Origin of the sequence: Pseudomonas triclosanedens (genome assembly GCF_026686735.1) — a bacterium.
Lineage (GTDB): Bacteria > Pseudomonadota > Gammaproteobacteria > Pseudomonadales > Pseudomonadaceae > Pseudomonas > Pseudomonas triclosanedens.
This window is the reverse complement of record NZ_CP113432.1, coordinates 1425227-1481307: the sequence shown is the minus strand read 5'-3', so window position 1 is coordinate 1481307 and position 56081 is coordinate 1425227. Positions and strand designations below refer to the sequence as shown.

The window sequence follows — 56081 nt, the reverse complement described above, 5'->3', positions numbered from 1 at the left end:
CAAACTCAGCGGCTCGGATATCGACGGAAACGTCGACCACTTCATCATCAAGACCCTGCCGGCCAATGGCACCCTGATGTTCAACGGCGTGGCGCTGGCCGTTGGCGACAGCGTCCCGGCCACCGGCAATACCGCCTCCGTCACCTTCATGCCCAACGCCAACTGGAACGGATCCAACAACTTCCAGTTCGCCGCCGTGGACAACCTTGGCCTGGAAGACCCAACTCCAGCCACCGGCACCATCACGGTAAACCCGGTGAACGACGCGCCGGTTGCGGTCAATGACGGCCCGGTCTCGGTGACCGAAGACACCCCGGCCACCGGCAATGTGCTGGCCAACGACAGCGACCCGGAAGGTGATGCGCTGACCGTCACCGGCTTCACCTTCGGCGGCACCACTGTCAACGCAGGCCAGAGTGCGACCATCAACGGCGTCGGCAGCCTGGTCATCAACAGTGACGGCAGCTTCACCTTTACGCCTGCACCGAACTACAACGGCCCGGTGCCAACCGCGACCTATACCATCACTGACGGTTCGATCACCGCCTCGGCGAAGCTGAGCTTCTCCGATGTCACCCCGGTGAATGACGCGCCCGTTGCGGTCAATGACGGCCCGGTCTCGGTGACCGAAGACACCCCGGCCACCGGTAATGTGTTGACCAACGACACCGATGTCGATGGCGACGTTCTGACCGTCACCGGTTTCACCTTCGGCGGCACCACTGTCAACGCCGGTCAGACCGCCACCGTCAACGGTGTTGGCTCGCTGGTTATCAACAGTGACGGCAGCTTCACCTTCATGCCGGCCAAGGATTACAACGGCCCGGTGCCAACCGCCACCTACACCGTCAGCGACGGCAAGCTCACCGCCACGGCCGATCTCAGCTTCGCCAATGTCACCCCAGTGAACGACGCGCCGATCGCCCGGCCCGACAACGCCACCGTCAACGAGGACAGCTCGGTCAAGATCAACGTGCTGGCCAACGACACCGATGTGGACGGCGACCCGCTGACGGTCACCAGCGCCAGCGCCGGCCAGGGCACCCTGACGATCAACAACGACGGCACCCTGAATTACACACCGAAGGCCAACTTCAGCGGCACCGACACCATCACGTACACCATCAGCGACGGCAAAGGCGGCACCGCCGTCTCGACAGTGAACGTGAACGTCATCGCCGTGGCCGACAAACCGAACCTGAGCCTCGACGGCAGCAACGGCCATCCGCCGGCCACCGGCCTGACCGTGCAGACCTGGACCAATCTGGCGGGGCTGGGCAGCAACGGCGATGGCGTCTCGCCGTCCACCCTGCAGTCGGTGATCGACAACGCCGGCAAGCCCTCCAGCGAGGGCTCGACCAACAGCGTCAGCAACTCCAGCGTCAACGCCGGCACCGCCAACAAGGTCAGCGGCCTGATTTTCCTGGAAGCCGGCCACACCTATACCTTCGCCGGCGTGGGCGACGACAGCATTCGCCTGGTCATCGGCGGCAACAAGATCGCAGAAGCCACCTGGGCCGGCTCCGGCGGCACCAGTGGCAAGTTCAGCGGCACCTTCACGCCAACCGAGAGCGGCTACTACACCATCGCTCTCTACCAACATAACCAGAGCGGTCCGGGCAGCTACAACCTGACCATCTCCGACAACGGCAGCACACCGCAAACCGTCGGCACCGGCAGTTCGCTGGTCTACCACAACACGTCCGAACTGGCTGGCGCCGGCGAGCGCCTGGGCGACCTGGTAGGCAGCAACGGCCAGGGCCACTACACCGTCTTCGGGGTCAACGAGGGCAACGAAGACACCAGCATCCCGCTGTCGAAGATCAATGCCTCGCTGGTCGACACCGACGGTTCGGAAAGCCTGGCGATCAGCATCGGCAGCATCCCCGCAGGTGGCACCCTGAGTGACGGCACCCACAGCTTCACCGCTGATGCCAGCCACACCAGTGTCGACATCACCGGGTGGAACCTGTCCAAGCTGACCTTCACTCCGCCGGCCAATGCCAACGGCACCATTACCCTGCAGGTGAGCGCCACTGCGACCGAAGCGAGCAACAATGACAAGGCGACCACCACCCTGCCGCTGGATATCCAGGTTCACGCGGTCAACGATGCGCCGACGGCCACCAACCAGAATGTCGCCGTTGATGAAGACACCGTGCTCAAGGGCCAGATCGTCGCCAATGATGTCGACCACGACACCCTGAGCTATGCGGTCAAGACGGGGACCGCCCACGGCACCCTGACCGTCGACAGTGCCACCGGGGCATACACCTACACCCCGAAACACGACTACAACGGCCCGGACAGCTTCACCGTGACTGTCAGCGATGGCCGCGGCGGCAGCGTCGATAGCGTGGTGAACATCAACGTTACGCCGGTCAACGATGCGCCGGTATTCACCAGCGCGGCAACACTGACCACCGCCGAGGACAACGCCAAGAGCGGCCAGCTCACCGCCACCGACGCGGACGGCGACACCATCACCTTCGCCCTGAAGACCGGCGGCAATGCCCAGCACGGCAACGTGGTGGTCAATGCCAACGGCAGCTTCACCTACACCCCGGGCAAGGACTACAACGGCCCGGACAGCTTCACCGTGCTCGCCAACGACGGCCACGGCGGCATCACCGAGCAGGTGATCGACGTCAACGTCACCCCGGTGAACGACGCACCCAATGGCGCCGACGCGACCATCACGCTCAACGAAGACAGCAGCCGCCCCTTCAGCGCAGTGGACTTCGGCTTCAGCGACGTGGACCAGGGCGACAGCCTGAGCGCCGTGCGTATCGACAGTCTGCCGACCGCGGGCAGCCTGACCTTCAACGGCAAGGCAGTAACCCAGGGCCAGGTGATCGCCGCCGACCAGTTGGGCGGCCTGGTGTTCACTCCGGCCGCTAATGGCAACGGCAGCAGCTATGCCAACTTCACCTTCTCGGTGAGGGACAGCAACAACGCCTTCGACCCAACGCCGAACAAGATCACCTTCAACGTCACGCCGGTGAACGATGCGCCGGTGGCGGTGGACGACAGCTACAGCATCAGCGGCCTGCAGGGTAACTACTGGGGCTATCGCGAGAACGTCGACGGCGCCAACCTGACCAACCTCAGCCAGGTCGGCGCCTTCATCGCCGGCCGCGCGCCGAGCGCCACCTTCACCGCCACCTCGGTGAACTACGGCAATGGCGTAAACAGCGACCTGGGCGCGGACAAGCAGTTGCAGAAGTTCCTCGGCGCCGATGCGGCGTCGCTGAACACCGACCCGACCAACACTTCCGACGCGATCATCCAGCTCACCGGTTCGATCAACCTGAAGGCCGGCAACTACCAGTTCCAGGTCACTGCCGATGACGGCTTCAGCATCCGCATCGACGGCGTCGAAGTGTTCAACTTCGACGGCAACCAGAGCCCTACCGTCAGACAGTCGGCGGTATTCAATATCGCCCAGAGCGGCGATCACCAGATCGAGATCCTTTACTGGGACCAGGGCGGCAATGCCCAGCTCAAGGTCGAGATGCGGCCCCAGGGCGGCACCTACAGCGTGCTCGGCGGCAGCAGCCTGAGTCATCCGGTGGTGAGCGAACTGGTCACCAATGAAGACCAGCCGCTGACCATCGCCGCCAAGACCCTGCTGGGCAACGACACCGACGTGGATGGCGACACCCTGTCGATCATCAGTGTGCAAGGCGCGGTGAACGGCACGGTCAGGCTGGAGAATGGCAACGTCATCTTCACCCCGACCAAGGACTACAACGGCACCGCAAGCTTCACCTACACCATCAGCGATGGAAACGGCGGCGTTTCCACCGCTACCGTCACCCTGGGCGTGAACCCGGTGAACGATGCGCCACAGGCGAAGAACGACAGCCAGTCCACCGGCGAGAACAGCGTGCTCAGCGGCCAGGTGCCCGCCGCCACCGACATCGACAGCGCGGTCAACACCACCGGCTATGCGCTGGCACAAGGAGTGGGCGCCGGCAACGGGAATCTGGTCTTCAACGCCAACGGCAGCTACGTGTTCGACCCCGGTAGCGATTTCGACTCGCTCAACGCCGGCGAATCCCGCCAGGTGAGCTTCAGCTACACGGCCAAGGACGCCCAGGGTGCGGTGAGCGTGCCCGCCGTTGTGACCATCACCGTCAATGGCAGCAACGATGCGCCGACCGGCGCCGACAAGACCGTCACCCTCAACGAGGACGGCAGCCGCAGCTTCAGCGCAGCCGACTTCGGCTTCGCCGACAAGGACAGTGGCGATGCCCTCAAGGCGATCCGCATCGACAGCCTGCCGGGCGCTGGCAGCCTGACCCTCAACGGCCAGTCGGTGACCGCCGGCCAGGTCATTGCCGTGGGCCTGCTCGCCAGCCTGGTCTACACCCCGCTGGCCAATGCCGCCGGCAACGCCTACGCCACCCTGAAGTTCTCGGTGCAGGACAGCCACGACAGCTTCTCCAGCAGCCCCAGCACCATCACCTTCAACGTCACGCCGGTAAGCGACGCGCCGGTGTCGGCCGACGGCTCGGCCAGCCTCTACGCCGGCAAGACCTACACCTTCGGGCTCAAGGACTTCGCCTTCAGCGACATCGCCGACTCCGCCAATGGCCAATCGCACAGCCTGCAGGCAGTCATCATCAAGGCGCTGCCGGACTCCGGCACGCTGTGGCTCAACGGCGTCAAGGTGACGGCCGGACAGGCAGTCAGCACCAGCGACCTCGCCGGCGGCAAGCTGACCTACGTACCGGACGCCTCCGGCAGCAACGCCCACTTCACCTTCGCCGTGAAGGACAGTGGCGGTACCGCCAACGGTGGTGCCGACACATCGGCGACCTATGGCTTCGACCTCCATGTCGGCCAGGTACAGATCCCGAGCACCACACCCAATGGCGACAACACCCTGGTCGGCGGCTCGGGCGACGATGTGATCCTCGGCGACGTTGGCGGCCTGCTGACCACCACCCAGCCGGGCACCAACTACAACATCGCCCTCATCGTCGATACCTCCGGCAGCATGCAGTACAACCTCGCCGGACAGGGCAACGCGGCCTACGCGGACTCGCGAATGAAGCTGGTGAAGGATGCGCTGATCAATCTGGCCAACGAACTGAAGGACCACGACGGGGTGATCAACATCACCCTGATCGGCTTCTCCGCCAGCGCCAGCATCAAGGTCAGCATCGCGGACCTCACCAGCCTTAATGTCGAAGACCTGATCACCGCCATCGGCCGTACCGAGACCACTGGTCTCCGGGCCGACGGCGGCACCAACTACCAGGCCGCCTTCGACCAGGCGGTGAGCTGGTTCAACGCAGCGGCGCAGAAGAACAACGGTTACGAAAACCTGACCCTGTTCCTCACCGACGGCGACCCGACCCAATCGACGAGCTTTGGCAACGGCACCGCCACCACGGCGGATGTGGTGCGCGAGTCGGTGCAGTCCTTCGCCAACCTGAGCGGCGTGAGCGACGTCCGTGCAATCGGCATCGGCAATGGCATCAACGAAAACATCCTGAAGTTCTTCGACAACAGCAACGTGACCGGCAACGGCACGGTGAGCTTCGATACCAGTACGACCAGCACGCTGCATAACTTCAGCGACAGCAGCCTGGCCGGCTGGGAGCTGGCCAGCAAAGGCAATGGCAACGGAACCAGCATCGACTATGGGTTCTTCACCGGCTACCGGATGAAGATGGTCGACAGCAACAGCAACGGTTCCACTACCGCCGCCAGCCCGAAGATGGAAGTGACCAGCGGCACCACGTCCAGCTTCAGCTTCAGCATCAGCGAGACGCTGAATACCCGCGACACCTTCGAGTGGCGCCTGGAGAAACTGGTGAACGGCACCTGGAGCACCATCTCCGACTCCGGCATCCTCGACTCGTCGACCAATAGTGCGACCATCACCACCAAGACCGTGGGTGAAGGCACCTATCGCTTCGAGTTCATCCTCACCGACAACTCCAGCTCGGACAGGGCGACGGTCTACGTCGACGACGTCAAGCAGACCGTCAATACGTCAAGCCCGGTGACCGGCCCGGCCGGCCAGGTGGACATCGTCAATAGCGCCAGCGAACTGCACGGCGCCCTGCACGGTGGCTCCACCAACTCCGAACTGGCGCCGTCAGGCCACGACACCATCCTGGGCGGCGCCGGCGACGATATTCTGTTCGGCGACAGTATCAACACCGACAACCTGCCCTGGGGCGTCAATGGCAACCCGACCAAGCCGGCCGACCTGCCGGCGGGTTCCGGCGTCAGCGCGCTGTCGGCGTTCCTGGAGGCGAAGAACGGCCATGCGGCCACCACCGAAGAGATGTACAGCTACATCAAGGCCAACCACGCACAGTTCAACGTCGAAGGCGATACTCGTGGCGGCAACGACATCCTCAACGGTGGCGACGGCAACGACATCCTTTACGGACAGGGTGGCAACGACATCCTGATCGGGGGAGACGGCAACGACATCCTCTTCGGCGGCACGGGCAACGACCAGTTGATCGGCGGCAAGGGCAACGACATCCTCACCGGCGGTGCGGGCGCCGATACCTTCAACTGGAAGGCAGGCGATACCGGCAACGACACCGTCACCGACTTCAAGTACAGCGAAGGGGATCGCATCGACATCAGCGACCTGCTGCCCGATACCGCGCAGAACGACATTCTCAGCTATCTGAAGGTGGACACCGCGACCTCGACCCTGCAGGTCAGCACCACCGGCCAGGTCGCCACCAGCGCGGATGTCACCATCAAACTGAGCGGCGTGGACCTGACCACCTACGGTTCCACCTCCTCGGAGATCGTCAGCAAGCTGGTGGCGGGCTCCGATCCGGTGGTCAAGACTGAGCATCACTGACCCGCGGTTGCCGCAACGCGGCGAAACGGTCAGGCTCCACACAGCGACAGCGCGGCTACCCTCCGGGGTGGCCGCGTTGTCGTACCTTCATCGCAGACACATGGGGACGGGCCGATGCTGTACATCCAGCGCAACGCCGAGGGAAAACTGGCGCGCGTCGAAGACGCCGAGTTCGACGGGATGACCGGCACGCTACCGGCGGACCACCCGGACATTCAGGCGTGGCAGGCCACCGCCAGCAGCCTGCTGCAACTCAAGCAGAGCGACCTGGACATGATCCGGGTACTGGAAGACCTGATCTCGGTGCTGATCACCAAGGGCGTCATCCGCATCACCGACCTGCCACCGGCGGCGCGTTCCAAGCTGCTCAACCGGACCCAGGCGCGGGAAGCCCTGGGCGGGTTGACGCGGCTGATCAACGATGATGAAGAAACGGGGCTGATCTGAGCCCCGTTCTTCTTTCTGCGCAATGCGGGCGGGCCGTGCGCCCGCCGCGAATCAGCCCGCCATCACCACGGCGCCGGGGCGCCGAACAACCGCCCCTGCACGCCGTGAATGCCCATCTCGCGCAACACGCGGAACTCCCCTTCGGTCTCCACGCGCTCGGCGATCAGCGGCAGGTCGATGCTATGCGCGGCCCGCTGCATCGCCTCGATGAACAGGCGCTTGTCGTTCTCCTGGTCGATGGCGCGGATATGGCTGCCATCCACCTTCAGGTAGGCCAGGCCCAGGCGGGCAAGGTTGCCGATCATGCTGAAGCGCCCGCCGAAATGCTGCAGGCTGAGGCTGTAGCCCAGCTCGCGCAGACGCCGGGTCAGGACTTCGAGCACCGACTGCGCCGGTAGCTGGTCTTCTTCCAGCTCCAGCGTCAGACGCCCGGCGAACTGCGGATGCTGGCGCAGCAGATCGAAGACCCGGGTGGTCGCCCACTCATCGCGCAGCAGTGCCGCCGACAGGTTCAGCGCCAGCGGGCGGTCGTGGGTCGCCAGGTCGGCGAGCACGCTTTCCAGCATCAGCAGATCCAGCCGCGCAGTCCAGCCGAAGCGATCCAGCCACGGCAGGAAGCGCCCGGCGGCGATGTTGCCGCCCTGCCCGTCCGGCAGGCGCGAGAGTACCTTGTGGTGCAGGATCCGCTGCGGATCGGCGCAGGCCACCACCGGCTGGAAATACAACTGGAAGCGCTTGTGCACCAGCGCCTGATCCAGCAACTGATGCCAGGCGTGGCGTTCCTCGGCGACCGGGCTGGCACCGCCCTGCAGGAATGCCCAGCAGCAGTCACCCTCGCGTTCGGCCAGGGCCAGCGCCTCGTCGGCCCGCACCAGCAGCGACTGCACGGACTCGCCGGAAACGAACGGCACCAGCCCGATGCTGGCTACCGGGCTCACATCGCTGGCCCCGGTGCTGGTCAGCGTGGCGAGCATGCTTTCCAGGCGCGCAGCCAGGGCCGGCGCCTCCTCAGGCATCAGGCCCGGCGCGAGCATCACGAACTCGCCGCCGCGGCTGCGCGCCAGCGTGATGCCGGCGCCCAGTCCCTGGCCGGCCAGGCGCAACTGATCGGCCACCGCCTTGAGCAACTGGTCGACACGCTGGCCGCCCAGGCGCTGGTTCAGCCCGGCCAGGTCGCGCACCCGCAGCACCAGCAGCAGGCCGCTGCTGACCTGGTCCTCGGCGCTCAGCCGCGCCTGCAACTGCATATCGAAGAAACGCCGGTTGCCCAGGCCGGTGAGGCTGTCCTGATAGGCTTCGTCGCGTAGCCGCTCGCTGCGTTCGGCCTGTTCCTGGAACAGCGCCTTGAGCTTTTCCACCATCTGGTTCATTGCCTGCACCACCCGGCGCAGCTCCGGTGTGCGTGGCAGCTCCGGCACGCTGAGGAACTCGCGGCGGGCGATGGCGTGGGACTGCTCCACCATGTAGTCCAGCGGCTTGAGCTGGCGGCGCAGCAGGATCGCCCCGAGCACGCCGCTGGCCACGCCGCACAGCGCCAGCCAGAGCAGGCTGCCCAGCGCGCTCTGCCAAAGCTTGGCAATGGCGAACATCGGGTGGCTGAGCACTTCGACCCGCGCCGCCTGGGTCCAGCCACGGCTGACGATGGCGTCGCCGCCGGCCGAATGCAGGTCGATCAGCGAGACGAACCACTGCGGCACCTTCGCCGCCACCGCATCGGGCACGCCGGTGCGCTGGACGATCACCTTGCCGGTGGCCAGGTCCACCACGCGAATGCTTTCGAAGTAGCCGCTATCGAAGATCGAGCTGACCATCAGCTCGACCATAGCCGGGTCATCGATGTTCGGCGTCAGCGACAGCCCCAGCGCGGTGGCGGCATCCTGGGCGTGGGAGCGGAGCTGGTTGACGTACTGCTCGCGCGAGCTTTCCAGGCTGACCATGAAGCTGCCGCTGAAGGCGATGACCAGGAACAGGCAGATGGCGATGAGCAATTGTTTGAACAGGGACATCTTGTCTCCACGCTCTCATTCGTTCAGGGGAAAGCCTTCGGCTTTCATTTTCTTCAGCAGGTCCTGCCAGCGCGACAGCCGCTTGCTGTCGCCGACCTGCTTGCCACCACTGGCGTTGGCCAGCCACAAACCCTCGCCGTTGAAGGCGTACACCGGCTGCAGATCGGTGCGCTGGCTGGCCGGCAGGATGCTGCCGATCAGGTTGTCCAGTACCAGCGGCTCCGCATCGGGCCGTGAATAGTACGTCAGCACCATATGCGCCTGATTCAGGCGCAGCGCCTTGACGTAGGTAATGCGCAGCTTCTCCGCCGGCACGCCGAGGTGGCGCAGGCTGATGTACTTGGCGATGGCGAAGTCCTCGCAGTCGCCCGCCCCCTTGAGCAGGGCTTCCACCGGAGTCGCCCAGTAATCCACCTCGTGCCACAGGCCGAGGTCGTCGGTGAAGCGCAACTGGTCATTGAAGAAGCGGTTGACCGCCTGCAATTGCTCGCGCTCAGGCAACGCCGCGGCGTCGTCGAGCAGTCGCTGCCAGGCGTCGATGCGCGGCCTGCCATCGCTCATTGGGCCGTAGAGCATTGCGGCGCGCTGCTCGATCAGCGCGAAGTCCCACTCGACCTTCTGCCCCCCCGCCACCACGGCGAGCGACATCGCCAGCGCCAGGAGCACAGGCCCCGGCCGGCAACGGCGCAAAACTCGTAGGGAACGACTGGACACTATCGCGACGTCTCGACTGCGAAGGCGCCCACCTTACTGTAAGAACGCCGGAGCGGCATGGTGCAATCTGGTCGCGAAAAAAACAATGGCACAATGCAATCACTGCATTGTGCCATCGACGGTTGGCGCGGCCTGCAGAGCGGTCAGCTCTTCTGGGCAGGCGTCGCGATGTCGAACCAGAACTGGAAATCATCGAGCATGCCAAAGAGCTTCGCCAGCAGCAGCGGATTACCCGAGCTCTTGAGCTTGCCTTCCAGCACCAAGCGTACCGGCGAGACCTCCTTGAGCAGCAGGCGATTGAGGTCGGCGCGGTCGATGGTGACGGTCTGTCCGGCGTTCTCCTTCTGCACGCCCTTGATGTTGTTCAGGTGCGAGTTCTTCAGTTCCAGCAGATACTGCTCGTTGCGGTCAGGCAGTACCAGATTGATGCTCAGATCCTCGCCTTCGGCCTTCTCCGCGTTCAGACGCACGCCGAGATAGTCGAACAGCAGGCCGGTATCCATCGCCGCCAGGGCGTCGGCGCTGGTCACCCGCAGCGACGGCACGTCGCGCGGCACGCCGTTACGCAGCTCCTGCGCGGCGACCAGATAGCTGTTGCGCCAGCCGGCGTTCTCCGCCTGGTAACCGAGCTGCTCCAGCGCATCGGCCTGCAGGGCGCGGGCGGCCTGGTTGGTCGGTTCGGCGAAGATCAGCTTGTTGACCACCTCCACTACCCAGCGGTACTCGCCCTTGTCATAGGACTGCTTCGCCAGTTGCAGCAGGTGATCGGCGCCGCCCATGAATTCCACGTACTTCTTCGCCGAGTCTTCCGGCGCCAGCGGGTTCAGGGTTGCCGGGTTGCCGTCGTAGTAGCCCAGGTACTTGTTCACCACTGCGCGCACGTTGTGGCTGACGCTGCCGTGGTAGCCACGGTTGTACCACTCGTTGGCCAGCTCCGGCGGCACCTTGAAGCGCTCGTGGATCTGGTTGATGGTCACGCCCTGGTTGGCCAGGTACAGCGTCTGGTCGTTCAGGTAGCCGTACATGTCACGCTGCTTCTCCAGGGTGCGGACGATGTCGTCGTGCCCCCAGCGCGGCCAGTTGTGCACGGCGAACAGCACCTCGGCCTTGTCGCCGAAACGATGCAGCGCCTCGTTGATGTACTTGCTCCAGCCCAGGGCGTCGCGGGTCTCGGCGCCACGCAGGGTGTAGAGGTTGTGCAGCGTGGCGGTCACGTTCTCGGCCATCAGCAGGGCTTTCTGCTGTGGCAGCCAGACGTTCATTTCGGCCGGCGATTCGGTGCCGGGAGTGTTCTGGAAAGTCACCGGCACGCCGTCGATTTCCAGCTCCTGCAGGTCGCCCTCGATCAGGTTGGTCGGCGCGAGGATGCTCATCGGCCCGCGCGCAGCGCCCTTGCCGATGGCCATGTCGACCTGGCCCTGCGGCCCCTTGGGCAGCATCATGCCGTACTGGTAGGTGGCACGGCGAATCATGGCATTGCCGGCGAGGACGTTCTCCTTGATCGCCGCTTCCATGAAGCCCTTGGGCGCATAGATCTGTACCTCGCCCTTGTCGACCTGCTCCTGGCTCACCAGCCCCTTCACCCCGCCGAAATGATCGACGTGGGCGTGGCTGTAGATGACGGCGCGGATCGGTTTCTGCCCCAGCTCCTGGCTCACCAGCGCATACGCGGCCTTGGCGGTGGCGGGGGTGGTCAGGGTGTCGATGACGATCCAGCCGCTCTTGCCTTGGACGAAGGTGATGTTCGCCAGGTCGAAGCCGCGCACCTGGTAGATACCGTCGGTGACCTTGTACAGGCCGTACTTCAGGTTGAGCAGGGCCTGGCGCTGCAGGCTCGGGTTGACGCTGTCGATGTCCTTGCCAGCGTTGAGAAAGTCATAGACGCCCAGTTGCCAGGCGACGCTGCCGTCTTCGTTCTTGATCAGCAGATTGTCCGGGCGCTTGATCAGGCCCTTCTCCACGCGGTCGAAATCGCTGCGATCGGAAAACGGCAGCGCCTCGCGCACCTTCTGCTGCGCATCGATGGTGAAGGACGTTGGCGGTTTGGGTTGCTCGGCGGCGAAAAGCAGGCCCGGGCAGAGACTGGCTAGCAGAATGGCGGCGGAAAGGCGGGACATCGATGGACTCCGGTATTTGTTGTTGTGCTCGCACTATGCAGGCCGTCGCGCTAATAATTCCAATGCATTCCAATTTCACAATCGATGCAGGAAGCGCATGAGTGATCTCCGCCAGCTACGCCACTTCGTCGCCCTTGCCGAACATGGCCACTTCGCCCGTGCCGCCGATGCGGTGAACCTTAGCCAACCCGCCCTGTCACGCAGCATCCAGGCGCTGGAAGGCCAGTTGAACTGTCAGTTGGTGGATCGCAACCCACGCGGCATCACCCTCACCGCCCACGGCCGGCTGGTGCTGGAGCACGCCCGGCGCCTGCTGGCCGGTGACCGCGCGCTGAAGAACGCGGTGCTGCAACTGGCCGACCTGGAAACCGGCGAACTGCGCCTGGGCGCCGGCCCGTTCCCCGCCGCGCGCCTGATGCCACAGGTGCTCGCGCGTTACTGCAGCGCGCATCCGAAAGTCTCGGTGCTGCTCTCCATCGAGAACTGGAGCGAGCTGCACCAGCGTCTGCTGGACGATGAGCTGGAACTGTTCATCGCCGACTACCGAGAACTGGAAGACGACAGCCGCCTCGACATCCTGCCGTTAAGGGTCCACCGCGGCGTGCTGTTCTGCCGGCCGGGACATCCGCTGCTCGGCAGCAGGCCGTCGGTCGGGGCCCTGCTCGACTATCCCCTGGCCGGGCCTCGCCTGCCACGCGACGCGCTGGAAGGGCTGGTGCGAACCCTCGGCCGCGAGCAGCCTCTGAGCGTGCAATGCGATGACGTGCTGATGCTCAAGGAATTGGTGAAAGGCAGCGACGTACTCTGCCTGGCTACCTGGGATGTGGTGGCCGAGGATGTGCGGGCCGGGAGCCTCGCCGTGCTGCCCTGGCCGGACGGCAGCAATGCCTCCGGGCGCGGCTCCGCGTATGCCCTGGTGCGTCATGCCAGCCGCAGCCTGTCGCCCGCGGCCAGCCAGTTCGTCGAGTTGCTGCTGGAGGAAGACGCGGCGTTTTACGCCGCGCCCTGAAACTCAGCGGTGCCAGCCCTGGTACGGGCCGCCGTAATAGGCCGGCGGTGGCGGCGCCGACCGATAGTGACGCGGGTGACCATACCAGCCGCCGCGATCATGGTCGTGTTCGTAGACCACGCAACCGGTTAACGGAAGGAACAGCAGTACAGCAGCGAAGATGCGACGCATGGCGCCTCCTGAAGCGAGCCGGCCACCCTGGCGGAATGCAGGGCACTACTTCTTCCGGTCTCGCAGGATCAGACACCGGCGTCGTCTGCCGGTGCCTGGCCGCAAGGTAAAGCTTCGGTAAATCAGCCGTTTACAGTTTCCAGACGACGCATCCGGCGCCCCTGCAGATGCAGCACGCCGAACAGCAGCACCTGTATCTGATCCACCAGCGAGCGACGCCGGGCCAGGAGCGCGACCTCGCCCACGTGCACCAGCACAATCGCACCCGACAGCCACAGCAGCGGGCGATGCAGCTCGCCGAACGGATAGACGAGGTTGAGCACGGCAGCGAGCCAGAACATGGCCAGTGCACCTTTGGCGAAACTCAGCAATTCGGACATGGCGCTTTCTCCCAATGACGTTGAAGGTGGCGCCAGTCTGCCGAGCCGGCACGGCGGCGCGCTCCTGCCTTTCGACTGGCGCGCCGGCCTCCCGCGCCACCGGGAACTGACCTGCGCCGTGGAAGGCCGATGCGCCAGAAGCTAGAGTCCGAGCAATACCTCGCCGCAAGGAACCTCCATGCCCGAACTCAGCCACCAACAGGCCCAGCGGCGCGTCGATGACATCCACGCCTTCGACCGCGAGCTGCAGCGGCTGCGCGACGAGGGCGTGCTGGTCCTCGACAGCGGCCTGCTCGACGGCGTGAGCGCCCACCAGCAACGCCTCCTCGCCGACTACCGCGCACGCTTCGACGTCGACCGCGACAGCCAGGATCACCGTCTCTCGCTGGGCATGCGCATCGCCTCGTTCCTCGGCGCGCTGGCGCTGGCTGCCAGCCTGTTCTTCCTCTTCTACCAGTTCTGGGGGCTGTTCGCGGAAACCGCCCAGGTCACCATTCTCATCGTCGCCGCGCTGGGCAGCCTGATGCTGACCCTCTGGCTGCAACGACGCGACACCTCCGGCTATTTCGCAAAACTGGCTGCGATGCTGGCATTCGCCTGCCTGGTGCTGAACGTCGTGATGGTGGGGCAGATATTCAACATCACCCCATCGGACAAGGCACTGCTGCCCTGGGCCGCCTATGCGCTGCTGCTCGCCTATACCTGTGACGCGCGCCTGCTGCTGGCGACCGCGCTGATCTGCCTGATGGGCTACGTCGCCGCACGGGTCGGAACCTGGGGCGGCGTGTACTGGCTGGACGTGGGCGAGCGCCCGGAGAACTTCTTCCCGGCCGCCGTGCTGGTCTTCGCCGTGCCGCTGCTCATCGCCCAGGGCCGCCACGATGGATTCCCGGCGATCTACCGGGTGTTCGGCCTGCTCGGGTTGTTCCTGCCGATGCTGGTGCTGGCCAACTGGGGCGGCGGCAGCTACCTGCCACTGGACTACGGCACGGTGGAAAGCCTCTACCAGGTGCTCGGCTTCGTCACCGCGGCGCTGTTCATCTGGCTCGGCGCGCGCCGCGAGTGGCCGGACGTGGTCAACACCGGCCTGACCTTCTTCGTAGTCTTCCTCTATACCAAGTTCTTCGACTGGTGGTGGGAGGTGATGCCCAAGTACCTGTTCTTCCTCGTGCTGGGCCTGTGCGCGATTCTGATCCTGCTGGTCCTGCGCCGGCTGCGCAGTGCCCACGGCCTGCTGGGAGGAATGCGCTGATGAACCGGACCCGCACCCACGCGCTGCTCGGCGGCGTCGGACTGATCCTGCTGGTGAACGCCGTCGCCTTGGGCGGCGTAGCCTGGAACCGCTCCGCAACGCCGGACAGCCTGTCGCGCCTGAGCGAGCGCGAGTTGCTGCGCAACACTGACTGGCACAAGGAAAACAGCGGCCTGAGCCTGCGCCTGCAATGGCGCTTCCCCAGCGAAGATGAAGGCGCGGGGCCGCACAGCCGCGCCTGGGCGCCACGGATCGACGCGAAGAAAATGGCCGAGCTGGGGTTCCGCATGCCCGTGCAGGTGGACGACGAGAGCGCCCGCCACTTCGACCGCCAGCAATCCCGCGCCGCCCTGCTGGTGCTGGAACTGGATGGGCCGCTCTACCAGCGCGAGTTGCAACTGGCGCGCAAGAAACTCGCAGAAGCGCGCCTGGCGGCTGCGGCCGCGCCGTCGAGCAGTGAGTTCGCCTACGAGCTGAAATACAGCCAGGGCGCCCTGGAAAGCGAAGAGAAGCACGCCACCCGCCTGTTGCTGAAAGACGTCGGCCTCGATCTGCAAGCGCTGCGCGCACGCTACCCGGACCGCCAGCGCTATCTGATCGTCAGTGGCCGGGTCCGGCCGATCTCGCTGCTTCACGAACACATCTGGACGCTCGGCGGAACCGCCAGCTCACTGGGTGTGGACAGCATCAACGTGCCGCACCACTGGCGCGAGCGTCTGGAACGGATCACCACCCAACCCAATCGCGCGGCGGACGAACGAGCCCAGCCCTTCGTCGCCGAAGTCGCCTTCGGGCGGCGGCTGGAACCGTGGATCGAACGTATCGGCAGCCCCTGACAGGCACCCTTGCGCCGATCCGAATTCCCTTGCGCGAGACGGGCCGGCGCTGCACCCTGTGCGCCCGCATCGCCCCGTTCCGACCATGAGCGACAACACTTTCGATCCGACCCGCTGCCCACTGTGCGGCCAATCCAACCGCTGCAGCCAGGCCGACCCGGCACTGGAAGGCCAGGCGTGCTGGTGCTTCAGCACGCGGATCGACCGCAGCGTCCTGGAACGCCTCCCGCCGGAACTGCTGGACCGTGCCTGCCTGTGCCCGCGCTGCGCCGCAGGCGTGAAGGATACCGACGGGAACGCCTGATGCGCCTGGATCGTTTCATTGCCAACCTGCCGCACTGCAACCGCCAGCAGGCCCGCCTGCTGCTCGCCGAAGGCCGCCTGCGGGTGGATGGCGAGGTGGTGCGCGACGGCCTCCACGAGGTGCGCGAATTCAGCCGCGTGGAGCTCGACGGGCAATTACTGCAGACCGGCAAGCCGGCACGCTACTTCATGCTGCACAAGCCCACGGGCTGCGTGAGCGCCACCCGCGACGCAGAACACCGCACCGTGCTCGACCTGCTCGACGAGCCGGACAAGCACGACCTGCACATCGGCGGCCGCCTGGACTACAACACCACCGGCCTGCTGCTGATCACCAACGACGGCCAGTGGTCGCGGCGTATGACCCTGCCGGGGCGCAAGCTGCCCAAGGTCTACTACGTGGAAACCGAAGACCCGATCGAGGAGCGCTACGTGCAGACCTTCGCCGAGGGCCTGTACTTCGCCTTCGAGGACCTCACCACGCTGCCCGCGCAATTGGAAATCCTCGCCCCACGCGCAGCGCGGCTGACCCTGCACGAAGGCCGCTATCACCAGGTAAAGCGCATGTTCGGCCACTTCCAGAACAAGGTGACCCGCCTGCACCGCGAAAGCATGGGCAGCCTGACGCTCGACCCGGCGCTGCAACCGGGCGAGTACCGGGCGCTGACGGCACAGGAAATCGCCGAGCTGGGATGATGCCCGCGCACCGTTCAGCCCAACGGTTTGCAGCGCCCGCGCCAGCACGGCTAATCTCCCAGCCAAGCCCGTGTCCCAAGGAAAGGTGATGAAGAAACTGTCGATCGCCCTGCTGCTCGCCCTGAGCGCCAGCGTCGCCATCGCTAACCCGAGCAAACCCTCGCCGCTGTCCGACCTGCAGGCGGCGCTGAAAACGCTCAAGCCCGGCCAGTTCCTCTGGTACCCGGAAATCTCCCCGGCAGGCCCGGTGACGCTGGTAGTCAGCCTCACCGAACAACGCGCCTACGTGTACCGCAACGGCATCGCCATCGGCGTTGCCACCGTGAGCACCGGCAAGAAAGGCAAGGAAACGCCCACCGGGGTGTTCTCCATCCTGCAGAAAAAGGTCGAGTACCACTCCGACCTGTACAACAGCGCCCCCATGCCCTACATGCAGCGCCTGACGTGGGACGGCATCGCCCTGCATGCCGGCAACCTGCCGGGCTACCCGGCCTCCCACGGCTGCATCCGCCTGCCGATGGCCTTCGCCAAGAAGCTCTACGAAGTCACTGGCTTCGGCACCACCACCGTGATCATCTCCGATGCCAAGAGCTCGCCGGTGGAGGTCTACCACCCCGGCCTGCTCGCCCCCATCGTCAGCGGTGGCCGCGCTGCCGGCCCGCACGACGACAGCGGCATGGTAGTGCCGTTCTGGAGCGATCCAGGCGCGGAGAAAGGCCCGCTCTCGGTGCTTATCAGCCGTGCCGACCGTCGCGCCTACGTCTATCGCGGCGGCGTGCAGGTCGGAACCGCTCCGGTCGCCTTCGAGCATCCAGAGGAGCGCACCGGCGTTGCCGCCTTCTCGCTGATGGAAAAGCCGACCCAGGCGGAAATCGATAGCGAATCGCCCAACCTGCGCTGGACCACCGTTCAGGTCAGCGACCCGCAGAAGGGCCTGTCACCCGCAGAACAACTTGGAAAATTCAGCCTGGACCGCGAATTCCTGCGCAATCTGCTGGCCAGCATGGATGTCGGCAGCACCCTCGTGATCACTGACTTGCCGTCCACTCGCGAGACACGCAGCAACCCCGATTTCACCGTCATCACTACGAATAACCGACAGGCGGAACAAAAAACGGTTAAAAATCAACCAGCCAACTGATCAAAAATCACGCACAATGCCGCGTTTCCCAGAAAAAACCATATCGATTAAACGGGAATGTCGTATTCATGCTGACTTTTTCGAAGTTACGGGGGATCTTCCGGATCACTGTCGCCAGCACCGCGCTCTTCGCGATCGGTAGCTGGCAAAGCGCGTCCGCCGCCCGCCTGCCGACGGCCGAGGAACTGCATCGCCTCGCGCCCGCCACCAACACCGAAACCCTGCGCCTGGCGCTCAATGCGCTGCAGTGCGCCAGCACCCAACTGGGCGGTGACAACCAGCTGCTGACGGTGATCGACTACTCCAAACCCTCGCGCGACAAGCGCCTGTGGGTCTTCGACCTCAAGCAGCGCAAGCTGCTCTTCGAAGAGTGGGTAGCCCACGGCAAGAAGAGTGGCGACGACATGGCCACCTCGTTCTCCAACCGCCCCGAAAGCAACCAGTCCTCCATCGGCCTTTACCAGACGGGCCAGACCTACAACGGCAAGCATGGCCGCTCGCTGCGCCTGCTGGGCCTGGAGCCGGGCTTCAACGACAACAGCGAAGAGCGCGCCATCGTCATGCACGCGGCCGCCTATGCAGACCCCAAGGTCGTCCCCGGCCTCGGCCGCCTGGGCCGCAGCCTGGGTTGTCCGGCGGTACGTCCGCAGGTTGCGCAGAAGCTGATCGACACGGTGAAGAACGGCAGCTACGTGTTCGCCTACTACCCGCAGCAGCAGTGGCTGAAGACCTCGCAGTTCCTCGCCGGACAGAGCTGCACCGTGGCGAAGAACCCACAGATCAACCGCTACGCGCAGAACCTCGCCAGGCGCTGAGTGTGCCTCGCTCCTGCGAACAGTCACGGCATGACATGGCGTTCGCAAGGGGCGGCAGGTTCGAACGGAACGAGCCCCATCGGGCCACGCGCGAACCCTGTTGATGGGGACGTTTCAACAACCTGCGGCTCACTTCGGTTTCCGCCCCGGGAGCTTTCGCAGGGACCGGCCATGTCCGAACGCATCGCACAGGCAGGCACGCCGCATGGCAGTGTCAGGGCCGCGACCGCTAAGCCTTCACTCCATCGAGAATCTCCAGCATCGCCCGCACATCCACCGCGTCCATCTGCTCTGGCCGCAGGAAGCGCTCGCCGTACTCCAGGTACACACCCTGGGTCAGGAACAGGCGGAACAGGTCGGCGTCGATGTGCTGGTCACGCGCCATGAATGCCAGGATTTTCAGCGACTCCGAGAGAGTCTTCGGCGCCTTGTACGGGCGGTCGGCAGCGGTCAGCGCCTCGAAGATGTCGGCGATCGCCATGACCCGTTCCGGGATGCTCATCTGATCGCGCGACAACTTGCGCGGGTAGCCGGTGCCGTCCATTTTCTCGTGGTGGTTGGCGGCAATGGTCGGCACCCGGCGCAGGTGGCGCGGCAACGGCAAGGTGGTGAGCATCATCAGCGTCTGCACGATGTGTTCGTTGATCTTGAAGCGCTCCTCCTCGTTGAGCGTGCCGCGTCGCACGCTGAGGTTGTACAGCTCGCCGTAGTGGCTCGCGTAGGGCGGCAGGCGCATGTCGAAGCCCCAGACGTTGCGTGGGTCGTCCTTGTCCACCGGTGGCTTGCGCTCGCCCCAGGGCACGCGGTGCTCGGGCTTGTCGGCAAGGAGGAACTCCTCCGCCGGCAACTGCGGCTCCGGTCGGCCCTGCAGGCGCTCGGCCTCGTCGTGGGAGATGCCCAGGCGGTCGTCGAAGTAGCGCAACCAGCGGCGCTCGCCGATGCGCTTGAGGCGCTCGATATCCTCATCCTTCATGAATTCGCCGCCAACGTTGGCCTGGGCAACGAAGGCGTAGTCTTCGCGTAGCGCCTCGTGCATCGCGTCGCGTCGCGCCGCCAGCAGGCCGATGTCGTTACCCTCGGCCATGCCACGCCAGTAGTCCAGCTCGATGTCGCGCCAGATCACCTCGAAGCGCGTGCGGATCTCGTGCAGGCGGTTGTACAGCGTCTCCAGCTTGGTGGCCTTGTCCACCACATACTCGGGGCTGGTGATCTTGCCGCAATCATGCAGCCAGGCTGCAATCTGGAATTCGTAGCGCTCCGCGTCGCTCATGCCGAAGCTGGCGTAATCGCCGTCGCGGCAATCGATGACTTTCTGCAGCAGCAGGTCTGCCAGTTGCGGCACCCGTTCGCAATGGCCGCCGGTGTATGGGCTCTTGGCGTCGATTGCGTCGGCCAGCAGCTTGATGATGGCGTCCAGCAGGCGTTGCTGGGCTTCGATCAGTTGGCGGGTCTCGATGGCCACGGCCGCCGCCCCGGAGAGCTCCTCGACGAAGCGTTTGAACGGTTTGCGCGGCTGGCGGCTGCGCTCGCCCTCTTCCGCCAGTTGCAACACCAGGATGCCCAGCAGCTCGTCGCTGCGATTGCGCAGCGAAACCTCCAGGTACTGCCCGCGGTTGGCCAGCGACTGATCCACCCGCTCGGCAAGCTGCGCCTCGGTGAAGCCCTCGATGAGCATGGATTGCGGATACTGTTCGCCGTTCACCGCGCAGGCCAGGCGCAGGCGGCAATCCTCGTCTTCCAGCAGGTAGACCGCGCCGCCCATCACGCCTGTCGCCTCAACCAGCCGCGACAGCACACCTTCGAGTATGCTTTCCAGGCGGGTCTCCCGGCTCAGGGTCAGGGTGGTGGCCTGGAAGTTGTGGATGGTGCGCGACATGCTGCCCATCACGCGGCTCAGGTCACGCACCTCGGCGATCTTCGACTCCACCCCCACCGGGCGGGCGAAGTCGAAGGAAGCCAGCGCCCCCACCTGGTCGGCCAGCGCGGTCAGCGGCCGGGCGATGCGCCGGCCCAGGTACCAGCCGATCACCAGCAACACCAGTAACAGCACACCACTCCACAACGCCTGGTTGAACAGCAACTGGCGAGCGCCGGCGAGCAGCTCGGTGGCCGGAATGGCTATCAGCACGCGGACTTCATTGCTGGTGAAGTTCGATAGCGGCACCCAGATGCCGTACCAGCTTTCCCCTTCCACATCGAACGATTGCGGCGTGCCAGCCGGCATGGAAGTACTGTTCAACTGGCTCAGGCTGGGCACCCCCAGCTCCTCCAGGGTCGCCAGGCGCAACTCCTGGCCACGGTGGATCAGCAGCTTCGCCAGATCCGGATAGGCGATCACCGTGCCCTTGCCATCCACCACCGCCAGCTCCGTGTGGGCGGTCTGGCGCAAGTCACCCATCTCGCCGCCCAGATCGTTGACCGACGCGTCCATGCCGATCACCGCCGCCCCATCGACGCTGCGATGGGCCAGGGTCAGGCCGATCTCCCGGGTAGTGAAGAACACGTACGGCTGGGTGAGCACCGTGCGGCTGGTGCTCAGCGACTCGGTGTACCACGGTCTCTGGCGCGGATCGAACCGGTAATCCGGGCGTTCCTGCACGCGCAGCAGGCGCAACTGGTCATCGTAGAACCGCCACTCGCCACGCAACCCGCCCTGGTCGTCCAACGTGAGGCTCTGCACCAGGTAGGTGGCATCGTCAGGAGCCTGAAGGTTGTGCCGCACCTCCGCTACGCGCAGGGCGCGGATCAGCATGAACTCGCCGTTCGGATAGCCGATATACACCGCGCTCAGGGTGCGGTTGGCGCGCAGGTTTTCCACCAGCATGGGCAAACGCTCCAGGCGTGCCGGCAGGTTGTCGGTCTGCGAGATGGGGTCGTGGGTGAGCAGCCGCAGGGCACTTTCCGCCGGGTCGATCAGGCGCCGAATGCGCTCGTTGATGGTCGCCCCCAACTGGCTGGCCGACTCCCCGGCTGCCGCCACCAACGCACCTTCCACGCCGCGATACCCCTGGACCAGCAGCGCTCCCGCCAGTACCAGCATGCTGATGATGATGGCCCCAGCCACCAGCAACTGCAGCGGAACGCCCCGTTTGAATGCCTTCATCGTCACCAGCCTCTGTCCGTTGAGCCATAGCGATATCCGCTATCGAGAAGTTCCGCCGCCAGTACCGGCGAAGTGTTGCGCTGCACGATCCGGAGCAGGCTGCCATCCAGCCACAGCGTTTCCATAAGCCGCAGCCATTCGGCGCTCTGCGCCGGGGTGAAGCGTTTGCGCGAAAGCATCAGGTTGTGCGGCGTCGCCGGGCCGCTCATGACATTCACCACCCTGAACCGTGCGCGCTGGCGACGATCGGTGATGGCGCCCTCAAGGTTCAGTTCATGGCCGATCACCCCTTCCACATCACCGTTGAGCAGAGCGGTGAAGCGCGCGGTGTCGTCGCGAAACTCCATCACTCGCCCCTCACCACGCAGAATGCGCAGCATGGCGTCGATGAACGGGCCATGCCGGTAGCCGGCGATCACCCCGATGCGCGCACCGGGCATGTCGTGGAAATCGTCCAGCGATTTCATATCGCTGCCCAGCTCCAGCGGCACGATCAGCTTGTTGCGCAGGTAGACGTAGGGCAGCAGGTAGGTGAACGCGCGCCGGCGCGGCGTGGCGACCCCACTGGTTCCCATGTCCAGCTCGCCGCTTTCCAGCTTGCGCCAGATCTCGTCGCGCGGGCGTACCGACGTCTCGAACCGGCAGCCGGTGCGTCGCTCAAGCTCGGCGATCAGGTCGGGATCGATGCCCCCATCATCGTGGAAGAACACCAGGTTGCGGGTGAAAGCAACACGGATCGGCGCTTCGCAGCCGTAGCGATCCGCGCCCATAGCTACCGCACACAGCCATGCAGCCGGCAGGACCAGCAGAGTGCGCAGCAAGGGGTAGAGTACCATTGACCCGCTCCGTCCGCGGTGTCGGCCTGAAGAGGAGCACGTCGAATTCGCTCGTCTGCGGCAGGAAGAAATGACTAACACAAAGAGTGTAATCGGCCTTATCCAAAGCGCCGGTCAATCGCGAAGAGAAATGTCATTTCGTCGGAATCCCCGCCGGCAGGACTAAACAAACGTCCCATGACGGTTGCGTCGGCGGAGCCCCCCTGCTTAACTCTGGCCCAAGCGTGACCGATGAGTCACACGCTACGTCCAAGAACGTTTTCGCGGCAGCAGTTCCCCACGCCGCCCCTTCCCTGCCTGATCACGAGCCCTCGCTCGGCGCTGCAAACAGCGCCGAACCGATGTCTTTTGATGTCGTAAATATTTGATAATCAAGAAACAATTAACTTTCGCCGTGTGACACGAAGCTGTCACGTCAAGGCGCTTTCCTCTGCCTGGGTAGTTTCTTCGCATCCGATTATGGGTGCGTTCCTATGACCTGCGTCTGGAGGAAAACGACATGAGGCCGGAAACCGCCGTCGTCGAGATTCAGCAACACCGGGTTCACACGGAGTTCCATGCCAACAGGGAAGCGCGCCAGACCATCATCCTGGTAAACGGCTCGCTGGCGACCACCGCCTCCTTCGCGCAAACGGTGAAATACCTGCAACCGCACTTCAACGTGGTCTGCTACGACCAGCCGTACGCAGGCCAGTCCAAAGCCCACAACGATTGCCGCGAGCCGATCAGCAAGGAGTACGAGGCAGCGTTGCTGCTGGAGCTGATCGAGCACTACCAGGCGGACGTGGTGATGTCCTTCTCCTGGGGTGGCGTTGCTACGCTTCTGGCTCTGGCGCAGCGTCCGGCACGCATCCAGAAGGCCGTGATCAACTCCTTTTCGCCGCTACTCAACGCCGCCATGCTCGACTATCTGCATCGCGGCCTGGACTATCTCGCCACCTGCGACCGCACCAATGTCGGCAACCTGGTCAACGACACCATCGGCCGTTACCTGCCGCAGTTGTTCAAACGCTACAACTTCCGCCACGTCAGCGGCCTGGACGAGCACGAGTACCGGCAGATGCACTTCCACATCTGCCAGGTATTGCAGCTCAGCGCCGAAAGCTACATGGAAGGCTTCGCCGCCATCGACATCCCGCTGTTATTCCTCAACGGCGAGCTGGACATCTACACCACCCCGGCCGAGGCGAAGCTGTTCCAGCAACTGATCCGCGACTGCGAATTCCGCACCATCCGCAACGCCGGTCATTTCATCGACATGGAACACAAGCAGGCCTGGCAGGAAACCCAGGACCACCTGCTGGCCTTCCTCCAACCCCAGCGCAGGCCGATGCTCGCCCCGCCCTACCTGCCCGCCAACCTGGGCATACCGATCGCGGCAATGGTGGGCTGATGACTGCAACACCCTGAGCCGGGGGCTGGAACCACCACCACCCCGGCTCAGCCGCCCCGCGAAACCGCGCACGAAAAGCCAGTCACCACCATCCGCTACCCTGCAAGGCTTCACTAAGCCCCGCCCTTCTGGTAAAAAGGCACCCCCAAGCGGGCGTCGTATAATGGCATTACCTGAGCTTCCCAAGCTCATGACGAGGGTTCGATTCCCTTCGCCCGCTCCACTTCAGCTTTCCATGGTGTTCCAAGGACGTCCATGGAGTGTTGCAAGTCATTGTCACGGTTCGGCTTTTCCAGAAAAGCCGTTCCAGTGACGTCCAGCGAAATCCACTGACGGCCGGCCCAAACTGGTACAAAAAGTGGCCCAAACAATGCGCGAACTTCCCCTGCCGCATTGTTGCTGGAGGAGCCGAGGTCCGATGGGAAACATGGCACTCAACTCGCTTTCATGGAGTTGGGATCATGCTTTCAGACCTCATGGCCCGGCAGGCCAAGTCCACCGGCAAGCCATACGCACTGGCCGACTTCGACGGCCTCTATCTCTACGTTTCCGCCATCGGCACCAAGGCTTGGCACTTCCGCTATTCGTGGTTTGGCAAGCGTGAGCGCATCACCCTAGGCAACTATCCGGCGCTTTCCCTGAAGGACGCCCGTGCACTTCGCGATGAAGCCCGCTCGCTGCTCGCCAAGGGCGTCAATCCCCACAGCGAACGCAAGCGCAAGCGGCACGCGATCGTCCTGGCCGGCGAGCACACCTTCATGGCCGTCTACGAGCAATGGCTGGCCCATCGCCGGCTCTCGCTGGAGGAAGGACGGCAGACCAGCCTGGAACAGATCGGGCGCGTCTTCAAGAAAGATGTGTTCCCCTCGCTACGGCACCTGACCATCTACGAAATCACCCGCGCGCACCTGCTGGACATCATCGGCAAGGTGGAGAAGCGCGGCTCGCTGTCCGTGGCCGAGAAGCTGAGGACCTGGTTCACCCAGTTGTTCACCTACGCCACGGTGGCGATTCCCAACATGGGCGATAACCCGTCCAGGGACCTGGAAGTGGTCGCGCTGCCGTTGCCGCCTGTCGAACACAACCCGTTCCTGCGCATGCACGAGCTGCCGGTTATGCTGCAGACACTGCGCAAGTACCGCGGGCGCCTGAACACGCAGTTGGGCATCCGGCTGCTGATGCTCACTGGTGTGCGCACCGGCGAGCTTCGCTTCGCCACGCCCAATCAGTTCGACCTCGACCGGGGCCTGTGGGTCATCCCGGTGGCCAGGCTCAAGCAGCGCGCGCTGCTGACCAAGAAGAAGCGCAAGCGTCTCATCGACATCCCGCCCTACATCGTGCCGCTGTCGGTGCAGGCGCAGGAGATCGTTCGCCACCTGTTGGACCAATGCAAGCCTGCCCAGGTCCATCTCATCCCAGGCGACTGGTGCCTGAAGAACCCGATCAGCGAGAACACGCTCAACGCCGCGCTCAAGCGCATGGGCTACGAGGACCAGCTCACGGGGCATGGCATCCGGGCGACGATCTCGACGGCGCTGAACGAACTCGGCTACCCGAAGAAATGGGTGGATGCCCAGCTATCGCATGCCGATCCAGACAAGATCAGCGCGACCTACAACCATGCCGAATACGTCGAGCAACGCCGCGTCATGATGCAGGACTGGGCTGATCGCCTGGACCTGTTCGAGCAGAACCAGGTCGAGGTTGCCAGCCGGCATCTGACCATCACGCTCCAGGGCCTGCCGACCATCGCCGGCCAGGCGGCCGTGCAGCCGCCGGTGGTCGACCTCACCGCGCCGCAGCTGATCGTGACCGCGCCGACGTCCAACCAACCCGAAGCGCCGGCATCGGTGCAGCGGCTGTCGGCCGTGCGCATGCCCGAGTACGCGCGGCCGCGCCTGTCGGAGGTGCAGCGCGGACGCCTGCAGGTGCTGGAGACCTTCGAGGCGCCGCACAACCTCTCGGTGGCGGACTACGCCAAGCTCGCGGGCAAGTCGCGCCGCTGGATCACCTACGAGATCCAGGCCGGCAACCTGCTGTCGATCCACATGGGGCACCGCGGGCAGCGCGTGCCAGACTGGCAGCTCGATCCGCTCAAGCGCAGGCTGGTCCAGTCTGTCCTGAAGCAACTGCCACGGGGCGTCGACACCTGGGACATCTACCACGCACTCCTGCGCTCGTACGAGGCTCTCGGGACACGGCCGGCCATCGAAGCCGTCAACCCAACGAACCTGCACCTTGCCGCGCGGCTGGTGGCCGCACAGTGCATGCAGGCGAGCGAGCCAGTCGTGACGACAGAGTTCCCTGAGCAGGTCCGGCAAAGCGTGCAGCGGCTGGTGCGCGAAGCCGTCGCTGCCGATGCCGCCGAAGTGGCGCCCGGAGACTGATCAAGCCAGGGGCGCGCCGAAGTTCGGTCAGGCGCTTGCCAGGAGCGCTTGGAAGAACGGCTCCAGGCGGGTGCTGTCCGTATTTCGACGGCTCAGGAAGTACGTGGTGAGCGTCAGCGCGCCCTCTTGCAAGGGACGCTGGACAACGCCAAGGGAACGATGACCCTCGATGCGGGCGGCGGGTGCCAGGCAGACGCCGTAGCCGGCGGCCACCAAGGTCATCATCAACCCGAACGACGTGGCCGTCGTGACGGCCGAGGGGACGACGCTGGCTGCCGTCAGCAGTGAGTCGATTTGCCTGCAGTAGCCCACACAGCCACGGCCATCCAGGGCGATCCAAGGGTAGTCGGCCGCCTGATCTAGGGACACTGACGCGAAGGCCAGCAAGGGGTGATGGGCCGACACGGCCAGCGCCAGCGCATCGCGCCAGACGGGGCGGACATCGATGCCTTCAGGGGCTGTGGGCGACTGGCAGAGGCCCGCCTCGAAAGCCCCCGCGAGCAGTCCTCGATGCTGATCCTCCAAGCGCTCTTCGTGAAGACGAATCGGGTTGTCCGGATAGCGCCGACGGTGTACCGCCATCGGTACCGACAACCTGGGATAGGCCAGGCAGTCCGACAGGGCAATGTTCAAAGGATCGGAAGCGATCATCGTGTCACCCGCACAACGCCGACACTGGAAAAAACCGCGTGCCATCGGTCAATGAGATAAGTTTAACGTGGTTTAAATTCGAGTGAAACGTGACGCTTCTGTTGATGCAGAAGCGATCAGTGCAACGCGGGAGACCTGCGGGAACAAGAACCTATGAAAGCGAGCCAGCGCGCGCTTTCGGCGTTGCCGTGCGCGAGGCACGGTCCGCGAAGGCGCTGGCGCAGGAGGTGCTGGCGGAACAGGCGGGTATCGCGCGATCGCACATGGGCAAGATCGAGCGCGGCGAGCACATGCCCACGCTAGTGTTGATCCTGCGGATCGCGAAGGGGCTGGGTTGCTCGGCCGCGGCACTGATGGCTGCGACCGAGGCGCAACTGTCCGAAAAACAGGAAGACGCTGTCTAGGTCGGCGTTGCGTCTCTCACCTACAACGAGGTAGTACGCAGGCGCCGCATTGCCGTCAGTGATTACCTATCGATAGACGGGATGGCGACGGCACAGATCCGCCACCTGCTGTCTTACTCGATCCCGCACGGCAATTAATCCAACACCACCGGTTTCCAATGCATCCAGCACGTCGCACAACCAGCCGGCCAGTTCCTCGCACTCGGCCACGCCGAAGCCGCGCGTGGTCACGGCGGGCGTGCCGATGCGCACGCCAGAGGTCACAAACGGCGAACGCGGGTCGCCCGGCACGCTGTTCTTGTTGGTGGTGATCCAGGCATCGGCCAGCGCCGCGTCCGCATCCTTACCGGTGTAGGGCCTGGCGGACAGGTCGATCAGCATCAGGTGATTGTCGGTACCGCCCGAAACGATTTTGTGGCCGCGCTGCTGGATCACGGCGGCCATGGCGCGAGCGTTCGCCACCACCTGGCGCTGGTAGGCCTTGAATGCAGGTTGCAGCGCCTCCTTGAACGCCACCGCCTTGGCGGCGATAACATGCATCAGCGGCCCGCCCTGGACGCCGGGGAATACGGCGGAGTCGAGCTTTCTGTAAAGGCCCTCGTCCTGCCCTTTCGAGAGAATGATACCGCCACGCGGGCCGCGCAGGGTCTTATGGGTGGTGCTGGTGACCACGTGAGCGTGGGGCAACGGGTCAGGATACTCGCCTGTCGCCACCAGGCCGGCGACATGGGCCATGTCCACCCAGAAGATGGCACCCGCCCTGTCGGCGATGGCGCGCATGCGTGCCCAGTCCTTGTGCCGCGAATAGGCGGAGAAGCCGCCGATCAGCAGTTTCGGCCGTGCCTGCATCGCGATGCGCTCCATCTCGTCGTAGTCAATCAGCCCGGTTAGGGGGTCGAGTCCATAAGGCACGATCTTGTAATGGCGGCCGGAGAAGTTGGATGGGTTTCCGTGGGTCAGGTGGCCACCCTGAGCCAAGTTCATGCCCATCACGGTATCGCCGGGGTTGGCCAGCGCCAGAAACACGGCTGCGTTGGCCTGGGCGCCGGCATGGGGCTGGACGTTGGCCCAATCACAGTCGAATAGCACCTTGAGCCGCTCGATGGCTAAGCGTTCGGCCACGTCCACATGCTCGCAGCCGCTGTAGTAGCGCTTGCCTGGGTAACCCTCGGCGTACTTGTTGGTGAACACCGAATTCTGGATGGCCATCACCAAAGGGCTCGCGTAGTTCTCGGAGGCGATCAGTTCGACATGATCCTCCTGACGGCGCGCTTCGTGGTGGACTGCCAGGGCAAGTTCCGGGTCGAAATCGGCGAGGGCAACAGAAGTGTCATACATGGTGTGCGTCCTGGTCGGGCGGATAGCGGTTGGGGTTGGACGTCATACGGTGATGTCCATCGGCTGAGCCGGAACAGACCAAACCTCGCAATCAACCAGGTCCGATGAAAGCAGGCGCGTTACACGCACCACGATGTCGTCAATCTGACGCTCGTCGCAAACGAATGGTGGCAATAGCCTGATCACGGTGTCTCGGGTCACGGTGATGAGCAGGCGCTGCTCAGCCAGCGCGCGCCCAACTAGTTCCTTGCAGGGCCGGTCCAGTTCGATACCCACCATCAGTCCCAGGCCGCGAATGGCGAGGACGTGCGGGTGACCTGCCAGCGCCTTGCGCAGGCCCACCAGCAAGCGAGCGCCCAGCACCATGGCGCGCTCGGGCATCCTGTCACGGGCCATGATGTCGAGGACGGTGCAGGCCACCCGGCAAGCCAGCGGATTGCCGCCGAAGGTCGAGCCGTGCTGGCCCGGCGAGAACAGGTCTGCCGCAATACCGCGCGCCAGGCACGCGCCGATGGGAAAGCCATTGCCCAGCGCTTTCGCCAGGGTCACCACATCCGGTGAGATGCCCGCGTGCGCGTATCCGAACCACGCGCCGGTGCGCCCCATGCCGGCCTGGATCTCGTCGAGCATCAGCAACCAGTCCCTCTGGTCGCATAAAGCGCGCAGTTCGCGCAAGTATTCGGCACTGGCCACCCGAATGCCGCCCTCGCCCTGTACAGATTCGATCAACACCGCCACGATGTCCGGGGATTGTTCTGCCGCCTGGCGTACCGCGCTGATATCACCGTAGGGAGCACGCAGAAAGCCAGGCAGCAACGGCCCGAAACCCTGCTGGTTGGCCGCGTTGTCTGTGGCGGCGAGCGTGGCCAGCGTGCGGCCATGGAAGGCGTTGCCCATGACTAGGATCTGCGGTCGTGCCACCTGCCTGCGATGGGCATGCAGCCTGGCCAACTTGAGGGCGGTTTCGTTGGCTTCCGCACCCGAGTTGCAGAAGAAGGCGCTTTCCATCCCGGTCAGCGCACACAGGCGTTCCCCCAACTGCTCCTGCCAGTCGATGCGGAACACGTTGGAAGTGTGCAGCAGCGCCCCGGCCTGTTCGGCGATGACGGCCGCGATTTCCGGGTGGGCATGACCCAGGCTGGTAACCGCGACACCGGCAATGGCATCTAGGTACTCCACACCCTGATCGTCCCAGAGCCGCGCGCCGTTACCGCGCACGAAAGAGACAGGTTGGCGGGCGTAGGCGCGCATCAGGTGAGGGCCGGTCGTCTGCATGGGAGATTCCTCGAATTCGGCACGGTTGGCGCAACCGTCAGTCCGTGTGTTGAAAGCCTCGGTCATCACTTCACCCTCTCGTTTGCAGGCGTAGGCGTAATGACCGATGTACGTACCCGCAGCAGCACCCGCCCGTTGAGCACAGCATGCGCCGCCAGCCCTAGCACCAACCCCCAGAACGCCCCGCCAATGCCCAGCAGGGTGATGTTGGCGGCGGCCGCCAGAAACGTGATCAGTGAGGCTTCCCGGGTCCTGGCATCGGACATGGCGGTGGCTAGGCTGCCGCCGATCGTCCCCAGCAGGGCCAGGCCCGCCAGCGTGGTGATGAAGGTCGCCGGGAAGGCCATGAAGACCGCGGCCAACGTCACCCCGAACACGCCGATCAGAACGTAGAACACCCCAGCGGCCATCCCCGCGATCCAACGCCTGGACGGGTCTTCGTGTGCCTCCCGGCCCGTGCAGATGGCGGCGGTGATCGCCGCGATGTTGAAGGCGTGCGAACCGAACGGCGCCATCAGCAGCGAACCCAGGCCCGTGATGGTCACGATGGGGTTGGCGCTGGTCTTGAAGCCGTCATTGCGCAATACCAGCATGCCCGGCATGTACTGCCCGGTCAGGGTAATGAGGAACAGCGGCAACGCCACGCTCAACAAGGCGTTGAGCGAGAACGCGGGCATGGTGAACACCGGCGCGGCCAGTTTCAGGCTCAGTCCCGACAGATCGACGCGGCCCTGCGCCAGCAGGAATACCAATCCCAGCACCAGGATGCCCACCACCGCATAGCGCGCGGAAAAGCGCTTGAACACCAGATAGGCGGCGATCAGCAGTCCCGCCAGCAGCGGATCGACGCTCAAGCCGCCGAAGGCGCCAGTGCCGAATTGCAGCAGGATGCCGGCCAGCAGCCCGGCAGCCACGCCTGGCGGTATCAAACGGATAACGCGCTCGAACCAACCCGACAGGCCCAGCAGCACAAAGGCGGCAGCCGAGATCAGGTATGCCCCGACGGCCTCGGCATAAGGTGTGGTTGCCAGTGCTGTGACCAGAAACGCCGCTGCCGGCGTGGACCAGGCGGTGATGATCGGTTCGCGGGATACCCAGCTCAAAATGATGCCTGTCACGCCCACGCCAATGGAAATCGACCACACCCACGAGGCCGTCAGCTCCGGGCTCAGGCCCGCGACCTTGGCTGCCTGGAACACCAGGATGAAAGTGCCGCCATAGTTGACGATGACCGAAATCAGTCCGGCCACGACGGGATGGGTGAGATCGTTCCAACGAACGGGCGAAGCTGAAGGATCCGACGGCATGATCTGAATTGGGCTCCTGGCATGGGGATGAAATGACCATGAGACGATAGACTTGTAATGGCATGATGTTCCCTACCAATTTCCAGATGAAGTACCTACCAATTGTTCAAGCATGCCCAACTTGAATCCGTCAAAGCCTGGCTCGGCGACCCCGCGCACGGCGCCTTGCCCCTGCATGCACGGGTACAGCGGGCCATTCGCCAGTTGATCCTGGATGGCGCGCTCGATGTAGGCCGCCCCCTGCCCGCGTCGCGCGCGTTGGCGAAGTCGCTGGGGGTGTCCCGCGACACGGTGGAGTCGGCCTATGGCCAGTTGCACGCCGAAGGTTTCATTGAGCGGCGGGTCGGCAGTGGCAGCTTCGTGTCCGAGCAGGCCCGGTGGCTGCCCGGGCGCGGCAGACCACGGCGCACGAGCGTGGATCGCAACGCACCCCTGCGCCTGAGCCGGCGCGGCGATGCCATGCTCCAGGGCGGCGGCGTGCGCGACTTCCTGATGTCGCGCCCCTTCGCGCCCGGCGTGCCGGAGACGCGCAGCTTTCCGCTGCCAACCTGGGAGCGCTTGCAGCGGCAGGTGTTGAAGGAGTACGGCACCCTGGCGCTGCTGCACAGCCCACCGCAGGGCATGGAGCCGTTGCGACGCGCCATTGCCGCCTACGTCAACCTCGAACGAGGCGCGCAGGCCACACCCGAGCGCGTGCTGGTGCTGACCAGTTCCCAACAGGCCATGACCCTGTGCGCCACCGTGCTGCTCGATGCTGGCGAGCGCATCTTCATCGAAGACCCCGTGTACCACGGGGCGCGCAAGGCATTTGACGCCGCCGGGTTGGATTGCGTGCCCGTGCCGATGGATGACCAAGGCATGCAGATAGCGCACCTGCTGGCAAAGGCGCAGACCCCTTGCAATGCCGCCCGGGTGGTGTTCCTGACGCCCTCGCACCAGTTCCCAACCGGGGCTACGCTGGCGTTGAACCGGCGCCTGGCCGTCATCGAATGGGCCCGCCAGCACCAGGCTTGGATCATCGAGGACGACTACGACAGCGAATTCCACTACGAAGGCAAGCCCACCGCATGCGTACAGGGGCTCGACCCCCACGGCCGCACGATCTACATCGGCACCTTCACCAAGTCGCTGTTCCCCGGCCTGCGCATCGGCTACATGGTGCTGCCGGAGGCTCTGGTGTCGCCCATGACCGTGGCCCGCACCCTGCTGGATGGGCACAGCGCACCGATCCCGCAGCTCACCCTGGCTCGCTTCATCGAGGGTGGGCATTTCGGAGCCCATGTGCGAACCATGCGGGCCGTCTATGCGGAACGCCGCGATGTGCTGGCGCAGCTGGTGCGCCAGCACCTGGCCGACTTCGTGGAGCCCAGGGTGCCCGCTGGCGGGATGCAGATGCCTTGCGTGTTCATCCGCGACATTCCCGAGCGCGAGGCGGTGGAATCGGCACGGCGGGTCGGCATCGACCTGCTGGGGCTGACCGCGCTGCATGCATCGCGCCGCCATGCATCGGGCAGGGATGGGGCCGGTTTCCTCATGGGATTTGCTGCCCATGCACCCCATGAACTGGAGATCGCTGTCAAGAAGCTGGCAAGCGTGCTGCGTGCGCTGTGTCGCCGATCACCATGAGGCGCGCTGGCGCCTTTCGTGCTGCTAGCTCCGCGTCAGGGACAGGTAGGGGTTGTCCGGCGGGACTTCCGCGAACAATGTCGAAGGCGTCGCCAACAGATAGCCGTGCAACCGCCGCGACTTGCGCGGCCCGGTGACTTCGCAGGTCCAGATGTTCAGGCCGCTGTCCTGTTTGCGGTGCAGTCCCAGCTTCTCGAAGCGCTTCTGCACCCATTGCCAGTCGTGCAGATTGTCCTGCCGGGCCAGCACCTGGATCTCCGGATGTTCCTGCACGTAGCGCTGGAAAACGCCGGGGCTGACCAGGTACGCCGTGCCATCGACGGTATGCACCAGTGCGTTCGCATCGTTGATGATGAGCTTGCGCGATTCGATGCCTTGCTTGAGCCAGGCAATGAAGTCTTCCCCGGACGGCGTGGCCTTGGTGGGAGCCGGCATGGTGGCAGGACTGGTCGGCGACAAATGAGTCACCGCAGTTGCGGCGGCGGATGGTGATGGCGGTTCCGCGCTGGCGGACGATGCACTGGTGGTGGCTGCGTCGGACGCATCAAGCATCGACAGCAGATCGGAGACCGGGTCCGCGATCCCGGCCGGGGAATCCGCCACCCCAGGGGACGGTGAGGTGGCCGGGATGCCGGCGGAGGCCGGCGCTGCCTCATCGCCAGGGAGGGCCTCTTCCGTCGTGACCGTGCCGGCGAACGGTGCGGGACGCTCGCCGGACTCCCAGATCAAGGCCGGCGACAGGCGCAGGAAGGTAAAGCTGTGCGACCAGCCGGTGCCGCTCGTGACGGTGGCCCGCCAGATCGCCTTCCCATCCGGGGCGGGCTGCACGATCCCATGGTCCTGGAGCACCGTGAAGACGGCGGTGTTGTTCGATGGAATGCCTTCGATGCCCTGCGACAGGAGGTGCGCGCGCAGCTTGTCGCTGACCGTCTTGCTGACGAGCCAGAGTGCCTCCGGGGTCAGCCATCCATCCGACGGGCCGCCGGGCTGGTTCAGCTTGAATTCCTCGCGCAGCAGGTAGCGCAGGCCATCCAGCAGCTTGCGCTGCAACGCATGCTTCGGCGCCGCCATCGCCCTGGCCGGATCACCGCCGAGCGCCAGGGCCACCGATGCCTGGTCAGCCTTGACGACCAGCTCTCCAAGCGTGCCGGCATGCTCGTACTGGCCCGCCAGCACGTACAGCAGCGCCGACCACAGGTCCTGGTAGTCGCTCAGCCAGTCGAGGATGCCGGCATCGAGCACACGGGTGTAGAGCAGTCCCGTGGCGGCGCCATGCAGCCGGTACTCGCGATCCGTCCGGTAACGAAAGCGGTACGGCTGCCGCAGCGGCCCGTGCCAGGGGTGCCAGACCAGGCCATCGGCCTGCTCGACGTGCAGGTCGACCGCGATCTTGCCAATGTCGTGCAGCAACGCGGCGTAGGCGGTCCCGGCGGTCCAGGCCTCGGCTTGCGCGGCCTGGGCCTCGGGCGAGGCGCCGGCCGGAAGCAAGTGGGACTGCCTCAGTTTGAGCGCGTAGGCCACGATCTCCAGGCCGTGGTCCAGCATGCCGCCCGGCCATGCATGGTGATACGCCTCCGAGGCCGGGAACTGCTGGACCAGCTCGGCGTAGCGCTCCAGCGGCGCGAGGTACAGCGAGCGGAACTGCCGACGCGACAGCGAGGTGCGCTGCCAGATGTGTTCCAGCAGCCGCTGCCGGCGCGGCTCCGCCAGCAGCGCTGCGGCCGACTGCGGTGGCGTCAGCCCTTTGGCAGGCTCGGCAGGAGGTGGCGCGGCGGCGGTGGCCAGCGGCACCCGTTTGCGCTGGAACAGCGAAAGCATGGCGACATCCTGGTGATGGGCTGGCCGGAGGAGCCTTTTGGCCTTTTCGGGTAGGGCCTTTCCCCTTGAGGCCACTCCCTTGCTCCATCCCCAGCCCTTTGGCCTTCGACAAGCCCTTTGATATAGGGGCAGTCGGCTTCGTGTGCCGCAATCAATGCGGAGCCGGTGCGCTCCAGGATCGAGCGGAACAGGCACTGTGTTTTCACCAGATCAGTCCGTTTCAACCGGCGCTGAAAGCGCAGCAGGCCCTGAAACCCCTGCGCCCGAAGGCATGCTTGTCGAGAATGAAGTAAGGAAGTAAGATTTCCTTTGAAACTTATGGAGGCCTCCCATGCTTGCCAAGCTCACATCGAAAAATCAGATCACGCTGCCCAAGGCGGCCGTGTCCGGCGTGGATGCGGCGGAGTACTTCGACGTCACCGTCGAGGGCGGTCGGATCGTCCTGACCCCCGTGCGCGTCCAGAAGGCACAGGCTGTGCGCGAGAAGCTGGAGCAACTCGGGATCACCGAGCAGGACGTTGAGGATGCCGTGGCCTGGGCACGGCAGTGATGCGCAGGGTCGTCCTCGACACCAACATCGTGCTGTCGGCGCTGATCTTCAGTGCCGGACGCCTGGCCTGGATACGCCACGCCTGGCAGCACCAGCAGTTGCAGCCGCTGGTCTGCCGGGAGACGGCCAGTGAACTCCTGCGCGTCCTGGCCTATCCCAAGTTCAAGCTGTCGACCTCGGAACAGCAGGAGTTGCTGGCGGACTTTCTGCCCTACGCCGATGTGGTGGAACTGCCTGCGCCATGGCCAGACCTGCCGGTCTGCCGCGACAAGAAGGACCAGGTGTTCCTGGTGCTCGCGCATGTCGGCAAGGCGGATGCGTTGATCACGGGGGATGCGGACATTCTCGCCATGCGAGAGGACTTTCCCGGCTTGATCATGACCGCCGAAGCATTCGCGGCGCGGCAGGCATGAAGGAAACCGGCACGGCCTTGCCCAACGACCGTGGAACGACCATGAGGTAGCCAACCATGAAGCACACCGCACGCATGACCACCGCAGCGCGACTCGGCCGCTGGCTGGGCGGTGTATGGGGCGGTTGCCTGCGCGCGGAGCGTCGGGTGCATCAATGGCTGATGGCGCAAGGACTGCCGGCGGGCGGTGCAGCGGTGCTGATCTGGGGGGTCAAGCTGGCGACCCTCGGCGTGTTGCTGTATGTCTCGGTCTGGGCGGCGCTGTTGCTGGTCGCTCTCGCTGTGGCAGCCAGGATGGCGGAGCAAGCGCCGCAAGGTGACGATGATTTCCTCGGACGCAAGGCCGAAGAGCTGGATCATCGCGAAAGCCTTGCCTACGACCCCATCAACTACAGCGATGACCCAGATCCACGATTCGAAGACGATTGAACCGGCGGTTGGAGCTATTTCTGCTTGGCCGCACCGATCATCAAGCCGCCGCCCCTGCCACCGGCTTGTCCGGCATCCCGCGTGCCAGTACTCAATCCTTGAAGCACGTTGCCTGCACGGATACCAGCCCAGGCCAATGCCGCCACCCAGAACGTGGGCAAGATCAAAAACATCGTGGCCATCACGAAGTTCAGCAGCATGTCTCCGAAGGTGTTGTTGAGGCCCACCAGCGGATCGAAGTTCGTGTGCGGCCGGTTCCAGCCCCACCCCCAGCCGTAGAGTGCATCGAGGATCGTCGAGTCGATCCAGCGGGCGAGCTGAAACCAGAATTCGGTGAAGAACAGCGCGAACTGCACCACGCTCACCGTGACCACGGTCTTGAGGTCATAGGTGCCGGTCAGCATCACCAGCGGGATGCAGATGACCAGCGCCATCTTGAGCAGGGACAGCACCATCGGCAGCGCCTGCCGCACCACGTCCATCGCCGGGAAATAGCCCAGTGATCCGACGGTCAGCCCCACGTCGCTGGCGGCGCGGGTGACGATATTGGGCAGCGTCATGTCGATCTGGCCACCGTAGTCCGTGTAGACCGCCCCCTGGTTGAGCTTCTGCTGGCGAGGGCTTGCGACGGCGCGGATCACCGAGTCGTTGACCTCGGACTGGCTCAGGAAGCCCGCCCAGCCGACCAGTCGCGTCAGCAGGCTGGGATCGACCTGGGCCAGCAGTCGTGCCCGCAGGCCGTGGTCGCCGTCGGACCACCACTGCCGGCAGGTCGGGTAGCCGCCCCCGCCGGGCACCTGGGCTAGGCCGGCGTCGCGCGTGGCGTCGAACGGCCAGGCATCGCGCGGAGTCCTGGAGCGGTAGCTGTCGTAGAAGCCGGCGGTGCCGACGAAGTAGCTGGAGCCGATCCAGGTGACGTCGTGCATCTGCTCCTCGCTCAGGCTGGGCCGGGTCATGAACAGCTTGGCGCGGGCGGGGCCGTAGCAGTCGCGGGTGAAGTCGCTGATCTCCTGGGCCAGCACCGGGTCGTCGATGCGGGTCGCGTCGATGTCCATGCGGATCTGCCGCAGGTCGGTGCCGCAAGGAATGGCCGCGACCGAAGCGCCGGTGATCGCGCGCGAGATCGCGTGCATGGCGAACCACCACACCGGCACCTTGGCCGACTGGTTGTTGATCGTGCTAAACGATTGCGACCAGCCCGTATCGGTCGGCTCTGGGACATTTACTTGGCATTGGGTCGAACGCGAACGGTCGTACTTGATGGTGTTGAAATCGACGTCGATGAAGGGAATGCCCGCGAACATGATCACCACGATGGCGACGAAGACGCGGTTCTCGATGCGAGCCGAGGACAGCACGCCCTTGTTGCCTTCGTCCGCGCCTTCCGCGCGGGCCTTCAACCATTCCTGGATGACGATCGCCAGGAACGGGACGGCGAACACGCCGCTGGCGACCAGCACCGACCAGATGCCGTTGTGGACCACCCAGGACACCAGCGTCAGGTAGTACTCCAGGTAGTCGGTGGTGTACAGCGTCATGGCGAACCTCGCGCTACCGTGCCTGCATCAGCAGGCTGGCTTCCAGCACGATCACGGCGACGATGGCCGCAACCTCCGCGCGCAGCAGCCGTTGCCCGGCAGCGCGCTCCGGTTCCCGCGCGCGCAGGCGACGTCGCATCCAGAGCCAACCCCAGGCGGTGGCGGCGTAGAGCAACAACCGCCAGGCCAGGAAGGCCCCGGATTGCGCCGCCATCCAGCGCTGCCAGCCCTCGATGCCGCCCGCGATGCGGATGCCGACCACATTGACGGCGGTCGCGGCGATCAGCAGCGACACCGCCCACACCAGCACCAGGATGGCACGCCGGCTGGACAGCCAGCGCAGGCACCGCCCCACGGTATTCATGGATGGCTTCCGCCAGACGGCGGCCGCTGCAGTTCATCGACCCGATTGCGCACTGGGTCACCCTCGTAGATGCCACGCGCACCGGCGGCGCGGGTGCTGTGGCGCTGGATGATCGCCATCGGCGAATTGCTGGCCAGTTCGCGGCGCAGCTCCAGCTCTGCTTTCAGGTTGTGAATCTCGCGATCGAGGATGTCGCTTTCGTGGGTGACGGCCTTCTGGGCCAGTTCGTTGGCGGCCACGTTGGGCTCCTTGCGCCCGGTCAGCAGCGTGCGTTGCAGCAGCAGCGCCTTCTCCAGCACGCTGGCCAGCGCAACCTCCGAGGCCAGGCGCCGAGCCAGGATGTCCTGGTCCGTCTCGTCGCGCAGCGCCTCGATCACGCCACGGGTGATGGGCAGCGACGCGCTACTCGCAGCCTGCAGGTTCTGCGCCGTGGTCGGACGGCTGCCGGCGACCAGCTCCTGCAGGGCCTGCAGCTTGTCCTCGTATTCCTCCTGAATCAGCGGGGTCAGGCCAACGCCCGGCGTGGTGACGGTCTTGGTGCATGCATCGCAGGTGCGCTGCTCCTGCTCGCCCAGCACGCGAATGGCCCAGGCTGCGGCGGCATCGGGCGAACTCCAGGTCTGGCATGCCAGGTTGCCGCTGCAACTGGCTTGCGGAATCGAACTGGCATCGCCGACGCCACGGCCATTGAGCAGGTTGTAGCCGGCGCGGGTCACGTCGCCGACCACACGCACCGGACGTTGGCCCGCGCCGCCAGCGTTGTCTCCGCCGACCCACGGCACGCCATTGTTGCCACGGTTCGCCTCGGCGTCGTCGATCGCTGAGACCGCATCGGTGCTCGCGACGGCCTGCTTCAGCGCCATACCTTCGGCGAGCTGGTCCCAGCCGAGCTGCCCACCCGCCATGTCGGCCATGCGATTGGCGATGGCACGGCAGGTCAGCTTGCTGCGATCGAAATCCAGCCTGGCTTGCAGCACCCCATTGGTCAACAGGTTGTACAGCCCTGGATCGGCGCGCTGGATGATCAAGGCGGGCAGCGACGCCACGGCAGCGGTGGCGTTCTGGATCACCGAGGACATGATGGCCTGGAAGCCATTGGTGATGCCGTTCAACTGGTTCTGCAGCGTGGTGGTGATGCTCATGTCGCCACAGATCAGGTTGCTGTTCCAGCCGACGCCAACGCCGATGGAGTGCATGTTGGCCGCACCGCTCATGGACACCGCGCGGCCGCCCCCAATGCTGTAGAGCACGTCGTCGCCTATCACGCTGCCTTGATGCTGGACGCCGTACTCGTTGACGCTGGTCTGCGCCCCGGCGCTGGAGTAGCACAACGCTGCGACAACGGCCAATGCGACGTACAGAAATCGACGGGCGCTCGGAAATGAAGTCGTCATGGCATCGGGTCTCACAGGAAATCGACGCTGCCGAGGAACACCTGGCCGCGGCGCTGGCAGCAGCTATAAGGACGCCACAATGCCCAGGCGTAGTCGCCTTGCCGGGCCTGCACCTTGGCATTGCCGTGGGGGAATACCGCGCAACTGCTGGACAGCGTGGGGGTCAGCTCCTGCCACTTGCCCGTGGCGGCATCGGTTTCCATCAGGGCGCCGGCCGGCCAATAGCCATCGCGCGAACTGGCGAGCAGCGGTTGGTAGACGTGGATCTGGTTGCGGCGCGTCACGATGTCACCCGCGCGCTGGGCGACCACGGCTGCGGCCTTGTGGTCATCCACCTGGTGCAGGAAGCCGCCACGCGGATAGACGTTGCCCCAGAGATTCATGGCCGTGCGCGTGCCGATCTCGCGCCGGCCGGGAATCAGTGCTTCCGGATACAGCGCCTCGGGGATGTTGTAGCGCCATGCCAGCGTGTCGAGCGTGCTCAGCAGATAGGGCATGAAGGCGGTGCCTGCGCCCTCGCAGGTGTAGCCGGACGCGCTGGCGAACTGGCTGAACACATGGCCACCGGGATGGCCGATGACGTCGGCGTTCTTGAACTTCGCCAGGTTGTTCTCGTGATCCTCGTTGGTGGTGCCGTCGCCGCCGGCCTTCGCGGTCGGGTTCGGCAGGCTCATCGCCCGCACCTCGACCCAAGGGTTCTCGCCGGTGTTCGAGTAGCTCGACACCACGGCATCCGGGATGTAGTGGCGCACCTTGACCGAGGTGCGCACGGTGCATCCCGTCCAGGTGCAATAGAGCCAGTAGCAGATGCCGGTGACGCGGTACTCCAGGCAATCCGGCGACAGGGTGGAGGTCACGATGGTGGCGGTGTTCAGTGCAAAGGACGATGCGGAACACCCCAGCAACAGCGCTGCGATGGCCAACCGCTGGCGCCGGGATGGTGCGAACGGACGCCTCGTCATGGCTGCGTCCTCCGGTATTGGTCGATGCGGGAAACCGCACGGGCCACGTCCGTCTCGCCATAGACCACGTATCGGCGATCCACCACGATGGCCGGAACCTTGGCGACGCCAAGGCTCCAGGCATCGGCAACGCCCTGGTAGGCGGTGCCGATCCTTCGCTGCAGGTCTGTACCGCCCAGCTTCAGGCGTTGCTGGACGATGGCGCTGGCGCGCTCAGGATCGGTGGGCAGGTTGTCGGCCAGCTCCGCTTCGAGCACCGCGGCCGCGTCCAAGATGAGGTGTCGGTCAGCCTGGCCAAGGACCGGATGATGCGAGTCGGTAACGACCCATACTTCCGCTGCGGCGGCGCGGGTGGCCAACGTCAGGATGGCAATGCCCGGAGCAAGCCATGCTGGGCGGGTGCGAGTGGCATGAGGAATAGCGCAAGAGTCCATGAGACAACACCGGAGGGAAGCCAATCCGGTGACAGTCGAACCGAAATCCGGCTTCGACACGACAAACAATCCGGAGACCGCCTCATCCCGTTTTCGCCATCCCTGTCATCGCGTGATCACCCCAAACGGTGCCTGCGAGTGCGCCTGCGACAAGGCCGCGTTCGGATCGACAGCCAAGGCGGCCGCCACAAGTCGGTCTCGCCTTCAGCGGCGATGAATCGCCTGGAGAACGAAGTCGGCCCGTTCGGCCACACTGGCGCGCGGAAGCAACCTGACTTCGTAGCCGAGTGCCCGGTAGGTTGCATCCAGGTGGGCGTATTCCGCCTCAGCCTCGGGAAAGCCGTGCCGCCGCGCCTCGTCGGCGCAATAGATGTCCGGCCAGGGCGGAGCGAGGAACACGAGCCGCCCATAGGGGCGGGATTCGCCCAGGCTTTCCGACAGAGGTACACCGAACAGTCGCTGAAGCGCTGCGGCTGCGTCGATTAGCCCTCGGTCGAAGAAAACCGGACCAGCGTCCCGTGCCGCGCCTTCGAGATCCATGGCGGCGACGCTCAGCGCCTCGCGCAGAAAGGCCGCCATGTCGGTCCATGGCAGGGCGTTGCCGCCCTGTCGAATCTGCTCGGCGATGATCCTCCGCCCGGGTTCGGCGACGGTCGCATGACCACGCCGCCGCAGTTCCCCGAGCAGGGTCGACTTGCCGCCGCCGGAGCACCCCGATATGACCACCTGAGGTGGCATCGGCGTCATGTCAGGGTTTTCTTCGACCAGCAGACGGTTTGTCAATTCACTTGTCATCATTGGTTAGCCGAAGAGACAGGCCCCACGCAATGGTGGTGCTGAGCATGCCAAAGGCGCAGACCCCGGCCCATCCATGGGCAGTGAAGGCCCACCCGCATGCAGCAGCGCCGAAGGCCCCGCCGAGCAGCATCGTGCCCATGAACACGGTGTTCAGCCGGCTGCGCGCACCCGCATCCAATGCATAGACCATGGTCTGGTTCGCCACCTGGGCCGACTGCACGGCCACGTCGAGCAAGAAGATGCCGAGGACGAGTGCGGGGATCGATGAGCCTCCCAGGTACAGCACGGCAAATGCCGTTGCGGTTCCCACCGCGCCTGCACGAACGACTGCGTCATGTCCGCGTCGGTCGGCAAACCGGCCAGCCGCCGGTGCAGCCAACGCGCCGCACACGCCGACCAGCGCGAACAGGCCGGCGGATACCGCGCCGAGCTGCAGTGGCGGCCGCTCCAGCCAGAGCGCGAACGTTGCCCAGAAGCCGATCATGCTGGCAAACAGCAGGAACTGGACGGCCACAGCCTGGCGCAAGGAAGCGTGCTTGCGCACCAAATGCCACATCGACAGCAGCAATCGTCCATAGCCGAGATCGGAGGACGGTGGTACCACCGGCAGCGTCCATGCCAGCCGAAAGCCCAGTACCAGCATCAGTGCCGCAGAAAAGCCGAAGACGGACCGCCAGCCCCAAAGCTCGGTCATCCAGCCGCTCACCACACGGGCCGCCAGGATGCCGATCAGGATGCCGCCCGTCACCACGCCGAGCACCTGCCCCTTGCGGTGGGAGGGTGCCAGGTGGATGGCCAAGGGAACCAGTTGTTGCGCCACGGTGGCGCACAAACCCACGGCGAGGCTCGCCAGTGCCAATTGAACGAAGCCGGAGGACGCGGCTGCCAGCACCAGGGAGAGCACCAGCGCCGCCAGCGTTCGCAGGATGAGCGACTTGCGCTCCAGGCGGTCACCCAGTGGTGCCAGGAACAGCACGCCCAGGGCATTGCCCGCCTGGGTGAGCACGGGCAGCCAGGTCACGGTCCCCGCAGAGAGCGCGAACTCCCGGCTCAATTCGCCGAGAAGCGGCTGGTTGTAGTAGCTGTTGGCCACGGATGCGCCCGCCGCCAGGGCAATGGTCCACAGCAGATGGGAGGGCAAGGCTGACGTGGCAGGCATCGGTGCGGCACGCGATGCATCGCCGGGGTGACCTGGGATATTGCTCATTCAAGGGGTCCGGCCGTATCAACTCTCGGCTTGCGGACAAGCTCTCACCAGTTCGGGCGATCCGTTCCCGGCGGCACTGACGGTCGCGCATAGCCGGCCGGTGTTCGCGCCATTTGCGCGCTGGGGCGCACGGCGCGCAGCAGGCCGAAGCCGGAGACTTCGTCGGCGAGCCAGGGGCTGAGGTCCGGCCTGCCGGCCCGCAGACCCTCTTCGATGCGCCCCAGCCCGCGCAGCCAGTGCCCGGTCTGCGCCAGCGACACCTGCACGTGCCAGCTTCCCCCTTCGCGCGACTGTCGCCACAGCGCGGCGGCGGCGCCGAAAGCCATCAGGAAGCCGCTGGCCTGGTCGAGGATCTGCATCGGCAGCGCGCGCGGCTTGCCGTCGCCCGCCGCCTCGCCCTCGGCGTGGTTGAAGCCCATTGCCGTCTGCACCAGCGAATCGAAACCGCGCCGGTCGGCCCAGGGCCCTTGCGTGCCGTAGGCGGTCAGCGACACGGCGACGATGCCGGGCCGGCGCGCGGCCAGGGCCTCGGGCGAGAAGCCGAGCGCGGCCAGGCCGCCGGGCCGGTACCCCTGCGAGAACACGTGGGCGTCTTCCAGGAGCTGCCACAGCGCTTCGCGCCCGGCATCGCTGCGCAGGTCGATGTGCGCCGAGCGCTTGCCGCGGCTGGTTTCGGCAATAGCGGCGATGTTGGGCAGGTTCGGTGAGTTGACCAGCATCACGTCCGCGCCGAACGACGCCATCGCCCGCCCACCGACGGGGCCGGCCAGGATGCGCGTGAGGTCGAGCACGCGCAGGCCGGCGAGCGGCCGCTCATCGGCCGCCAGGGGCGGCAGTGCGCGCGGTGGCGCATCGGCGATTCGGGTGATGGTCATCAAGGGTTGCGAGGCCACCGCCTGACCCTGGGGCGTGGCATCCCACTCGGCGAAGCTGCGCAACGCCGTGGCCACCAGCGCGTGGTCGGCCGCGGCCTGCTCGAAGTCCAGCGCCTTCCAACCCCGCAGGGCCTGCTCTGCGTCGGCGCGTGTGGCAGTTGCGGGGTCCAGGCCCAGCAGGCGCAGCGCGCCATCGCGGTGGTGCGGGAAGTTGGTGTGTACACGCACGTAGCCATCGGCGCAGCGGTACAGGCCGGCGAACGGGTCCCACAGCTCGGGCTCCTGGCCGTCGAGCGTGAACCAGCCGGTGCATTCGGCGGCGGCGTGAGCCATGTCCACGGCGACACGCTGGCGCGGAGCACCCCGCTCATGGCCGAGTTCGCAGGCGGCGAGCGCAGCCGCGGCAATGCTGGTCTGCGCGGCGGTGCCGACGGCGAAGGACGAGGGGAACACCGGGTCGCTGCCCGTCAGCGCGATCCCGGCCAGCGCCTGCGGCGGCAGCCCGCCCAGCGACCAGAGCGCAGTCAGTGCATCGAGTGGATTCATCGAATGGACTCCTCACAGAAAGTTCGCCAACTAAATCGACACGCTACCCCGTCGGCCGAGTCGGGTTGGCAGATCCAGGCGGGAGGCAGGGTCGGCGCCGCGTTGTCCGCAAACGCAGCGGACCGCGGAAAGCAGCATCGCGCGCCATTGGCGATGCCGGGGAGCGCCGTATTCGCACAGGCGTGGGCGTCGCGCGCCCGCTGCAAGCGATCCATCATGCGCCCGCCTTCAGCCCGAAGTACGCAGAGAGCGCCAGGCCGGTCGCCACGATCGTCCAACGCAGCGCCAGCGGCGGAATCCAGCGCGCCAACCGCGCGCCGGTATAGCCCCCCACGATCGCGCCCAGCAGGACCGCACTGCCTTGCGTCCAGGCGATGGACCCGGTGGCGACGAAGAGCATCACCGCGGCACTGGTCACGACGGTAGCCATCGCATTTTTGACGGCGTTGGCCTCCTGGACATCGCGCACACCCAGCAAGGTCAGGATCGCCATCAGGATGATGCCCAGGCCGGCGCCGAAGTAGCCGCCATAGAGTGCGGTCAGGAACTCCGCCCCCGCCGCCACCAGGTGCGGCACCTGACCGCGAGCATGCCGCTCGATGGCCTGGCGCAGCCAGGGCCCCAGGGCGAACAGAACGTTCGCGACGAGGATCAGCCACGGCACCAGACGGCTGAACTGTGCATCTCCGGTGAACACCAACAGTGCGGCGCCCACCAGCGAACCGGCACCGACCACGGGCAGGCTGCGCCGCAACGCGGCGCGGTGGCGCCCGAGTTCGCTGCGATAGCCGAGCAGACTGCTCGCATGCCCCGGCCAGATCGACACCGCGCTGGTGGCGTTGGCCGCCACGGGTGGTACGCCGGCAGCCAGCAGCGCGGGAAAGGTGAAGAATGTGCCGCCGCCGGCCACCGCATTGCAGATGCCGCCGATCATGCCGGCACCGGCCAGCAGCAGGAAGGTTCCGATGTCCATGCCGCTCGCACCTCAGCTCGTCGGCCTGGACAGGGCCAGACGCAGGCCAAACCCCATCAGTGCCAGGCCGGTGAGCGCATCGAGCGAGCGCATCACCGTGGGCCGGCGCAGCCAGCGTGCCAGGGGCCGCGTGGCCAGCACCAGTGCGGCGAACCAGAGCAGTCCCATCGCGGCGTGGATGCCGGCCAACAGCACGCTGAACGCGACCACCGGCACATCGGCGGGAACGAACTGTGGCAGGAGGCTCACGTAGAACACCCCGACCTTGGGATTGAGCAGATTCGTCAGCAGACCGCGCAGGAACCAGCGCTCGCCACGCACGAGCGGCGGATCGTCTGCGGGCAGCGTCGGCCGGCTCTTGAGCGCGCCAGAGATCAGCTTCCAGCCGAGCCAGAGCAGATAGGCCGCGCCCGCGATCTGCAGCAGGGTGTAGGCGAGTCGGGAGACCGCGAGCACCGCGCCGAGCCCGAGGGCCGCGATCAGCCCCCAGATCAGCACGCCGGTCACGATGCCGCCGCCCGCCCTCATCGCCTTGCGCCCCCCTTCCACAGCGGCCGTGCGAAGTACCAGCGCCGTGTCCAGGCCGGGGGTCAAGGTGAGCAGCAGCGCCGTCAGCGTGAAGCCCAGGATCGCAGTCGATGCATCCATTGGGGGATCTCCGTCAGAGCACAGACAAGTCCAGTGACTCGCTGTACGTCGTCGATTCGATGGTCTTGACGATGGCCTGGCCGCAGATCACTGCGCCACGCGCCGCGTCGTAGGTCAGGCTCGGCGCGCCATACAGCTCCCAGCCGCTGTTCAGGGCCGCGGTGACGCGGTGGCAGAACGCCGCGTCGTCGATGCCGGTCAGGTAGCGGTACGCGCGCATGCTCATGCTCCCGGTCGATTCGATGCCGGCATCTGGACGCGCAGCCCCGCTCCGAATGCCTGCAGCAGATGCCAGCCGGTGTCCCAGTCGCCCACGCCGCTGGCGGCATTGATATGCCCGAGGGCGCCGACTTCCAAGCATCCCGCTGCCCAACCCATGGCCATGCGCCGGGCGTGCTCCGGCGAGCCATAGGGGTCGTCGCTGCTGGCGACCACCAGTGCGGGAAACGGCAGGGGTTCGGTCGGTGGCGGGCCGAACTCGCTCGCCTCGCCTGGAAACGCCGGTGCGCCGGGGTCAGGGACGGCAACCAGGAAGGCGCCCCGGACCTGGGCGATCCGATGCTGGATGTCTTCTCCGATTCCCGGCCGCGATGCCCAGTGCGCGACGAGCAGGCACGAAAGGCTGTGTGCGACCAAGACGACGGGCGCACCGCACTCGTCGATAGCCGCATCGAGTGCCTGCAGCCAGTCGGCCAGGTCCGGCCTGTCCCAGTCGGCAGGCTGGAATCGCCGGCCATGCTCCTGGCGCGACGCCCAGCGCGTCTGCCAATGCTCCGGCCCGGAATTGCCGATACCGGGAAGCATCAAGAGGCGAACGGTCTGAAGGTGGCTCATGGTGGCGTGCGCGGAAATCCGGGGTGAGGTTGTCTGGCTGGAAACCTTAGGACCGATGCGTCGAATTGCCGAGTGAGAAGGTCTCAGCAAGCGTCGAGAAAAGCTCAATGGTCAGCTCGAATGGCCTTGGCTATCGTCGAAGTGCCCTTCCTTCACAACCGACGAGGACGCTCCCCGAGTTCGCCATGTTCGATATCCCGCTCCTGATTTCCTACGTCCTGGCGGCCTGGCTGTCCATCCTTACGCCCGGCCCGGCCATCCTGCTGGCGATGCGCAATGGCGCTCGCCAGGGCGTGGTCGCGAGCCTGTGGTCGACGCTGGGCAACATGTTGGGGTTGCTCGTGGTTTCCGCGGCGGCCGCGTGGGGCGTCGGCCTGTTCCTGCTTGCCTCCGCCCACGCGATGACCGCACTGCGGCTGGCCGGCGCCGCCTATCTGGCGTACCTCGGTCTTTGCCTGCTTGTGCAGGGCAGACACACACGGCCGCCGGACCCCGGTGCCCATGACGCAGGGCCGGTGCAGGCCTTCGCGCTGGCGAAGGAGGGATTCCTGGTGGCGACATCCAATCCGAAGTCGATCCTCTTCTTCACCGCCTTCTTCCCCCAGTTCATCCGGGCCGACCAGGCGCTCATCCCTCAGTTCATGGGCCTGACCGCGATCTTCGTGATCCTCAGCGGCGCCACCTTGACCGGCTATGCCGCCATTGCAAGCCGGGTGCGGGGAGCATTGGGCACCTCCGTCTGGCGCCAGCGCTGCACGCGCCTGGCGGGGATCGGTTTCCTCGGATTCGCCGCATGGATTCTTTTGTGGAGACCGTCGAGCGGCGCCAAGGCATTGGCCGCGTGATTCGTCCCCGGCCACGCGCACGCAACCGAGCACAGGCGGTGCGACCGAACCTGGAGAAGCGATGAACAAATCCTTCCTGCAAGTCGATGTGTTCACGAGCCAGCCGCTCAGGGGCAACCCGGCTGCCGTCGTGTTCGATGCCGACGACCTCGATGCGCGAACCATGCAGCGGATCGCGCGCGAGATGAACCTGTCCGAGACGGTCTTCGTGCTGGCCCCGGAATCGCCCGACACCGACTATCGGGTGCGCATCTTCACGCCCTCCAGCGAGTTGCCGTTCGCGGGGCACCCCACCATCGCCACTGCGAGCGCGGTGCGTGCGCACCGTGGCGACCTGGCCGATGCAAGTCTGCTGCGGCAGGCCTGCGGCATCGGCATCGTGCCTGTCGAAGTCGTTCCGACCGAGGGCTCGCCGATCTACTGGATGACCCAGGCCATGCCGCAGTTCCGCGACACGGCCATCGATCCGGGAGAAATGTCGGCCCTGCTGGGCTGCGATGCGAACATGCTGGCCGCGATGCCTGTGGACGTCGTCTCCACTGGCATCCCGTGGCTGATCGCCGAACTGCGCAGCGTCGCCGCCCTGGCGTCGCTGCGTCCCGACCTGCCTCGCATCGCCGAACGCTGCCGCGCATCGGGTGCCGTCGGCGTGACCGTCTTTGCCGAGCACGAGGCCGAGGCGCCGGTACGCTTGCGCCTGCGCACGTTCGCGCCAGGCGAAGGCGTGGCCGAGGATCCCGTCTGCGGGTCTGGAAACGGGTGTGTCGCGGCATTCCTGGCAAGGCACCGGCACGCATCGGCTCTCCAGGGTGGCTACCTTGCGGAGCAAGGCATCGAGATGGGACGCGACGGCCTGATCCATGTCGAATGGACCCGAAACGGCGACGAACTGACGGTGCGCGTCGGAGGCCAGGCCGTGACCGTCGCCAGCGGCACCCTGCATCTGTAGACGCGGCGGCACGTTCAGCCGCTCGGTCGCCCATGGCTTACCATGGCGCCTGCGCGGCGTCCCCGACGAAGGCCTGTGCTGCGACGAAGGCGGTTGCGCAGGGCTAGATCGGATCGACGGAGGGACTGTCGTCGCGCGAGAGCATGGCGCGTTCGATGAAGTGCTGCAGCGGTTCCGAGGGCTCGCTGTCCGGCCGCAACAGGTAGGTGGTCATGCATGCCGACGGGTCCGACAGGGGCCGCGCAATGATCTCGGGATGGCGGCAGACCGAAATCTGCGCCGCCGTGGCGAGACCCAGTCCGTAGCCCGCAGCCACCAGCGTCAACATCAATTCCAGTGTCGCGACCCGCTCGGCAATCCGGGGCTGGATGGCGGCCGTGCGGAGCAGCCGTTTGATCTGCCGGTACGCGCCCTCGCAAGCTTCCGGGTGGCACTTGATCAGGGGATAGCGCAGCAGTTCATCCAGAGGGACCTGCCTGAAGGCCAGCAAAGGATGGCGCGTCGGAATGGCCACCAGGATGGGATCGGACCAGATCGCCTCGCACAGAATGCCCTCTCCAGCTTCGTCGGACTGCGCGAACCCGGCATCGAAAGTGTCGTCGCGCAACCCGCGCACTTGCGATGCGAGCGGCGTCTCGAACAGGCGGATCTCCACATCGGGCTCCTCTTCCCGGCACAGGGCCAGGAGTGCCGCGAGGCGTGTCTGCGCGATACCGTCCGACAGCGCGATGCGCAGCATGCCGCGATAGCCCGTGGCGGCGGCCCGGACGTTGGTTCGTGCCTGTTCCAGCACCGCGAACACGCGGCGGGCATCCTCCAGCAGCACCTGGCCCGCCCAGGTGAGCTGGGTGCCGCGCCGATTGCGTTCGAACAGCGTGGCGCCGAGGTCGGACTCCAGTTCCCGGATGGTGCGCGACAGCGGAGACTGCTCGATATGGAGCCGCACCGCCGCACGCGTGAAGTGCAGTTCCTCGGCCACTGCCACGAAACAGCGCAGGTGTCGCAGCTCCATCGCGCCACCTACGCGTACATGAGGCCGGGAGCTTGATTCACGCGAGCGGCTCCTCGGGCGCCGTGCCAGACAGCAGCGCCGTGATCGGCAAGGGTTGGAACAAGAGCTCGCGGCCGAGGACCTTCAGGCCGCCAGGACCGCTTTCGAGCAATCGGCGCTCTTCGCGCGCGACGAACAGTTCGGTGCGATAGCCATCGCATTCGGGAAGTCGCTGTAGCAGGTCGCGGATCGCGTCGCCCGCCCAGGGCGTTTCGCTGTCGAACTGACCCAGCAGCCGGCTATGCCGGGAAATCACGAGGCGGTAGGCATTCATGGCCGGACGCTCCCGGCCATAGCGTGGATGGCCATTTCCTCCCAGCCCAGGCGCCGGGTGCGGGTCAGTTGCTCGGCGGTTTCGCCGCAGGCGCGCTCGACGGCCTGAGGCATCTCTATGCCAAGCAGGCAATGGCCGGTCAGGCGCGCGGCGAAGTAGTCGCCGGCCCCTTTCACCACGCAGGGCACGCGGGGATGCTCGAAGAGGCGCGATACCCCCTCTCGCGTCTCCAGCAGCGTCTGGACGACGGCGCTTTCAGGATCATCCTGGACACTGGTCACCACCACCCATTGGGTGGGGCCGCGCAACAGCGCACGGGCAGCCTCGCGGCAATCCGCCAGACCCTGCAGCGTTCTGCCGGTGACCTGTTCCAGCTCGAACCGATTGGGGACGAGGCCGTGGGCTTCTGGAATCAGCAGCGTGCGCCAGGCCTCGGCCATGCCAGCCGCCGCATACACGCCTTGGTCGTAGTCGCCAATGACCGGATCCAGGTGCAGGCGCAGTTGCGGGTGGCGCTCGCGCATCGTCGACCACCAGGATGCGAGGATCCGTGCCTGCGACGGCGCGCCGAGGAAGCCGACCTGCACAACGCGAGCGCACGCGGGGATGCCGCGCGCCTCCAGGTCATCCAACCAGCCAGCGAACCACGCGTCGGGCACGGCACCGCCATGGACCGAGGGATAGTGCGGGGTGTTGCTGAGCAGCGCGGTCGGCACCGCGGTCGTAAGCAGCCCGCAGGCTTCCAACGCGGGAATCGCCGCGTTGTTGCCGACCCGCCCGTAGACCACCTGGGACTGGATGCTGATGACATCGATGGGCACAGGTTGGGTCACCGTCATTCAGGACGCCCCCCCGTGTCCTGCTGCCGGTCCAGCCACGCGCCGATCGTGCGGTGGGCCGCAGCCTTCAGCGTTGCCCCATGCCGCTCGGCATCCGCGCGCAGCGTGCGCGGATCGACGCCGGCCTGGCCCAGCTCGCAGCAATGGCCGACCAGCCAGCGTTCGATTCGGCTGGCATCGGCTTCCAGGTGGAACTGCAGACCCAGCACCCGGTTGCCGACCGCGTAGGCCTGCTGCACGCAGCTTTCGGTGCTCGCCAGCAGTTCACTGCCCTCAGGCAGCTCGAAGCGGTCGCCGTGCCAATGCAGCACCGGCACGCCGGCCAGCGGTGCCAGCACCGAGCGGCGGCCCGCATCCGTCAGCGTCAGCGCGCCGAAGCCGATCTCCTTGAAGCCCATGGGGGCGACGGCGGCGCCGAGCAGGCGCGCGATCAATTGCGCGCCCAAACAAATGCCGAGCAGCGGCCGGCCGCTGGCCAAGCGCCGTTCGAGCAGACGCAGTTCGTCGGCAAGAAAGGGATAGGCCCGCTCGTCGAAGGCGCCGATCGGCCCACCCAGTGCAATGAGAAGATCGCTTGCCGCGGCCTCCTCACCGGCCAGGTCGTCCGTCGCGGGGTCGAGGTAGCGCACGTCGAATCCACGCTCGCGCAGCAGCGGTTCGAGCGTGCCGAGGTCTTCGAAATGGATGTGGCGCAGGGCCAGGGCGGTCTTCATGCGGTCTGCTCCGATGCGGTCGATGTCGCAGCCCGATCGTCGTCGGGCCAGTAATGGCTGTCCGGCGTCGCGCGAGCGCCAAAGATGGCCTGGCCGACGCGCACGACGGTGGCGCCTTCCTCGATGGCCAGCTCGAAGTCGCCGGACATCCCCATCGACAGTTCGTCCATGCCGATGCCCGCCGGCGCCTCCTGGCGCAGCCGATCACGCAGTTCGCGCAACAGCACGAAGCAGGGACGGACCCGCGCCGGATCGGCCGACAGCAGCGCCAGTGTCATCAGGCCTCGCACGCGCAGGGTGGAGAAGCCCGGCAGCGCCCGGACGAAGCCGGCCACCTCGGAAGGCGGCAAGCCGAACTTGCTGGCCTCGCCCGAGGTGTTGACCTGCACGAACACATCCAGTGCGCGCCCTTCGGCTTGCAGGCGACGGTCCAGCGCCTCCGCCACACGCAGGCTGTCCAGGGCCTGGAACTCGCTGGCGAAGCGTGCCACGACCTTGGCCTTGTTGGTCTGCAGGTGGCCGATGACCGACCAGCGCAGGTCGGCGAGATCCACCATCGCTTCGGCCTTGCGCTGCGCCTCCTGCACCTTGTTCTCACCCAGGTCGCGGCAGCCGGCGGCGTAAGCCAGACGGATGCGCTCCTCCGGCACGGTCTTGCTGACCGGCAGCAGGCGCACATCGGACGGATCGCGTCCCGCGCGGGAGCAGGCATCGGCGATGCGCCGATGCACCGCCGCCAGATTGCGCCGAAAGTCCTCGACGCTGTGTGCGGTGGGCCAGGGATGCGTCTGCGCGTTCATGGACAAGGGGTTCTCCGTGCTGCTAACATTGTCATAGGACAAAATATACATTGTCACGGGACAAACGGGAATGGCAGAAAAGACCGCATCGGACATCTTCGAGCGCATTCGCCGCGAAGCACATGCGGGCCGGCTTGCCGCGGGCCAGACCCTGCCGTCCGTGCGCGAGATGGCCGATCAACTGGGCGTCAACCGCAACACGGTCGCCGCCGCGTACCGGAAGCTGGTGGCCGCAGGCATTGCCGAGACGCTGGGGCGCAACGGGACGGTGATCCGGCCAGCGGCGCGTCTCGGTGAGCAGGAGGGCCTGCAGCCCGGCTCGGCGCTGGCGGATGTGGCCAGCGGCAATCCGGACCCGGCCTGGCTGCCCGATCCATTGCAGGCGCTGGCAGCCAGCGGCTACCGGCCCGCGCTGTATGGCCAGCCTGTACTCGACCCAGCACTCGAACGGCTGGCGCGGCAGTGGTTCGGAGCGGATCTCCGGGAGGGTGACGGTCTGGTGCTGGCGCATGGTGCGGTCGATGCGATCGAGCGTCTGTTGGCTGCCTACCTCGTCGCCGGCGACAAGGTGGCGGTGGAGGACCCGTGCTTCCTCGGCAGCCTCAACATCCTGCACAGCACGGGCCTGGCAGCGGTGCCCGTGGCCATGGATGCGCACGGCATGCGCCCGCAGGCGCTGGAAGCGGCGCTGGCCAATGGCGCCCAGGCGGTGCTGTGCACACCAAGGGCGCAAAACCCCACCGGCTGCGGCCTGAGCGAGCAGCGCGCCCGCGAACTGCGCCGCGTGCTCGCCCGCCATCCGCACGTGCTGGTGATCGAGGACGACCACTTCGCCTTGCTGGCCGAGACGCCGTACTTCTCTATCGCGCCCGCGGCCACCACGCGGCGGGCGCTGGTGCGCTCCGTGTCCAAGGGCTTCGGCCCGGACCTGCGGCTGGCCTTCATCGCTACCGATGCGGGGACCGCCGCAAGGCTCGGCATGCGACTGGCTCCCGGCACGACCTGGGTCAGCCACCTGCTGCAGGCGGCCGTGCGCGGCCTGCTCGGATCCGACGCGGCCACGGCGCGCCTGCATGCGGCCAAGACCGCCTACGCCATGCGTCGCAAGGCCCTGATCGATGCACTCGGCGCCGTGGGCATCGCCGCCAGGCAGCCCTGCGACGGGTTCAATGTGTGGATTCCGTTGCCGGAAGACCGTGACGTTCACCGCACCGCGCAAAGCCTCGCACGCTGCGGCTGGGCCGTGCGAACCGGCGATGCCTTCGCGATCGCGCCCGCGGCCCCCGCGCTGCGAGTCACGGTCTCGACGCTCGAACCCGGGGACGCGGCGCGCTTTGCCGCGCAACTGCGCGACTGTCTGGGGCGTGTATGAAGCCAGTCTGCATGGCATCGTGCCTGTCCTCTCGCGGGTCCGTCTGCGTACCGGTCCATGGCGCGCTACGGCGCCTGCAAGGCGGAGGCGACGCGAGCGGGCCACGGGCGCCGTTCCAACAAGCCGGTCTCCCGTTCCCGCAGCGTCCGGCCGACCTGGCTCGCCTCGGTCACGGACGCGCGAAAGTCCCGGATCAGTTGTCGCGTCACCGGCCCCACGGGCCATTCGGTGGTCGCCGCATCCTCGACCAGCGCCACCACCGGCTGCAGTTCGACCGAGGTGCCGGCGGTGAATACCTCGGAGGCGGCGCGCAGTTCGTCCAGCGTCACGGTCCGCTCCTCGACCCGCAGCCCGCGCTGGCGCGCCAGTCCCATCACGTGCCGCTTGGTGATGCCGTCGAGGAAGCAGGTCGGCAATGGGGTCACCAGCACCCCGTCATGGACCATCAACAGGTTGGTTGCCGTGGTCTCGGCGACCCGGCCTTCGCTGTCGAGCAGCAGTGCGTCGTCGCAGCCCGCCGCTGCGGCGGCATGGCGCGCAAGGGTACCGATCATGTACAGCCCCGAGCACTTGGCCGCGGTGGGTGCGGTGTCAGGACGGGGACGCCGCCAACTCGCCAGCTGCAGCCGGATGCCTTCCTCGGCGCGGCCCTGGGACGCCGCCGTGGGCCAGTCCCAGGCCGCGATCGCCACGTGGATGCGGGCGCGCGGCGAAGCGATGGAAACACTCTCCGCGCCGCGCCAGGCCACCGGGCGGATGTAGGCGTCGTCGAGCTGGTTGGCCCACAGCACCGCCTCGATGGCCTGTGTCAGTTCGCCTTGCGACCACGGCAGGTGGTAGTCCAGCAGCGCGGCGGACTGCTGGAAGCGTTCCAGGTGAGGCGCATTGAGGAAGACATGACCGCCATAGGCGCGCATGCCCTCGAAGACGGCCCCGCCCATATGCAGCGCATGCGTGAGCACGTGCAGGCGTGCTTCGCGCCAGGGCAGCAGCTCGCCATCGAGCCAGATCAGGCCATCGCGATCGTCAAGGGAATTGAGCATGGTGCGCACCGCTGTACAGGTTGTCGATGGCGTCAGTGTGCGGCCGGTTCGCCGTCGGCACGAGTGAGCAAATCTCAGACGATGCTGAGTTTTGGTCCTCGTGTCGGCGAGCGTGGAGACGACGATTTCCGGTTTAATGAGTCCATGAACGACCAATGACTTCCAGGAGGGTGAATCCCCCATGCGCATCCCTGTCCCGTTGAATGCCTTGCGCGCCTTCGAGGCTGCGGCGCGCCATCTCTCGATCAAGGACGCGGCCCTGGAACTGGCGGTCACCCCCTCGGCGGTCAGCCACCAGTTGCGCACGCTGGAGGACATGCTCGGCGTCGAACTGCTGCGCCGCATCGGTACGCGGCTGGAATTGACCAGCGCCGGCCGCCGGCTGGCACCTAGCCTCAACGAGGGTTTCGCCCTGATCGCCGAGGGCGTGAGCAGCTTGCGCGAGGAGCGGCGCGACGGGCCCCTGCGCGTGAACATGCTGCCTACCTTCGCGACCAACTGGCTGTCGCCCCGCCTGAGCCTGTATCCGTTCGAGCGGCGCGGCTTCTCGCTGGACATCTCCACCACGCAGGACGACGTGGATCTGGCCGCCGGCGTGGCCGATGCCGGCATCTGGTATGGCGACGGCCAGTGGGCCGGCCTGCAGGCCGACCTGTTGTTCGAGGCCACCATCGATCTGTACGCGCGCCCGGGCTTTGCCACCGGCTCGCGCCGGGAACGCCTCAAGCAGGTCGCGCGCGCCAACCTGTTCGTTTCGCGGCATTGCCTCACTTGGCAGCGCTGGATGGACAGCCTGCCCGGCGGGCCGTTCGAGCCGGCTGTCGTGACCCGCGTGGATTCGGGCGGCCTGACGATGCAGGCGGCCGCCGATGGGGCTGGCGTGTCGATCGCCGTCTGCGAACTGGCCGAGAGTGCCGTCCGGCTCGGACGCCTGGCCTCGGTCTTCGACCACCCCGTGAGCGCGGGTGTCGGCTTTTGGCTCGTCTATCCCGAGGCGCTATCCGAGGATCGACGGCTGGAGAACCTGCGCGGCTGGCTGCGCGAGCAATGTCAGTCGGAAAGCGGAACTCGGAACCCAGAAGCGCGGACAGCATAGACACGTATGAATACCGCATATCCGAAAGACCAGAAAGCACCGCCGGATGACGATGTGACGCTTCGACGGCTCGTTGCCCATGAAGCCGTTGCGCTTGCCTCCCTGCTGGCCGCCTATGGCGACGAGATGCGCCACGGGCAAGGCGCCGGGGCGAATGCACTGGCTCATGCCAATGCCTTGATCGCCGATCCGATCGCGGAAGTGCTGGGTGGCTTTCTCGGCGACGAACTCGTCGCCTTCGCAGTGTTCTTCGATCTGCCCGA

At 65.9% G+C, this 56081-nt stretch carries 51 protein-coding genes and 1 tRNA gene (2 of these 52 running past the window's edge); 22 read left to right on the top strand and 30 right to left on the bottom strand.

Annotated elements, in window-relative coordinates; all coding sequences use genetic code 11:
• Together OU419_RS06990 and OU419_RS06985 are read left to right on the top strand one after the other, a co-directional pair.
• A protein-coding gene (locus tag OU419_RS06990) for a retention module-containing protein (RefSeq protein WP_268173296.1) crosses the window boundary here: on the top strand, nucleotides 1-6847 show its 3' portion. The gene continues 2468 nt to the left of window position 1, outside the view; only the last 6847 of its 9315 coding nucleotides appear in the window; its start codon lies off the left edge, out of view; its stop codon occupies nucleotides 6845-6847.
• Nucleotides 6848-6961: 114 nt separating this feature from the next.
• On the top strand, nucleotides 6962-7294 hold the full coding sequence (locus OU419_RS06985; RefSeq protein WP_254471729.1) for a tryptophan synthase subunit beta: 333 nt from the start codon (nucleotides 6962-6964) through the stop codon (nucleotides 7292-7294).
• Nucleotides 7295-7356: 62 nt separating this feature from the next.
• Here the strand turns inward: OU419_RS06985 and lapD are convergent, their stop codons facing one another.
• From lapD to OU419_RS06970, 3 genes are all read right to left on the bottom strand, one after another.
• Nucleotides 7357-9300 carry a cyclic di-GMP receptor LapD gene (gene lapD / locus OU419_RS06980; RefSeq protein ID WP_254471730.1) on the bottom strand — a complete coding sequence of 648 codons (1944 nt, stop codon included), beginning with the start codon at nucleotides 9298-9300 and terminating at the stop codon, nucleotides 7357-7359.
• Nucleotides 9301-9315: 15 nt separating this feature from the next.
• Nucleotides 9316-9948: a cysteine protease LapG gene (lapG, locus tag OU419_RS06975; protein WP_254471731.1), complete on the bottom strand. Its 633-nt coding sequence runs from the start codon at nucleotides 9946-9948 to the stop codon at nucleotides 9316-9318.
• A gap of 209 nt (nucleotides 9949-10157) precedes the next feature.
• A complete protein-coding gene (locus tag OU419_RS06970; protein ID WP_254471732.1) occupies nucleotides 10158-12131 on the bottom strand; it encodes an alkyl/aryl-sulfatase in 1974 nt (657 codons plus the stop codon).
• A gap of 97 nt (nucleotides 12132-12228) precedes the next feature.
• Between OU419_RS06970 and OU419_RS06965 the strand changes: the two genes are divergently transcribed.
• Nucleotides 12229-13140, top strand: a complete 912-nt coding sequence (locus tag OU419_RS06965) for a LysR family transcriptional regulator (RefSeq protein WP_254471733.1) — start codon at nucleotides 12229-12231, stop codon at nucleotides 13138-13140.
• Between the two features lie 3 nt (nucleotides 13141-13143).
• On the opposite strand, the gene OU419_RS06960 is transcribed toward OU419_RS06965, so the two are convergent.
• Both OU419_RS06960 and OU419_RS06955 read right to left on the bottom strand, forming a co-directional pair.
• A complete protein-coding gene (locus OU419_RS06960) occupies nucleotides 13144-13311 on the bottom strand; it encodes a hypothetical protein (protein ID WP_254471734.1) in 168 nt (55 codons plus the stop codon).
• 122 nt (nucleotides 13312-13433) lie between these two features.
• The gene (locus tag OU419_RS06955; protein ID WP_254471735.1) at nucleotides 13434-13691 is read right to left on the bottom strand and encodes a DUF1145 domain-containing protein; all 258 of its coding nucleotides are present in this window, start codon (nucleotides 13689-13691) and stop codon (nucleotides 13434-13436) included.
• 178 nt (nucleotides 13692-13869) lie between these two features.
• Here OU419_RS06955 and OU419_RS06950 point away from each other — a divergent pair, with 178 nt between their 5' ends.
• The 6 genes from OU419_RS06950 to OU419_RS06925 all read left to right on the top strand — a co-directional run bounded on the left by OU419_RS06950 (nucleotide 13870) and on the right by OU419_RS06925 (nucleotide 18734).
• Nucleotides 13870-14943: a DUF2157 domain-containing protein gene (locus OU419_RS06950; RefSeq protein ID WP_254471736.1), complete on the top strand. Its 1074-nt coding sequence runs from the start codon at nucleotides 13870-13872 to the stop codon at nucleotides 14941-14943.
• Nucleotides 14943-15779 (top strand): DUF4824 family protein, encoded by an 837-nt coding sequence (locus OU419_RS06945; protein WP_254471737.1) that lies wholly within the window; start codon nucleotides 14943-14945, stop codon nucleotides 15777-15779. The genes OU419_RS06950 and OU419_RS06945 overlap by 1 nt, the downstream gene beginning before the upstream one ends.
• Nucleotides 15780-15864: 85 nt before the next feature.
• Entirely contained in the window at nucleotides 15865-16083 is a 219-nt protein-coding gene (locus OU419_RS06940; protein WP_254471738.1) for a cysteine-rich CWC family protein, read from the top strand.
• Entirely contained in the window at nucleotides 16083-16778 is a 696-nt protein-coding gene (locus OU419_RS06935; protein ID WP_254471739.1) for a pseudouridine synthase, read from the top strand. The genes OU419_RS06940 and OU419_RS06935 overlap by 1 nt, the downstream gene beginning before the upstream one ends.
• Before the next feature lie 88 nt (nucleotides 16779-16866).
• The gene (locus OU419_RS06930; protein WP_254471740.1) at nucleotides 16867-17919 is read left to right on the top strand and encodes a L,D-transpeptidase; all 1053 of its coding nucleotides are present in this window, start codon (nucleotides 16867-16869) and stop codon (nucleotides 17917-17919) included.
• 68 nt (nucleotides 17920-17987) lie between these two features.
• The gene (locus tag OU419_RS06925; RefSeq protein ID WP_254471741.1) at nucleotides 17988-18734 is read left to right on the top strand and encodes a murein L,D-transpeptidase catalytic domain family protein; all 747 of its coding nucleotides are present in this window, start codon (nucleotides 17988-17990) and stop codon (nucleotides 18732-18734) included.
• A gap of 229 nt (nucleotides 18735-18963) precedes the next feature.
• On the opposite strand, the gene OU419_RS06920 is transcribed toward OU419_RS06925, so the two are convergent.
• Nucleotides 18964-21837 carry an HD domain-containing phosphohydrolase gene (locus tag OU419_RS06920; protein ID WP_254471742.1) on the bottom strand — a complete coding sequence of 958 codons (2874 nt, stop codon included), beginning with the start codon at nucleotides 21835-21837 and terminating at the stop codon, nucleotides 18964-18966.
• Nucleotides 21838-21839: 2 nt separating this feature from the next.
• On the bottom strand, nucleotides 21840-22673 hold the full coding sequence (locus OU419_RS06915) for a substrate-binding periplasmic protein (protein ID WP_254471743.1): 834 nt from the start codon (nucleotides 22671-22673) through the stop codon (nucleotides 21840-21842).
• A gap of 499 nt (nucleotides 22674-23172) precedes the next feature.
• On the opposite strand from OU419_RS06915, the gene OU419_RS06910 reads away from it, so the two are divergent.
• The 3 genes from OU419_RS06910 (at nucleotide 23173) to OU419_RS06900 (ending at nucleotide 26453) form a co-directional block, all read left to right on the top strand.
• The gene (locus tag OU419_RS06910) at nucleotides 23173-24066 is read left to right on the top strand and encodes an alpha/beta fold hydrolase (RefSeq protein WP_254471744.1); all 894 of its coding nucleotides are present in this window, start codon (nucleotides 23173-23175) and stop codon (nucleotides 24064-24066) included.
• Nucleotides 24067-24215: 149 nt separating this feature from the next.
• Nucleotides 24216-24289, top strand: a tRNA-Gly gene (locus tag OU419_RS06905).
• A gap of 238 nt (nucleotides 24290-24527) precedes the next feature.
• Nucleotides 24528-26453: a tyrosine-type recombinase/integrase gene (locus tag OU419_RS06900; protein ID WP_254471745.1), complete on the top strand. Its 1926-nt coding sequence runs from the start codon at nucleotides 24528-24530 to the stop codon at nucleotides 26451-26453.
• A 27-nt stretch (nucleotides 26454-26480) separates the two neighbouring features.
• Here the strand turns inward: OU419_RS06900 and OU419_RS06895 are convergent, their stop codons facing one another.
• Nucleotides 26481-27104, bottom strand: coding sequence for a LysR family substrate-binding domain-containing protein (locus OU419_RS06895; RefSeq protein WP_024889554.1), 624 nt, complete (start codon nucleotides 27102-27104; stop codon nucleotides 26481-26483).
• A gap of 104 nt (nucleotides 27105-27208) precedes the next feature.
• Here OU419_RS06895 and OU419_RS06890 point away from each other — a divergent pair, with 104 nt between their 5' ends.
• Nucleotides 27209-27508 (top strand): helix-turn-helix domain-containing protein, encoded by a 300-nt coding sequence (locus tag OU419_RS06890; protein WP_024889555.1) that lies wholly within the window; start codon nucleotides 27209-27211, stop codon nucleotides 27506-27508.
• Between the two features lie 66 nt (nucleotides 27509-27574).
• Here OU419_RS06890 and glyA read toward each other — a convergent pair whose 3' ends face one another.
• The 3 genes from glyA to OU419_RS06875 form a co-directional block, all read right to left on the bottom strand.
• Nucleotides 27575-28846, bottom strand: coding sequence for a serine hydroxymethyltransferase (gene glyA / locus OU419_RS06885; protein ID WP_024889556.1), 1272 nt, complete (start codon nucleotides 28844-28846; stop codon nucleotides 27575-27577).
• A gap of 42 nt (nucleotides 28847-28888) precedes the next feature.
• The gene (locus OU419_RS06880; protein WP_024889557.1) at nucleotides 28889-30121 is read right to left on the bottom strand and encodes an aspartate aminotransferase family protein; all 1233 of its coding nucleotides are present in this window, start codon (nucleotides 30119-30121) and stop codon (nucleotides 28889-28891) included.
• Nucleotides 30122-30186: 65 nt separating this feature from the next.
• On the bottom strand, nucleotides 30187-31428 hold the full coding sequence (locus OU419_RS06875) for a benzoate/H(+) symporter BenE family transporter (RefSeq protein ID WP_024889558.1): 1242 nt from the start codon (nucleotides 31426-31428) through the stop codon (nucleotides 30187-30189).
• Nucleotides 31429-31530: 102 nt separating this feature from the next.
• On the opposite strand from OU419_RS06875, the gene pdxR reads away from it, so the two are divergent.
• A complete protein-coding gene (gene pdxR, locus OU419_RS06870; RefSeq protein ID WP_254471746.1) occupies nucleotides 31531-33054 on the top strand; it encodes a MocR-like pyridoxine biosynthesis transcription factor PdxR in 1524 nt (507 codons plus the stop codon).
• A gap of 24 nt (nucleotides 33055-33078) precedes the next feature.
• Here pdxR and mobH read toward each other — a convergent pair whose 3' ends face one another.
• Nucleotides 33079-34872: a MobH family relaxase gene (gene mobH, locus OU419_RS06865; protein WP_024889560.1), complete on the bottom strand. Its 1794-nt coding sequence runs from the start codon at nucleotides 34870-34872 to the stop codon at nucleotides 33079-33081.
• Nucleotides 34873-35203: 331 nt separating this feature from the next.
• Between mobH and OU419_RS06860 the strand changes: the two genes are divergently transcribed.
• From OU419_RS06860 to OU419_RS06850, 3 genes are read left to right on the top strand one after another with little or no spacing between them, the layout of a single operon-like run.
• Complete coding sequence (locus OU419_RS06860) at nucleotides 35204-35422, top strand: AbrB/MazE/SpoVT family DNA-binding domain-containing protein (protein ID WP_021205410.1); 219 nt, start codon at nucleotides 35204-35206, stop codon at nucleotides 35420-35422.
• Nucleotides 35422-35835: a putative toxin-antitoxin system toxin component, PIN family gene (locus OU419_RS06855; RefSeq protein WP_020649368.1), complete on the top strand. Its 414-nt coding sequence runs from the start codon at nucleotides 35422-35424 to the stop codon at nucleotides 35833-35835. The genes OU419_RS06860 and OU419_RS06855 overlap by 1 nt, the downstream gene beginning before the upstream one ends.
• Nucleotides 35836-35891: 56 nt before the next feature.
• Complete coding sequence (locus OU419_RS06850; protein ID WP_024889561.1) at nucleotides 35892-36263, top strand: DUF3742 family protein; 372 nt, start codon at nucleotides 35892-35894, stop codon at nucleotides 36261-36263.
• A gap of 14 nt (nucleotides 36264-36277) precedes the next feature.
• On the opposite strand, the gene OU419_RS06845 is transcribed toward OU419_RS06850, so the two are convergent.
• From OU419_RS06845 to OU419_RS06790, 12 genes are all read right to left on the bottom strand, one after another.
• Nucleotides 36278-37801 carry a conjugal transfer protein TraG N-terminal domain-containing protein gene (locus tag OU419_RS06845; RefSeq protein WP_024889562.1) on the bottom strand — a complete coding sequence of 508 codons (1524 nt, stop codon included), beginning with the start codon at nucleotides 37799-37801 and terminating at the stop codon, nucleotides 36278-36280.
• 13 nt (nucleotides 37802-37814) lie between these two features.
• Complete coding sequence (locus OU419_RS06840; protein WP_009618109.1) at nucleotides 37815-38165, bottom strand: hypothetical protein; 351 nt, start codon at nucleotides 38163-38165, stop codon at nucleotides 37815-37817.
• Nucleotides 38162-39559, bottom strand: coding sequence for an integrating conjugative element protein (locus OU419_RS06835; protein WP_009618111.1), 1398 nt, complete (start codon nucleotides 39557-39559; stop codon nucleotides 38162-38164). The genes OU419_RS06840 and OU419_RS06835 overlap by 4 nt, the downstream gene beginning before the upstream one ends.
• Before the next feature lie 11 nt (nucleotides 39560-39570).
• Nucleotides 39571-40521 (bottom strand): TIGR03756 family integrating conjugative element protein, encoded by a 951-nt coding sequence (locus OU419_RS06830; protein ID WP_024889563.1) that lies wholly within the window; start codon nucleotides 40519-40521, stop codon nucleotides 39571-39573.
• On the bottom strand, nucleotides 40518-40955 hold the full coding sequence (locus tag OU419_RS06825) for a TIGR03757 family integrating conjugative element protein (protein WP_024889564.1): 438 nt from the start codon (nucleotides 40953-40955) through the stop codon (nucleotides 40518-40520). The genes OU419_RS06830 and OU419_RS06825 overlap by 4 nt, the downstream gene beginning before the upstream one ends.
• 204 nt (nucleotides 40956-41159) lie before the next feature.
• Nucleotides 41160-41753 (bottom strand): AAA family ATPase, encoded by a 594-nt coding sequence (locus tag OU419_RS06820; protein WP_236621746.1) that lies wholly within the window; start codon nucleotides 41751-41753, stop codon nucleotides 41160-41162.
• On the bottom strand, nucleotides 41740-42960 hold the full coding sequence (locus OU419_RS06815; RefSeq protein ID WP_081770068.1) for an MFS transporter: 1221 nt from the start codon (nucleotides 42958-42960) through the stop codon (nucleotides 41740-41742). The genes OU419_RS06820 and OU419_RS06815 overlap by 14 nt, the downstream gene beginning before the upstream one ends.
• A gap of 44 nt (nucleotides 42961-43004) precedes the next feature.
• Nucleotides 43005-44381 (bottom strand): CoA transferase, encoded by a 1377-nt coding sequence (locus tag OU419_RS06810; protein ID WP_024889567.1) that lies wholly within the window; start codon nucleotides 44379-44381, stop codon nucleotides 43005-43007.
• 214 nt (nucleotides 44382-44595) lie between these two features.
• On the bottom strand, nucleotides 44596-45354 hold the full coding sequence (locus OU419_RS06805; protein ID WP_024889568.1) for a sulfite exporter TauE/SafE family protein: 759 nt from the start codon (nucleotides 45352-45354) through the stop codon (nucleotides 44596-44598).
• Between the two features lie 12 nt (nucleotides 45355-45366).
• The gene (locus tag OU419_RS06800) at nucleotides 45367-46002 is read right to left on the bottom strand and encodes a LysE family translocator (RefSeq protein ID WP_024889569.1); all 636 of its coding nucleotides are present in this window, start codon (nucleotides 46000-46002) and stop codon (nucleotides 45367-45369) included.
• Between the two features lie 13 nt (nucleotides 46003-46015).
• Nucleotides 46016-46222, bottom strand: coding sequence for a DUF1737 domain-containing protein (locus OU419_RS06795; protein WP_024889570.1), 207 nt, complete (start codon nucleotides 46220-46222; stop codon nucleotides 46016-46018).
• Between the two features lie 2 nt (nucleotides 46223-46224).
• Nucleotides 46225-46836 carry an RBBP9/YdeN family alpha/beta hydrolase gene (locus OU419_RS06790; protein WP_024889571.1) on the bottom strand — a complete coding sequence of 204 codons (612 nt, stop codon included), beginning with the start codon at nucleotides 46834-46836 and terminating at the stop codon, nucleotides 46225-46227.
• Between the two features lie 185 nt (nucleotides 46837-47021).
• Here OU419_RS06790 and OU419_RS06785 point away from each other — a divergent pair, with 185 nt between their 5' ends.
• Both OU419_RS06785 and OU419_RS06780 read left to right on the top strand, forming a co-directional pair.
• Nucleotides 47022-47681 (top strand): LysE family translocator, encoded by a 660-nt coding sequence (locus tag OU419_RS06785; protein WP_024889572.1) that lies wholly within the window; start codon nucleotides 47022-47024, stop codon nucleotides 47679-47681.
• Between the two features lie 61 nt (nucleotides 47682-47742).
• Complete coding sequence (locus OU419_RS06780) at nucleotides 47743-48630, top strand: PhzF family phenazine biosynthesis protein (RefSeq protein WP_254471747.1); 888 nt, start codon at nucleotides 47743-47745, stop codon at nucleotides 48628-48630.
• Between the two features lie 103 nt (nucleotides 48631-48733).
• Here OU419_RS06780 and OU419_RS06775 read toward each other — a convergent pair whose 3' ends face one another.
• From OU419_RS06775 to OU419_RS06755, 5 genes are read right to left on the bottom strand one after another with little or no spacing between them, the layout of a single operon-like run.
• Nucleotides 48734-49642 (bottom strand): LysR family transcriptional regulator, encoded by a 909-nt coding sequence (locus tag OU419_RS06775; protein ID WP_024889574.1) that lies wholly within the window; start codon nucleotides 49640-49642, stop codon nucleotides 48734-48736.
• 37 nt (nucleotides 49643-49679) lie between these two features.
• A complete protein-coding gene (locus OU419_RS06770; protein ID WP_024889575.1) occupies nucleotides 49680-49955 on the bottom strand; it encodes a hypothetical protein in 276 nt (91 codons plus the stop codon).
• On the bottom strand, nucleotides 49952-50794 hold the full coding sequence (locus OU419_RS06765; protein WP_024889576.1) for a PfkB family carbohydrate kinase: 843 nt from the start codon (nucleotides 50792-50794) through the stop codon (nucleotides 49952-49954). Before OU419_RS06765 ends, OU419_RS06770 begins: the two co-directional genes overlap by 4 nt.
• Entirely contained in the window at nucleotides 50791-51507 is a 717-nt protein-coding gene (locus OU419_RS06760) for a glutamine amidotransferase (RefSeq protein WP_024889577.1), read from the bottom strand. The genes OU419_RS06765 and OU419_RS06760 overlap by 4 nt, the downstream gene beginning before the upstream one ends.
• On the bottom strand, nucleotides 51504-52307 hold the full coding sequence (locus OU419_RS06755) for a YggS family pyridoxal phosphate-dependent enzyme (RefSeq protein ID WP_021205431.1): 804 nt from the start codon (nucleotides 52305-52307) through the stop codon (nucleotides 51504-51506). Before OU419_RS06755 ends, OU419_RS06760 begins: the two co-directional genes overlap by 4 nt.
• Nucleotides 52308-52377: 70 nt before the next feature.
• Here OU419_RS06755 and ptsJ point away from each other — a divergent pair, with 70 nt between their 5' ends.
• Entirely contained in the window at nucleotides 52378-53679 is a 1302-nt protein-coding gene (gene ptsJ, locus OU419_RS06750; RefSeq protein ID WP_024889579.1) for a MocR-like B6 salvage transcription factor PtsJ, read from the top strand.
• A gap of 65 nt (nucleotides 53680-53744) precedes the next feature.
• Here ptsJ and ilvE read toward each other — a convergent pair whose 3' ends face one another.
• Nucleotides 53745-54722 carry a branched-chain-amino-acid transaminase gene (gene ilvE / locus OU419_RS06745; RefSeq protein ID WP_009463302.1) on the bottom strand — a complete coding sequence of 326 codons (978 nt, stop codon included), beginning with the start codon at nucleotides 54720-54722 and terminating at the stop codon, nucleotides 53745-53747.
• A gap of 181 nt (nucleotides 54723-54903) precedes the next feature.
• On the opposite strand from ilvE, the gene OU419_RS06740 reads away from it, so the two are divergent.
• Together OU419_RS06740 and OU419_RS06735 are read left to right on the top strand one after the other, a co-directional pair.
• Nucleotides 54904-55818, top strand: a complete 915-nt coding sequence (locus OU419_RS06740) for a LysR substrate-binding domain-containing protein (protein ID WP_024889580.1) — start codon at nucleotides 54904-54906, stop codon at nucleotides 55816-55818.
• A gap of 6 nt (nucleotides 55819-55824) precedes the next feature.
• Nucleotides 55825-56081 carry the 5' portion of a GNAT family N-acetyltransferase gene (locus OU419_RS06735; RefSeq protein WP_052151668.1) on the top strand. It continues 247 nt past the right edge of the window, so the window shows 257 of its 504 coding nt (coding positions 1-257); it begins with the start codon at nucleotides 55825-55827; the stop codon falls past the right edge of the window.

Excerpts from the sequence above, each read along its gene's own strand:
- OU419_RS06845 (WP_024889562.1), bottom strand. The coding sequence starts at position 37,801 with ATGACGCTGTACACCACCGACTACCTGGAGTACTACCTGACGCTGGTG.
- OU419_RS06925 (WP_254471741.1), top strand. The coding sequence starts at position 17,988 with ATGCTGACTTTTTCGAAGTTACGGGGGATCTTCCGGATCACTGTCGCC.
- OU419_RS06940 (WP_254471738.1), top strand. The coding sequence starts at position 15,865 with ATGAGCGACAACACTTTCGATCCGACCCGCTGCCCACTGTGCGGCCAA.
- OU419_RS06880 (WP_024889557.1), bottom strand. The coding sequence starts at position 30,121 with ATGCAGACGACCGGCCCTCACCTGATGCGCGCCTACGCCCGCCAACCT.
- OU419_RS06955 (WP_254471735.1), bottom strand. The coding sequence starts at position 13,691 with ATGTCCGAATTGCTGAGTTTCGCCAAAGGTGCACTGGCCATGTTCTGG.
- OU419_RS06800 (WP_024889569.1), bottom strand. The coding sequence starts at position 46,002 with ATGGATGCATCGACTGCGATCCTGGGCTTCACGCTGACGGCGCTGCTG.
- OU419_RS06915 (WP_254471743.1), bottom strand. The coding sequence starts at position 22,673 with ATGGTACTCTACCCCTTGCTGCGCACTCTGCTGGTCCTGCCGGCTGCA.
- OU419_RS06840 (WP_009618109.1), bottom strand. The coding sequence starts at position 38,165 with ATGAATACCGTGGGGCGGTGCCTGCGCTGGCTGTCCAGCCGGCGTGCC.
- ilvE (WP_009463302.1), bottom strand. The coding sequence starts at position 54,722 with ATGCTCAATTCCCTTGACGATCGCGATGGCCTGATCTGGCTCGATGGC.
- OU419_RS06815 (WP_081770068.1), bottom strand. The coding sequence starts at position 42,960 with ATGAGCAATATCCCAGGTCACCCCGGCGATGCATCGCGTGCCGCACCG.
- OU419_RS06910 (WP_254471744.1), top strand. The coding sequence starts at position 23,173 with ATGAGGCCGGAAACCGCCGTCGTCGAGATTCAGCAACACCGGGTTCAC.
- OU419_RS06985 (WP_254471729.1), top strand. The coding sequence starts at position 6,962 with ATGCTGTACATCCAGCGCAACGCCGAGGGAAAACTGGCGCGCGTCGAA.
- OU419_RS06760 (WP_024889577.1), bottom strand. The coding sequence starts at position 51,507 with ATGAAGACCGCCCTGGCCCTGCGCCACATCCATTTCGAAGACCTCGGC.
- OU419_RS06820 (WP_236621746.1), bottom strand. The coding sequence starts at position 41,753 with ATGATGACAAGTGAATTGACAAACCGTCTGCTGGTCGAAGAAAACCCT.
- OU419_RS06935 (WP_254471739.1), top strand. The coding sequence starts at position 16,083 with ATGCGCCTGGATCGTTTCATTGCCAACCTGCCGCACTGCAACCGCCAG.
- OU419_RS06790 (WP_024889571.1), bottom strand. The coding sequence starts at position 46,836 with ATGAGCCACCTTCAGACCGTTCGCCTCTTGATGCTTCCCGGTATCGGC.
- OU419_RS06770 (WP_024889575.1), bottom strand. The coding sequence starts at position 49,955 with ATGAATGCCTACCGCCTCGTGATTTCCCGGCATAGCCGGCTGCTGGGT.
- OU419_RS06775 (WP_024889574.1), bottom strand. The coding sequence starts at position 49,642 with ATGGAGCTGCGACACCTGCGCTGTTTCGTGGCAGTGGCCGAGGAACTG.
- OU419_RS06740 (WP_024889580.1), top strand. The coding sequence starts at position 54,904 with ATGCGCATCCCTGTCCCGTTGAATGCCTTGCGCGCCTTCGAGGCTGCG.
- lapD (WP_254471730.1), bottom strand. The coding sequence starts at position 9,300 with ATGTCCCTGTTCAAACAATTGCTCATCGCCATCTGCCTGTTCCTGGTC.
- OU419_RS06930 (WP_254471740.1), top strand. The coding sequence starts at position 16,867 with ATGAAGAAACTGTCGATCGCCCTGCTGCTCGCCCTGAGCGCCAGCGTC.
- OU419_RS06970 (WP_254471732.1), bottom strand. The coding sequence starts at position 12,131 with ATGTCCCGCCTTTCCGCCGCCATTCTGCTAGCCAGTCTCTGCCCGGGC.
- OU419_RS06780 (WP_254471747.1), top strand. The coding sequence starts at position 47,743 with ATGAACAAATCCTTCCTGCAAGTCGATGTGTTCACGAGCCAGCCGCTC.
- OU419_RS06945 (WP_254471737.1), top strand. The coding sequence starts at position 14,943 with ATGAACCGGACCCGCACCCACGCGCTGCTCGGCGGCGTCGGACTGATC.
- OU419_RS06785 (WP_024889572.1), top strand. The coding sequence starts at position 47,022 with ATGTTCGATATCCCGCTCCTGATTTCCTACGTCCTGGCGGCCTGGCTG.
- OU419_RS06950 (WP_254471736.1), top strand. The coding sequence starts at position 13,870 with ATGCCCGAACTCAGCCACCAACAGGCCCAGCGGCGCGTCGATGACATC.
- OU419_RS06835 (WP_009618111.1), bottom strand. The coding sequence starts at position 39,559 with ATGACGACTTCATTTCCGAGCGCCCGTCGATTTCTGTACGTCGCATTG.
- mobH (WP_024889560.1), bottom strand. The coding sequence starts at position 34,872 with ATGCTTTCGCTGTTCCAGCGCAAACGGGTGCCGCTGGCCACCGCCGCC.
- OU419_RS06805 (WP_024889568.1), bottom strand. The coding sequence starts at position 45,354 with ATGGACATCGGAACCTTCCTGCTGCTGGCCGGTGCCGGCATGATCGGC.
- OU419_RS06900 (WP_254471745.1), top strand. The coding sequence starts at position 24,528 with ATGCTTTCAGACCTCATGGCCCGGCAGGCCAAGTCCACCGGCAAGCCA.
- OU419_RS06920 (WP_254471742.1), bottom strand. The coding sequence starts at position 21,837 with ATGAAGGCATTCAAACGGGGCGTTCCGCTGCAGTTGCTGGTGGCTGGG.
- OU419_RS06810 (WP_024889567.1), bottom strand. The coding sequence starts at position 44,381 with ATGAATCCACTCGATGCACTGACTGCGCTCTGGTCGCTGGGCGGGCTG.
- ptsJ (WP_024889579.1), top strand. The coding sequence starts at position 52,378 with ATGGCAGAAAAGACCGCATCGGACATCTTCGAGCGCATTCGCCGCGAA.
- OU419_RS06875 (WP_024889558.1), bottom strand. The coding sequence starts at position 31,428 with ATGCCGTCGGATCCTTCAGCTTCGCCCGTTCGTTGGAACGATCTCACC.
- OU419_RS06890 (WP_024889555.1), top strand. The coding sequence starts at position 27,209 with ATGCAGAAGCGATCAGTGCAACGCGGGAGACCTGCGGGAACAAGAACC.
- OU419_RS06765 (WP_024889576.1), bottom strand. The coding sequence starts at position 50,794 with ATGACGGTGACCCAACCTGTGCCCATCGATGTCATCAGCATCCAGTCC.
- OU419_RS06755 (WP_021205431.1), bottom strand. The coding sequence starts at position 52,307 with ATGAACGCGCAGACGCATCCCTGGCCCACCGCACACAGCGTCGAGGAC.
- OU419_RS06825 (WP_024889564.1), bottom strand. The coding sequence starts at position 40,955 with ATGGACTCTTGCGCTATTCCTCATGCCACTCGCACCCGCCCAGCATGG.
- OU419_RS06830 (WP_024889563.1), bottom strand. The coding sequence starts at position 40,521 with ATGACGAGGCGTCCGTTCGCACCATCCCGGCGCCAGCGGTTGGCCATC.
- OU419_RS06895 (WP_024889554.1), bottom strand. The coding sequence starts at position 27,104 with ATGATCGCTTCCGATCCTTTGAACATTGCCCTGTCGGACTGCCTGGCC.
- lapG (WP_254471731.1), bottom strand. The coding sequence starts at position 9,948 with ATGTCGCTCGCCGTGGTGGCGGGGGGGCAGAAGGTCGAGTGGGACTTC.
- OU419_RS06855 (WP_020649368.1), top strand. The coding sequence starts at position 35,422 with ATGCGCAGGGTCGTCCTCGACACCAACATCGTGCTGTCGGCGCTGATC.
- OU419_RS06850 (WP_024889561.1), top strand. The coding sequence starts at position 35,892 with ATGAAGCACACCGCACGCATGACCACCGCAGCGCGACTCGGCCGCTGG.
- OU419_RS06860 (WP_021205410.1), top strand. The coding sequence starts at position 35,204 with ATGCTTGCCAAGCTCACATCGAAAAATCAGATCACGCTGCCCAAGGCG.
- OU419_RS06795 (WP_024889570.1), bottom strand. The coding sequence starts at position 46,222 with ATGCGCGCGTACCGCTACCTGACCGGCATCGACGACGCGGCGTTCTGC.
- OU419_RS06965 (WP_254471733.1), top strand. The coding sequence starts at position 12,229 with ATGAGTGATCTCCGCCAGCTACGCCACTTCGTCGCCCTTGCCGAACAT.
- glyA (WP_024889556.1), bottom strand. The coding sequence starts at position 28,846 with ATGTATGACACTTCTGTTGCCCTCGCCGATTTCGACCCGGAACTTGCC.
- OU419_RS06960 (WP_254471734.1), bottom strand. The coding sequence starts at position 13,311 with ATGCGTCGCATCTTCGCTGCTGTACTGCTGTTCCTTCCGTTAACCGGT.